At 69.7% G+C, this 57160-nt stretch carries 51 protein-coding genes and 1 tRNA gene (1 of these 52 cut by a window edge); 32 read left to right on the forward strand and 20 right to left on the reverse strand.

The annotated features are described in order from the left end of the window. Positions 1 to 1041: AAA family ATPase (locus ACI3KX_RS10155; RefSeq protein ID WP_404909618.1), on the reverse strand; the 1041-nt coding region annotated here is incomplete at its 3' end. Positions 1042 to 1156: 115 nt separating this feature from the next. Here ACI3KX_RS10155 and ACI3KX_RS10160 point away from each other — a divergent pair. The 3 genes from ACI3KX_RS10160 to ACI3KX_RS10170 are packed head-to-tail and all read left to right on the forward strand — an operon-like array spanning position 1157 to position 4402. After that, positions 1157 to 2233, forward strand: coding sequence for a class I SAM-dependent methyltransferase (locus ACI3KX_RS10160; protein WP_404909619.1), 1077 nt, complete (start codon positions 1157 to 1159; stop codon positions 2231 to 2233). A gap of 31 nt (positions 2234 to 2264) precedes the next feature. After that, the gene (locus ACI3KX_RS10165; RefSeq protein ID WP_404909620.1) at positions 2265 to 3515 is read left to right on the forward strand and encodes a glycosyltransferase; all 1251 of its coding nucleotides are present in this window, start codon (positions 2265 to 2267) and stop codon (positions 3513 to 3515) included. Continuing rightward, positions 3515 to 4402: an alpha/beta fold hydrolase gene (locus ACI3KX_RS10170; protein WP_404909621.1), complete on the forward strand. Its 888-nt coding sequence runs from the start codon at positions 3515 to 3517 to the stop codon at positions 4400 to 4402. The genes ACI3KX_RS10165 and ACI3KX_RS10170 overlap by 1 nt, the downstream gene beginning before the upstream one ends. A gap of 4 nt (positions 4403 to 4406) precedes the next feature. Here the strand turns inward: ACI3KX_RS10170 and ACI3KX_RS10175 are convergent, their stop codons facing one another. After that, entirely contained in the window at positions 4407 to 4868 is a 462-nt protein-coding gene (locus ACI3KX_RS10175; protein ID WP_404909622.1) for a MarR family winged helix-turn-helix transcriptional regulator, read from the reverse strand. A 129-nt stretch (positions 4869 to 4997) separates the two neighbouring features. On the opposite strand from ACI3KX_RS10175, the gene ACI3KX_RS10180 reads away from it, so the two are divergent. The 3 genes from ACI3KX_RS10180 to ACI3KX_RS10190 all read left to right on the forward strand — a co-directional run bounded on the left by ACI3KX_RS10180 (position 4998) and on the right by ACI3KX_RS10190 (position 8350). Then, positions 4998 to 6215: an MFS transporter gene (locus ACI3KX_RS10180; RefSeq protein ID WP_404909623.1), complete on the forward strand. Its 1218-nt coding sequence runs from the start codon at positions 4998 to 5000 to the stop codon at positions 6213 to 6215. A 112-nt stretch (positions 6216 to 6327) separates the two neighbouring features. Beyond that, entirely contained in the window at positions 6328 to 6819 is a 492-nt protein-coding gene (locus tag ACI3KX_RS10185; protein WP_349428329.1) for a bifunctional nuclease family protein, read from the forward strand. A gap of 136 nt (positions 6820 to 6955) precedes the next feature. Further along, on the forward strand, positions 6956 to 8350 hold the full coding sequence (locus tag ACI3KX_RS10190; RefSeq protein ID WP_404909624.1) for an FAD-binding oxidoreductase: 1395 nt from the start codon (positions 6956 to 6958) through the stop codon (positions 8348 to 8350). A gap of 98 nt (positions 8351 to 8448) precedes the next feature. Here the strand turns inward: ACI3KX_RS10190 and ACI3KX_RS10195 are convergent, their stop codons facing one another. Then, a complete protein-coding gene (locus ACI3KX_RS10195; RefSeq protein ID WP_404909625.1) occupies positions 8449 to 9162 on the reverse strand; it encodes an MBL fold metallo-hydrolase in 714 nt (237 codons plus the stop codon). Positions 9163 to 9259: 97 nt separating this feature from the next. Here ACI3KX_RS10195 and ACI3KX_RS10200 point away from each other — a divergent pair, with 97 nt between their 5' ends. From ACI3KX_RS10200 to ACI3KX_RS10250, 11 genes are all read left to right on the forward strand, one after another. Next, a complete protein-coding gene (locus ACI3KX_RS10200) occupies positions 9260 to 9784 on the forward strand; it encodes a TetR/AcrR family transcriptional regulator (RefSeq protein WP_404909626.1) in 525 nt (174 codons plus the stop codon). Positions 9785 to 9980: 196 nt separating this feature from the next. Continuing rightward, positions 9981 to 13532: a discoidin domain-containing protein gene (locus tag ACI3KX_RS10205; protein ID WP_404909627.1), complete on the forward strand. Its 3552-nt coding sequence runs from the start codon at positions 9981 to 9983 to the stop codon at positions 13530 to 13532. Positions 13533 to 13713: 181 nt separating this feature from the next. Continuing rightward, a complete protein-coding gene (locus ACI3KX_RS10210; protein ID WP_404909628.1) occupies positions 13714 to 14754 on the forward strand; it encodes a LacI family DNA-binding transcriptional regulator in 1041 nt (346 codons plus the stop codon). Between the two features lie 139 nt (positions 14755 to 14893). Continuing rightward, the gene (locus ACI3KX_RS10215; RefSeq protein WP_404909629.1) at positions 14894 to 16261 is read left to right on the forward strand and encodes an ABC transporter substrate-binding protein; all 1368 of its coding nucleotides are present in this window, start codon (positions 14894 to 14896) and stop codon (positions 16259 to 16261) included. 64 nt (positions 16262 to 16325) lie between these two features. After that, on the forward strand, positions 16326 to 17360 hold the full coding sequence (locus ACI3KX_RS10220; RefSeq protein ID WP_404909630.1) for a carbohydrate ABC transporter permease: 1035 nt from the start codon (positions 16326 to 16328) through the stop codon (positions 17358 to 17360). After that, entirely contained in the window at positions 17357 to 18247 is an 891-nt protein-coding gene (locus ACI3KX_RS10225; RefSeq protein ID WP_404909631.1) for a carbohydrate ABC transporter permease, read from the forward strand. Before ACI3KX_RS10220 ends, ACI3KX_RS10225 begins: the two co-directional genes overlap by 4 nt. Further along, positions 18244 to 18975 carry a hypothetical protein gene (locus ACI3KX_RS10230; RefSeq protein ID WP_363353846.1) on the forward strand — a complete coding sequence of 244 codons (732 nt, stop codon included), beginning with the start codon at positions 18244 to 18246 and terminating at the stop codon, positions 18973 to 18975. Before ACI3KX_RS10225 ends, ACI3KX_RS10230 begins: the two co-directional genes overlap by 4 nt. Continuing rightward, positions 18972 to 21098: a glycoside hydrolase family 36 protein gene (locus tag ACI3KX_RS10235; protein ID WP_363353844.1), complete on the forward strand. Its 2127-nt coding sequence runs from the start codon at positions 18972 to 18974 to the stop codon at positions 21096 to 21098. The genes ACI3KX_RS10230 and ACI3KX_RS10235 overlap by 4 nt, the downstream gene beginning before the upstream one ends. Then, complete coding sequence (locus ACI3KX_RS10240; protein ID WP_404909632.1) at positions 21091 to 21990, forward strand: family 43 glycosylhydrolase; 900 nt, start codon at positions 21091 to 21093, stop codon at positions 21988 to 21990. Before ACI3KX_RS10235 ends, ACI3KX_RS10240 begins: the two co-directional genes overlap by 8 nt. Beyond that, positions 21987 to 22955 carry a hydroxyacid dehydrogenase gene (locus tag ACI3KX_RS10245; protein ID WP_404909633.1) on the forward strand — a complete coding sequence of 323 codons (969 nt, stop codon included), beginning with the start codon at positions 21987 to 21989 and terminating at the stop codon, positions 22953 to 22955. Before ACI3KX_RS10240 ends, ACI3KX_RS10245 begins: the two co-directional genes overlap by 4 nt. Beyond that, positions 22952 to 24568, forward strand: a complete 1617-nt coding sequence (locus ACI3KX_RS10250) for a family 43 glycosylhydrolase (RefSeq protein WP_363353838.1) — start codon at positions 22952 to 22954, stop codon at positions 24566 to 24568. Before ACI3KX_RS10245 ends, ACI3KX_RS10250 begins: the two co-directional genes overlap by 4 nt. 9 nt (positions 24569 to 24577) lie before the next feature. Here ACI3KX_RS10250 and ACI3KX_RS10255 read toward each other — a convergent pair whose 3' ends face one another. Genes ACI3KX_RS10255 through ACI3KX_RS10265 form a run of 3 tightly spaced genes read right to left on the reverse strand, consistent with a single transcriptional unit; the run spans position 24578 to position 26768 of the window. Next, on the reverse strand, positions 24578 to 25732 hold the full coding sequence (locus tag ACI3KX_RS10255) for an MFS transporter (RefSeq protein ID WP_404909634.1): 1155 nt from the start codon (positions 25730 to 25732) through the stop codon (positions 24578 to 24580). After that, positions 25732 to 26421, reverse strand: coding sequence for an aquaporin (locus ACI3KX_RS10260; RefSeq protein ID WP_404909635.1), 690 nt, complete (start codon positions 26419 to 26421; stop codon positions 25732 to 25734). The genes ACI3KX_RS10255 and ACI3KX_RS10260 overlap by 1 nt, the downstream gene beginning before the upstream one ends. After that, positions 26418 to 26768, reverse strand: coding sequence for a metalloregulator ArsR/SmtB family transcription factor (locus tag ACI3KX_RS10265; RefSeq protein ID WP_363353832.1), 351 nt, complete (start codon positions 26766 to 26768; stop codon positions 26418 to 26420). Before ACI3KX_RS10265 ends, ACI3KX_RS10260 begins: the two co-directional genes overlap by 4 nt. A gap of 86 nt (positions 26769 to 26854) precedes the next feature. Here ACI3KX_RS10265 and ACI3KX_RS10270 point away from each other — a divergent pair, with 86 nt between their 5' ends. The 6 genes from ACI3KX_RS10270 to ACI3KX_RS10295 all read left to right on the forward strand — a co-directional run bounded on the left by ACI3KX_RS10270 (position 26855) and on the right by ACI3KX_RS10295 (position 31444). Continuing rightward, a complete protein-coding gene (locus tag ACI3KX_RS10270) occupies positions 26855 to 28168 on the forward strand; it encodes an NAD(P)-binding domain-containing protein (protein ID WP_404909636.1) in 1314 nt (437 codons plus the stop codon). After that, a complete protein-coding gene (locus ACI3KX_RS10275; protein WP_404909666.1) occupies positions 28168 to 28680 on the forward strand; it encodes a GNAT family N-acetyltransferase in 513 nt (170 codons plus the stop codon). Before ACI3KX_RS10270 ends, ACI3KX_RS10275 begins: the two co-directional genes overlap by 1 nt. 35 nt (positions 28681 to 28715) lie before the next feature. After that, positions 28716 to 29615, forward strand: a complete 900-nt coding sequence (locus ACI3KX_RS10280; protein WP_404909637.1) for a metalloregulator ArsR/SmtB family transcription factor — start codon at positions 28716 to 28718, stop codon at positions 29613 to 29615. A 46-nt stretch (positions 29616 to 29661) separates the two neighbouring features. Next, positions 29662 to 30078 carry an arsenate reductase ArsC gene (locus tag ACI3KX_RS10285; protein ID WP_349428318.1) on the forward strand — a complete coding sequence of 139 codons (417 nt, stop codon included), beginning with the start codon at positions 29662 to 29664 and terminating at the stop codon, positions 30076 to 30078. After that, on the forward strand, positions 30075 to 30719 hold the full coding sequence (locus ACI3KX_RS10290; protein WP_349428317.1) for an arsenate reductase ArsC: 645 nt from the start codon (positions 30075 to 30077) through the stop codon (positions 30717 to 30719). Before ACI3KX_RS10285 ends, ACI3KX_RS10290 begins: the two co-directional genes overlap by 4 nt. A gap of 197 nt (positions 30720 to 30916) precedes the next feature. Beyond that, positions 30917 to 31444 (forward strand): pyridoxamine 5'-phosphate oxidase family protein, encoded by a 528-nt coding sequence (locus ACI3KX_RS10295; RefSeq protein WP_404909638.1) that lies wholly within the window; start codon positions 30917 to 30919, stop codon positions 31442 to 31444. A 169-nt stretch (positions 31445 to 31613) separates the two neighbouring features. Here ACI3KX_RS10295 and ACI3KX_RS10300 read toward each other — a convergent pair whose 3' ends face one another. Both ACI3KX_RS10300 and ACI3KX_RS10305 read right to left on the reverse strand, forming a co-directional pair. Continuing rightward, the gene (locus tag ACI3KX_RS10300; RefSeq protein ID WP_349428313.1) at positions 31614 to 31817 is read right to left on the reverse strand and encodes a hypothetical protein; all 204 of its coding nucleotides are present in this window, start codon (positions 31815 to 31817) and stop codon (positions 31614 to 31616) included. Next, positions 31814 to 32929 (reverse strand): hypothetical protein, encoded by a 1116-nt coding sequence (locus ACI3KX_RS10305; protein ID WP_404909639.1) that lies wholly within the window; start codon positions 32927 to 32929, stop codon positions 31814 to 31816. The genes ACI3KX_RS10300 and ACI3KX_RS10305 overlap by 4 nt, the downstream gene beginning before the upstream one ends. Before the next feature lie 262 nt (positions 32930 to 33191). On the opposite strand from ACI3KX_RS10305, the gene ACI3KX_RS10310 reads away from it, so the two are divergent. After that, positions 33192 to 33911: a glycosyl hydrolase family 65 protein gene (locus ACI3KX_RS10310; RefSeq protein WP_404909640.1), complete on the forward strand. Its 720-nt coding sequence runs from the start codon at positions 33192 to 33194 to the stop codon at positions 33909 to 33911. A 30-nt stretch (positions 33912 to 33941) separates the two neighbouring features. Continuing rightward, positions 33942 to 35201, forward strand: coding sequence for a wax ester/triacylglycerol synthase domain-containing protein (locus ACI3KX_RS10315; protein WP_404909641.1), 1260 nt, complete (start codon positions 33942 to 33944; stop codon positions 35199 to 35201). An 84-nt stretch (positions 35202 to 35285) separates the two neighbouring features. Here ACI3KX_RS10315 and ACI3KX_RS10320 read toward each other — a convergent pair whose 3' ends face one another. After that, positions 35286 to 35690: a TM2 domain-containing protein gene (locus ACI3KX_RS10320; protein WP_349428308.1), complete on the reverse strand. Its 405-nt coding sequence runs from the start codon at positions 35688 to 35690 to the stop codon at positions 35286 to 35288. Positions 35691 to 35836: 146 nt separating this feature from the next. Between ACI3KX_RS10320 and ACI3KX_RS10325 the strand changes: the two genes are divergently transcribed. Then, positions 35837 to 37516: an ABC1 kinase family protein gene (locus ACI3KX_RS10325; protein ID WP_404909642.1), complete on the forward strand. Its 1680-nt coding sequence runs from the start codon at positions 35837 to 35839 to the stop codon at positions 37514 to 37516. Here the strand turns inward: ACI3KX_RS10325 and ACI3KX_RS10330 are convergent. Continuing rightward, entirely contained in the window at positions 37510 to 39405 is a 1896-nt protein-coding gene (locus ACI3KX_RS10330) for a heavy metal translocating P-type ATPase (RefSeq protein WP_404909643.1), read from the reverse strand. The genes ACI3KX_RS10325 and ACI3KX_RS10330 overlap by 7 nt on opposite strands. A 90-nt stretch (positions 39406 to 39495) precedes the next feature. Then, entirely contained in the window at positions 39496 to 40392 is an 897-nt protein-coding gene (locus tag ACI3KX_RS10335) for a hypothetical protein (protein ID WP_404909644.1), read from the reverse strand. Between the two features lie 179 nt (positions 40393 to 40571). Here ACI3KX_RS10335 and arsA point away from each other — a divergent pair, with 179 nt between their 5' ends. The 6 genes from arsA (at position 40572) to ACI3KX_RS10365 (ending at position 47546) form a co-directional block, all read left to right on the forward strand. Further along, on the forward strand, positions 40572 to 42338 hold the full coding sequence (gene arsA / locus ACI3KX_RS10340) for an arsenical pump-driving ATPase (protein ID WP_404909645.1): 1767 nt from the start codon (positions 40572 to 40574) through the stop codon (positions 42336 to 42338). A gap of 181 nt (positions 42339 to 42519) precedes the next feature. After that, positions 42520 to 43527: a glycosyltransferase family 4 protein gene (locus ACI3KX_RS10345; RefSeq protein WP_404909646.1), complete on the forward strand. Its 1008-nt coding sequence runs from the start codon at positions 42520 to 42522 to the stop codon at positions 43525 to 43527. Positions 43528 to 43679: 152 nt separating this feature from the next. Further along, positions 43680 to 44813 carry a glycosyltransferase gene (locus tag ACI3KX_RS10350; protein WP_404909647.1) on the forward strand — a complete coding sequence of 378 codons (1134 nt, stop codon included), beginning with the start codon at positions 43680 to 43682 and terminating at the stop codon, positions 44811 to 44813. Continuing rightward, positions 44810 to 45856, forward strand: a complete 1047-nt coding sequence (locus ACI3KX_RS10355) for a glycosyltransferase (RefSeq protein ID WP_404909648.1) — start codon at positions 44810 to 44812, stop codon at positions 45854 to 45856. The genes ACI3KX_RS10350 and ACI3KX_RS10355 overlap by 4 nt, the downstream gene beginning before the upstream one ends. Beyond that, positions 45853 to 47310, forward strand: a complete 1458-nt coding sequence (locus tag ACI3KX_RS10360; RefSeq protein ID WP_404909649.1) for a glycosylase — start codon at positions 45853 to 45855, stop codon at positions 47308 to 47310. The genes ACI3KX_RS10355 and ACI3KX_RS10360 overlap by 4 nt, the downstream gene beginning before the upstream one ends. A gap of 65 nt (positions 47311 to 47375) precedes the next feature. Then, complete coding sequence (locus tag ACI3KX_RS10365; protein WP_363353798.1) at positions 47376 to 47546, forward strand: hypothetical protein; 171 nt, start codon at positions 47376 to 47378, stop codon at positions 47544 to 47546. Positions 47547 to 47580: 34 nt separating this feature from the next. On the opposite strand, the gene ACI3KX_RS10370 is transcribed toward ACI3KX_RS10365, so the two are convergent. The 9 genes from ACI3KX_RS10370 to ACI3KX_RS10410 form a co-directional block, all read right to left on the reverse strand. Continuing rightward, entirely contained in the window at positions 47581 to 48342 is a 762-nt protein-coding gene (locus tag ACI3KX_RS10370) for an ABC transporter permease (protein ID WP_404909650.1), read from the reverse strand. Beyond that, the gene (locus ACI3KX_RS10375; RefSeq protein ID WP_404909651.1) at positions 48339 to 49280 is read right to left on the reverse strand and encodes an ATP-binding cassette domain-containing protein; all 942 of its coding nucleotides are present in this window, start codon (positions 49278 to 49280) and stop codon (positions 48339 to 48341) included. The genes ACI3KX_RS10370 and ACI3KX_RS10375 overlap by 4 nt, the downstream gene beginning before the upstream one ends. A 293-nt stretch (positions 49281 to 49573) precedes the next feature. Continuing rightward, positions 49574 to 49658, reverse strand: a tRNA-Ser gene (locus ACI3KX_RS10380). Positions 49659 to 49699: 41 nt separating this feature from the next. Then, positions 49700 to 51979: a DUF3488 and DUF4129 domain-containing transglutaminase family protein gene (locus ACI3KX_RS10385; protein ID WP_404909652.1), complete on the reverse strand. Its 2280-nt coding sequence runs from the start codon at positions 51977 to 51979 to the stop codon at positions 49700 to 49702. Then, positions 51966 to 53225 (reverse strand): DUF58 domain-containing protein, encoded by a 1260-nt coding sequence (locus ACI3KX_RS10390; RefSeq protein ID WP_404909653.1) that lies wholly within the window; start codon positions 53223 to 53225, stop codon positions 51966 to 51968. The genes ACI3KX_RS10385 and ACI3KX_RS10390 overlap by 14 nt, the downstream gene beginning before the upstream one ends. A 7-nt stretch (positions 53226 to 53232) precedes the next feature. Further along, positions 53233 to 54255, reverse strand: a complete 1023-nt coding sequence (locus tag ACI3KX_RS10395) for a MoxR family ATPase (protein ID WP_349428253.1) — start codon at positions 54253 to 54255, stop codon at positions 53233 to 53235. A gap of 140 nt (positions 54256 to 54395) precedes the next feature. Next, on the reverse strand, positions 54396 to 54923 hold the full coding sequence (locus tag ACI3KX_RS10400) for a hypothetical protein (protein WP_404909654.1): 528 nt from the start codon (positions 54921 to 54923) through the stop codon (positions 54396 to 54398). A gap of 3 nt (positions 54924 to 54926) precedes the next feature. Continuing rightward, positions 54927 to 57008 (reverse strand): primary-amine oxidase, encoded by a 2082-nt coding sequence (locus tag ACI3KX_RS10405; protein WP_404909655.1) that lies wholly within the window; start codon positions 57006 to 57008, stop codon positions 54927 to 54929. Between the two features lie 40 nt (positions 57009 to 57048). After that, a protein-coding gene (locus ACI3KX_RS10410; protein ID WP_404909656.1) for an APC family permease crosses the window boundary here: on the reverse strand, positions 57049 to 57160 show its final stretch. The gene runs 1364 nt beyond the window's last position; 112 of the gene's 1476 nt are visible here — the last part of the coding sequence; its start codon lies beyond the right edge, outside the window; its stop codon occupies positions 57049 to 57051.

The raw sequence follows: 57160 nt of genomic DNA on the forward strand, positions 1-57160 counted from the left end.
GCGGTCGACGTCCCCCGACGGTGCGGCGTCGGCAGCGGCGCGGTGCGCGGCCCGGCGCGCGTGCGCGGACGCTCCCGAGTACACCGCGGCGCGCAGGAGCGGATGCCGGAATGCGATGCGCCCGTCGCGCACGGCGATCAGACCGAGGTCGTCCGCCGCGTCGAGCTCTGCCACATCCACGCCGTACGCCTCGCACGCGTCCGCGACGAAACGGAGGTCGGCGCCGCACACCGCGGCCACCAGGAGCGCGGCACGGCAGCCGGCATCCAATCCGGCGAGCCGTCTGCCGAACGCGTCGATCACCGCACGCGGCACCCGCAGGGGCAGACCGGTCTCGATGCTCTCGACCACATCGAGGTCGGCGGCACGCAGCTCCAGCATCGCGAGCGGATTGCCGTCGGTGGCGCGGTGGAGCAGGCGCACCCGCTCATCGGACACGTCGCCGGGAGCGTGTTCGAGGATCGTCCGGGCGGAGTCGAGATCCACCCCGCTCAACGCGAGTGACGGCAGATCGGCGACGAGATCGTCCCCTTCCGGACTCCGCACCCCGAAGAGAATCACCACAGGGTCGGCGGCGAGCCGCCGCGCGGCGAAGACGAGCGCGTTCGAGGAAGGCTCGTCGGCGAGGTGCAGATCGTCGACGACGACAGCGACCGGTCCGTCCTCGGCGTATCGGCAGACCAGGCTCAGCACGGCCGCGCCGATCGTGAACCGGTCACGCCCATCGGCGGGGCCCGAGGCGCCGGGGAGGGCGAGAGCGGCGGATATGGCGTCGGCCTGCATCGGCGGGATGCCGTCGAGAGCGCCGAGCGCCGGCCGCAGCAGCTGCAGCAGAGTGGCGAAGGGGATCTCGCGCTCGGACTCCAGACCGGTCGCCCGCAGCACGCGCATCCCGTCGAGGCGCGAGACGGCGTCCTCGAGGAGCGCCGTCTTGCCGACGCCGGCCTCTCCACGCACAGCCAGCACGCCGCTCGTCCCCAGGCGCGCCGCAGCCCCGAGCCGATCGATCGCCTGCTGCTCGGCCTGTCGACCCACCAGCATGGCCCGATTCTACGACCGCGTCCCGGACTAGGGGGGTCCCCGGATGCGGTGCCAGGGGCCGGCTGCCTACCTTTGAGGCATCTCCACCGCGGACCACCGACCGAAGGAGCCGCTGATGTCTCTCACCGTCCCACCCACACAGATCGACACCGACAAGCTGATGAACTTCGTGTTCCGCGCCGTCGACGAGGTCGGCGCGACCCTCAACGCCGCACTCGTCGTGATGGGCGACAAGCTCGGGTACTACCGGGACCTCGCCGACCACGGTCCGAGCACGCCGGCGCAGCTCGCCGAGCGCACGCAGACGGCCGAGCCGTACGCACGTGAGTGGCTGAACGCTCAGGCCGCAGGCGGCTACGTCACCTACGACCCGGCGACCAGGCGCTACACGCTGCCCGCCGAACACGCGGTCGCGATGACCGACCCCGACAGCGCGGCCTTCCTTCCCGGCTTCTTCCAGATCGCCCTCGGAACCGTCCACGACACGCAGCACATCGTGGATGCCGCGCGCAGCGGCGCCGGCTACGGCTGGCACCAGCACGGCGCCGACGTGCACCTCGGCTGCGAGCGGTTCTTCCGCCCGAGCTATCACGCCAACCTCGTCGACTCGTGGATCCCGGCGCTCGACGGAGTGAAGGAGAAGCTGGATGCAGGCGCACTCGTCGCCGACGTGGGCTGCGGCCACGGGGCGTCCACGATCCTGCTCGCCCAGGCGTTCCCGAACTCCACGTTCGTGGGCTCGGACTACCACGCCGAATCGATCGAGACGGCGCGCTCCCGGGCAGCGGAGGCGGGAGTGGAGAACGTGCGCTTCGAGGTCGCCTCGGCGCAGGAGTTCGGCGGCCGGGGGTACGACCTCGTCGCGATGTTCGACAGCCTCCACGACATGGGCGATCCGGTGGGGGCCGCGCGCCGCGTGCGCGACGCGATCGCCGACGACGGCACATGGATGATCGTCGAGCCGATGGCCGGCGACCACGTCGAAGACAACCTCAACCCCGTCGGCCGCGCGTACTACGGGTTCTCGACGCTGCTGTGCACGCCGTCGTCGCTGTCGCAGGACGTCGGCCTGGCGCTCGGCACCCAAGCCGGGCCGGCCCGGATCCGCGATGTGACCTCGGCGGCCGGGTTCACCCGGTTCCGCACCGTCGCCGAGACGCCGTTCAATCGCGTCATCGAAGCACGGCCCTGACGGCGCGCGGCGAGAGGGGCAGACTGGGGGGATGGCCGCCATGGGCAACCGCCATACCTGGGTCCGGGCGCAGCGCCGCCCGCGGAAGGCCCTGTTCCTCTCCTCGCCGATCGGCCTCGGCCATGCGCGACGCGACGTGGCGATCGCGCAGGAGCTGCGACGCCTCCACCTCGATCTGCAGATCGACTGGCTGGCCCAGCACCCGGTCACCCGGGTGCTGGCGGACGCCGGGGAACGCGTGCACCCGGCATCCGCTCTTCTCGCGAACGAGTCCGCCCACATCGAGGACGAGTCCGCCGACCACGATCTGCACGCCTTCCAGGCGATCCGCCGGATGGACGAGATCCTCGTGAACAACTTCATGGTGTTCAACGACGTCGTCGACGACACCTACTACGACCTCGTGATCGGCGACGAGGCATGGGACGTCGACTACTTCCTGCACGAGAACCCCGAGCTCAAGCGCTTCGCGTTCGCGTGGATGACCGACTTCGTGGGGTGGCTGCCGATGCCGAGCGGCGGGGATGCCGAGGCCGCCCTCACCGCGGACTACAACGCCGAGATGCTCGAGCAGCGGTCGCGGTATCGGCGGCTCCGCGACCGGTCGATCTTCGTCGGCAGCCCTGACGACATCGTGGACGCCTCGTTCGGCCCGGGACTGCCCGACATCCGGGAGTGGACCGAGGCCCACTACGACTTCGCGGACTACGTCACCGGCTTCACGCCACCGACCGAGGAGGAGCGCGCGCGAGCACGCGCCCGCCTCGGATACGGGCCCGACGACGTGCTCTGCATCGTGACCGTCGGCGGCTCCGGCGTCGGCCATGCGCTCCTGCAGAGGGTGATGGATGCCGTTCCTCTCGCGAGGCGGCAGCTCCCGGCGCTGCGCTTCCTCGTGGTGACCGGACCGCGCATCGATCCGTCGTCGCTGCCGCGGCGACAGGGCGCGCGGGTGCGCGGATTCGTCCCGGACCTGTACCTCGCGCTGGCCGCGTGCGACGTCGCCGTCGTGCAGGGCGGCCTGACGACCTGCATGGAGCTCGCCGCCGCCCGCCGTCCCTTCCTCTACGTGCCCCTCGAGAACCACTTCGAGCAGAACTTCCACGTGCGCCACCGACTGGAGCGCTACGGCGCCGGCCGCTGTCTCCGCTACGCGGAGGCGAGTGATCCCGCGGTGCTCGCAGAGGCTCTGGTCGCCGAGGTGACGCGCGAGGTGGACTATCGCCCGGTCGAGACGGACGGCGCGGCGCGCGCCGCGGCGCTGCTCGCGGAGCTGGTCTGATGCGCGCGCTGCAGCCGACCGCCACCGGCGTCGTCGACCGCGACGGCGTCGCGGTCCACTACGAGGTGTACGGCGAGGGCTCGCCGACGGTGTATCTGCTCATGCCCGACGTCATCGTTCACAGCCGGGCGTGGAAGGCGCAGATCCCCTTCCTGGCGCGGCACTTCCGCGTGGTCGTGAGCGACCCGCCGGGCAACGGGCTGAGCGGCACGCCGGTGTCGGCTGATCAGATGGACGATCCCGTACTGATCGCAGGGCAGTGGGCGGTGCTGGACGCCGTCGGAGCCGAGCAGGCGGTGCTCGTCGGAGTGTGCACCGGCGCCGGGCACTCCCTGATCATGGCCGGGCAGCGACCTGAGCGGGTGCTCGGCGCCTGCGCGATCAACCCGGGTCTGCGGCTGACCGAGCCGCTGCCGCACCGGATCGCGTTCGACTACGACGAGCCCCGCGACGCGTACGAGGGCTGGCAGAAGCAGAACCGCCACTACTGGAAGCAGGACTGGGCGGACTGGTCGGAGTTCTTCTTCGGGCAGATGTTCCCCGAGCCTCATTCGACCAAGCAGCTCGAGGACTGCGTCGACTGGTCGATGGGATCGGGGGCCGACATGCTGATCCTCGAGTACGCGTCGACCTACCTCGCCGCCGACATCGCGTCATCCCGCGCGATCTGCGAGGCGGTCCGCTGCCCGGTGCTGGTGATCACGGGTTCGCTCGACATGTGCCAGAACCCGCTGCGCGGTCCGATCGCCGCCGATCTGACCGGCGGCGACCTCGTCGTGATCGAGGGCGGCGGGCACCTGCCTCAGGCGCGCGACCCGGTGAAGGTCAATCTCCTGCTGCGCGACTTCATCAGGCGTGTCGCACCCTCGGGCCGGATCGGCCCCTGACGACCTACGGCGCGGCGACGGGAGCGGGCGTCAGCGCGGCCAGCACCTCCACCACCGGGGCGAGCTCGGGCTGCTCGGCCGCTGCGGCAAGCACGCGTGCCAGCGTCTCGTCGTGGATGGGGTGCGCGCGCTCGTAGAGCTCGCGCCCTGCCGGGGTGAGCTCGGTGTAGATGCCGCGCCGGTCGTCGGCGCACAGGACGCGCGCGATGAGGGCGCGATCCTCGAGGCGGTTCACCAGGCGCGTCGTCGCGCTGGGGCTGAGTGCGGTGGCGCGCGCGAGCTGCTGCATCCGCATGTGCCAGCCGTCCTGGCGGCTCAGCGCGTCGAGCACGGTGTACTCGACCACCGACAGGTCGACGGATGCCGCGAGCCCGCGCTCGAGCTCGGCGTCGATGAGCCCGTGCAGGGCGGCGAGCGTGCGCCAGCCCTGGGCGCGCACCTCGACCGCGTCGTCGGCGATGCCCATGAGTCCTCCTTCGTGGATCGATGCGGCTGCATGATTGTTTGCGCACATAGTGCGCGTGTGCAACTATTTATCCCGCACCTGCAATATCCCGCGTGTGCAACTATCGCTCAGTGTAACAGGAGAACCCTCATGCCACTCGGACTCATCGCGCTCGCCATGGGCGCCTTCGGCATCGGACTCACCGAGTTCGTCATCATGGGCCTGCTGCCAGAGGTCGCGCGCGACTTCGCCGTCACCGAGGCGGCCGCCGGCTGGCTCATCTCGGGGTACGCCCTCGGCGTCGTCGCAGGGGCCCTGGGGCTCACCGCCGCCACCATCAGACTGCCGCGCAAACCCGTCCTGCTCGGCCTGGTGGTGCTGTTCATCGCCGGCAACGTCGTCACCGCACTCGCCCCCGACTACGGCATCGCGATGACCGGCCGCATCTTGGCTGCTCTGTCTCACGGTGCGTTCTTCGGGATCGGCTCCGTTGTCGCAGCGAGCCTCGTCGCGCCGGAGAAGCGCGCGGGAGCGATAGCGATCATGTTCACCGGTCTGACCGCCGCGAACGTGCTCGGCGTCCCGTTCGGCACCTTCCTCGGGCAGCAGTTCGGGTGGCGCTCGACCTTCTGGGTCATCGCCGGCATCGGCATCCTCGCCCTGGTGGGCATCGCCGCCCTCGTCCCCGTCGCGAAGGACGCGGATGAGGCCATCAGCCTCCGCCGCGAACTGCGCGCGTTCCGCTCGATGCAGGTGTGGCTCTCGCTCGCGGTGACCGTGCTGGCGTTCGGCGGCATGTTCGGCGCGTTCACCTACATCGCGTACACGCTCACGGAGGTGAGCGGATTCACCGCGGGCGCCGTGCCGTGGCTGCTCGTGCTGTTCGGCGCCGGCCTCGTCGCCGGCAACTGGCTGGGGGGACGCCTGGCCGACCGTCGCCTCGACCTGACACTGATCGCGTTCATCGCCGCCCTGGTCGTGGTGCTGATCGCCTTCGCGCTCCTCGCCGGTTCGCAGGTCGCCACCATCGTCGCGCTCGTGCTGATGGGGGCGCTCGGCTTCGGCACGGTTCCAGGTCTCCAGAGTCGCGTCATGGACTACGCCGATGGCGCCCCGACGCTCGCATCGGGCGCGAACATCGGCGCCTTCAACATCGGCAACGCGCTCGGCGCGTGGGCCGGCGGGGTCGGGATCAGCGCGGGGCTCGGCTACACGGCGCCGGTCTGGATCGGCGCGGTCATCTCGGGCGCAGGTCTGGTCGTGATGGCTCTGGCCGCCGTCGCCGCCCGCCGGGCCCGCATCGCGGCGCGTCCGCCGCGGCGGGCGGCGCCCGCGACGACGAGCACCGTCCCGGTCCCCGTCGTGTGAGGCCACCCGCGTATGCCGGCGCGCGCACCCCCTGTCCCGGGTGCGCACGCCGTGCCTACGATGGCCGGACAGAAGATCACGCGGGGGATGCCGCGGCGGGAGGAGGCGCGTCATGGTTCAGGTTCGCGTGGCCGGCGTGGCCCTCGACGCCTCGGGGCAGCACGTGCTGCTGCTCAAGCCGGTGGATCAGCTTCCCGGCGACGGGCTCGTGCTGCCGATCTGGATCGGGCAGCTCGAGGCGACCTCGATCCTCGTCGCGGTGGAGAACGCGGATGTGCCACGCCCGCTCGCGCACGACCTGATGGGCCTGATGCTCGCCGCACTGGACGCGTCGGCGACGAGGGTGGAGGTGACCCGCATCGAAGAAGGCACCTTCTTCGCCGAGATCACGATCTCCACCCCCCTCGGCGATCGCATCGTGGATGCGAGGCCGTCGGATGCCATCGCGCTCGCCTCGCGCGTGGGGGCGCCGATGTGGGTGGCGGACGAGGTCCTGGCCGAGGCCGGCGTTCCCGACGTGCTCACCGAGACCGACGCGTCAGAGAGTCTCGACGAGTTCAAGCGCTTCCTCGACGAGGTCGAACCCGAGGACTTCGAGAGCTGAGGACTTCCGCGCTTCCCATGTATCTGGGAGAGCGCCGTCGGCTCATTGGTGGGGTGGCCCGCGCCGGAAGCGCGGGCGCGCTGACGAGTCGTGCCGACGATCCGTCGCGCACGCTTCAGCGAAAGGCATCCCACCCATGTCCCTCAACGACCTCGCCATCGACGTCCCCCGCGCCGCCATCGGCGCCGCCGCCGGTGAACTGCGCACCGCGCTCGGCGCCCGCGTGCTGTTCCCGGGCGACGCCGGCTTCGACGCCGCGCGAACTCCGTGGAACGTCGCCGTGGCGCAGCATCCGTTCGCCGTCGCGCTTGCGGAATCAGCCGACGATGTCGTCGATGTCGTGCGTGCCGCGACCCTGTCGGGGCTCCGTGTGGCGCCGCAGTCGACCGGCCATGCTGCCGGGGCGCTCGCCGAGACGGATCTCGCGCACACCGTCCTCGTATCGCTCAAGGGCCTCCGCGGCGTCGCGGTCGACCCCGTGGCCCGGACGGCCCGCGTGCTCGGCGGCTCGCTCTGGAACGATGTGCTCGACGCTGCAGCGCCCCACGGTCTCACCGCACTGCACGGCAGCGCCGGCGACGTGTCGGTCGTCGGGTATCTGCTCAGCGGCGGGCTCTCGTTCTACGCCCGTGCACACGGCCTCGCCGTCAATGCGGTGCGCGCCGTCGAGGTCGTGACGGCCGACGGCACGCTCGTGCGGGCGAGCGAGGACGCGCACCCCGACCTGTTCTGGGCCCTGCGCGGCGGCTCCGGAGCGTTCGGCGTCGTCGTCGCGATCGAGATCGACCTGCTGCCCTTCGCCGACGTCTTCGCCGGCATGCTCCTGTGGGACGCATCTCAGGCCGCCGAGGTCTCGCACGCGTGGGCGCGGTGGACGCGCTCCGCGCCGGAGACCGCGACCACGTCGCTGCGGATCATGAACTTCCCGCCGATGCCCCAGCTTCCGCCCTTCCTGTCGGGACGCTCGGTGGTCGTCATCGACGGGGCGATCGAAGAGGCGGATACCGCGGCATCCGCTCTGCTCGCATCGCTGCGCGCGCTGCAGCCCGAGATCGACACGTTCGCACGCATCCCCGCGCCGGCGCTCGTCAGCGTCCATATGGACCCGCCGGAGCCGACCCCGTCACTGACCTGGCACGCGATGCTCGACTCGTTCCCGGCGGAGGCCGTGGACGCGTTCGTCGGGGCGGCCGGGACTCCGGGGATCTTCGTGCAGGAGGTGCGGCACCTCGGTGGCGCCGTGACACGACGGCCGGCCGGGGGCGGCGCCATCGCATCGCTCGACGGTGACTACCTGGTGCACTCGATCGCGATGGTGCCGGTGCCTGAGGCCGGCCCCGCTGCCACGGCTGCTGTCCGCGGCGGGGTCGCCGCGCTCGAGCCGTGGCACGCCGACGCGCTCGCGCTGACGTTCATCGACGCGCCGGGTGCCGACCGCGCCCTCGCCTTCGGTTCGGCGTGGGCCCGCCTGCGTCAGCTCAAGCTCGCATACGACCCGGCCAACCTGTTCGCGGCGGCCCGGCCGGTCTGATCCGCCGAGCCGCTGCGGAGCGGAGCGGCTCAGGCCGCTCCGCTCGGTCGCGCCGATCAGGCCGCTCCGCTGCGGCGTGCTCGGCTCGGTCCGCTCGGCTAGGCCGCTCCGCTGCGGACAGCGGCGGCGACATCCGCCGGGGATCCCTGCCAGGGCGCACCGTGTCCGGGGAGGACCCACGACGCCGAGATGCCTGCAAAGCGGTCGAGCGACGCGGAGGCCTCGTCAGGGTCGTCGGTGAAGGGTGCGGGCTGCATGCCCTCGTGACCGGTGAGCACATGACGCGTCGTGAGCGCGTCGCCGACGAACACCGCATCGACGAGGGGCACGTGCACGGCGACGCTGCCGGGGGAGTGACCGGGCATCCCGATGATCACGGGGGAGCCGGGGAGGTCGAGCACGTCGCCGTCATGCACCTCGACCACCTCCGACACGTACGTCGTCGGCAGGGCGCGCTTGCGCAGCGCGTAGCCGAAGAAGCCCAGGGTCGGGCCGAGCTTCATCGGGCCGGTGGCGACCTTCGGCTTCTCGCCGGTGCGGGCGCGCTCGGCGTCGGCTTCGTGCACGTAGACAGGCACGCCGTGATCGCGGCGCAGGCGCTCGGCGAACCCGATGTGGTCGCTGTCGCCGTGGGTCAGTACGACGCCCTTCACGTCGGCAGGCGTCAGGCCGAGACTGCCGAGCTCGCGCACGAGGTCCTTCCAGTGACCGGGAAGACCCGCGTCGACGACGGTGACCCCGTCGTCGGTGACGACGAGGTAGGCGGCGACGATGTCGTTGCCGATGCGGTGCAGGTGCGGTGCGAGCTTCATGGCGCATCCTTCGGGGGGAGTGAGGGTTTCCGGGGTTGGCAAGGCTACGATACGTAGCTATCATGGCTAATGTCAATAGCCATCCAGGGGGAGCCGCATGCCGACGCCGGAGCGCACGTCGTACGCCGAGATCATCGCCGCCGGACGAGATCTCCTCGAGGAGTCCGGGCCCGCGGGTCTCACGATGCAGCGGGTCGCGGACCGCGTGGGCGTGCGTGCGCCGTCGCTCTACAAACGGGTCCGCGATCGCGACGCGCTCATCGAGGCGGTGGCGGCGGCGACCGTGGACGATCTGGCGGCCCGGCTCGAGGCATCCGATCGCTCTCTTGAAGGGCTCGCCCGCGCGTACCGGGCCCTGGCGCAGAGCCGCCCCGAGGGGTTCCGCCTGATGTTCGCCACGGCGGCGCCCCCGGAGCTGCTCGCCCGCGCGGGTCTCACCATCGTCGACAGCGCCGCGGTGATCGCCGGCGAGGAGCATGCGCTGGACGCGGCGCGCCTGGTGACGGCATGGGCGACGGGGTTCATCCACATGGAGCTCGCCGGTGCGTTCCGCCTCGGCGGCGACGTCGACGCCGCCTTCGAGTACGGACTCGTCGCGCTGCGGCGAGGACTCGGCGGCTGACAGGCCGCCGAGTCCTCGGTCGAAGGGCCGTGCGGCGACCTCGGCGCCCGATCGACCTCGGAAACTCGGGAAAAGGCTTGCCGATGTCGAGCAGGCATGGCAATCTCTCCATGGCAAACGCTATCCACTCAAGACCGGAGTGGACTCCCGCGAGCGAAGACGCGAGCGGAGGACCTCGAGGAAAGGGCACGACGCGATGCTGCGTACACCGAAGCACACCACCACGAAGCGCGGACGGAGGGGGATCGGCGTTCTCGTGGCCGCGGCGATCGGCCTTTCCGTTCTCGCCGCCGTACCGACGAGCGCAGCTGCCGCAGAAGCGCCGACGGTTCCCGACATCGTCGAATCGGTCAGCCCCGAGGGCTTCCAGCATCCAGGCATCGGCGTCACGGCCGATCAGCTGCGGAACGTCCAGGAGCAGCTCGCCGCGGGTGCCGAGCCCTGGACGAGCTACTACGCGGCGATGGCTCAGACCAAGTACGCCTCCCGCACCTACGTCGCCCAGAACCAGGGCGCGACGGACGAGCAGCCGAAGGACAACTCCTACAACGAGGTCGCGATGCGCTCCCGCGCGCACGACGACAGCCTCGGTGCGTTGACGCAGGCGGTGATGTACGCGGCGACCGGCGAGGAGGTGTACCGCGCGAACGCGCTGCACGTGCTGCGCACCTGGAGCAGCCTCGACCCCGCCGCCTACGCCTACTTCGCGGATGCACACATCCACACCGGCGTTCCGCTGTACTACTTCGTGACCGCGGCGGAGATCGTCCGCGCCACCGAGCCGGCGAACGCCACGCTCGACGGATACGACCTGCGCTGGACCGAGCGCGATCAGCAGCGAGCCGAGGACAACCTCGTCCGCCCCACCCTCGAGACGTTCCTGTTCTCGCAGAATCGCCTGTGGAACCAGCACACCTACGGCGTGCTCGGCATGATCGCCGCCGCGATCTTCCTCGACGACGCGGAACTCTACGCCGAGCGCGTCGAGTGGTTCTCGGTGAACTCGACCTACGAGAGCGAGCACACGATCAACGGCGGAGACGTGAACGGAGGGCTGGCCTCGCTCATCCGGTCGATCGACGCCGACGATCCGATCAATCCGTACGGGGAGGACTTCGTCGAGCTCCTGGAGATGGCACGGGATCAGGCGCATGCCGAGGGCGACATCACGACGCTGAGCGCGGCCGCGCGCATCGTCAACAACCAGGGCACGCGCCTCGACCCCGTCGCGGGCACCATCTCCACGGCCGAGGACGCCGTTTCGCCGTACGGCTTCCTCGACGATCGGCTCCTCAGGGGCGCCGACGTTTTCGCCGAGTTCATGATGGGCGGCGAGCCGCCCTTCGTCGACACATCGGGGGGCGCGAGCACGCTGTCGCAGGCCTACCGGGGGCGCCTCCGGGACCTCATGAGCGACCTGTACTACCAGTACACCTACATCGAGGGCGTCGACGTCGAAGCGGAGGCACCCCACCTCGCGCTGCTGCACAAGCGGTCCGACGGTCCGCTCTACTACTACGGGTCTGCGATCGAGAACTTCTGGAACCCTCGCGGCTCCGACTTCACGGACTCCGAGTCGTGGCTCGCCTTCCCCTCGGAGCTGGCCGCACAGGACATCGAGGTGCCGCAGCCGGCCTCATCGGCGGAAGTCTCCCCTGTGAAGTACGGGTTCGCCGTGGGGCGGGGCACCAAACTCCTGACCGACGACGACGGCGCTGAGATCGCGCGCCTCAACCCGAACCGCGGCGACGCGGTCGTCGCCATCCGCCGGATGGTGTGGAGCACGGGCGCGACATCGCTCGTCGGCATCCGCGTGCGCACCCAGGGACGGGCGACACTGCAGGCTTCTGCGACAGCGACCTCCGAGCCGTTCGCGGCCATCGCGCTGCCCGACACGAAGGGGGAGTGGACGACGGTCTGGGCGGATGTCGGGCAGGCGGTCGCGGCGGGCAAGCCCGTCGGGCAGCACATCCTCTTCCTGCGTGCGCTCGACTCGAAGTCGCCGGTCGACGTCGGGGGCGTCGTCGCCGACGCCGCCCGCACCATCACGCCGCCGGTCTTCGCCGACGGACGTGACCTCGCGTTCGTCGCCGTCGCCGGCGAGCCGATCGCCCGGCCGATCACGGTGACGGATGCCGATTCCGACCGTGCGCTGTCGCTGCAGGGCGCGCCGCGCGCAGCGGGCATCAGCGCCGACGGCGTGTTCAGCTGGACCCCGGCAGCTGCGGGCGAGGAGCAGTTCCTCGTGGTCGCCGCTGACGGAGAGGCGACGACCACTCTGTCCGTCGCCGTCACCGTCGCGGCGGACCGCGACGGGGCCATCTCCGAGACGCTGGAGGGCCTGGAGGACTCCGCGCGGTACACCTCCGCGAGCTGGGCGGCTGTGGCGGCGGCCGTGTCGGCCGCACGCGCGGGTCTCGCCGCCGACGCTCCCACCTTTGCGGCGCTCCTCGAGGACCTCCGGCTCGCGGTGGCGCAGCTCGACCTGCTCAATCCTCGCCTCGACGACGGAACGCTCGACTACTCGCTGACGGTGACCTCACCCGAGCTCTCGCAGACGACACTGCGCGCGCTCGTGGACGGGTCGAACCAGACCACCTGGGGCGATCGGCGCGACAACTCCGTCGAGCTCGACTTCGGGGCGGGCTACCGTGTGCAGGCCGATCGGTTCGGTCTGCTGGCACGCGACACCTTCGCCAATCGCTCGGAGGGAACCAACGTGTACGGCTCGAACGACGCCGTCTCGTGGACCCTCCTCACGGAGCGTCCGAACGAGGGCAGCGACGCCGCGGTCGAATACATCGACGTTCGGGACGAGGTGCAGGGCGAGCGCTACCGCTACATCCGGCTGCAGATCGACGAACCCGGTGCGCCGACCGATCCTGCGTACCCGGGTATCTGGACCCAGGCGGACTTCCGCATCGACGGCGTGCGCACGGAGGTGACGCTCGAGGACCAGCTTGCCGAGGCGCGCGCCGCCGATCTGTCGAGGTACTCACGGGCATCCGTCGTGCTCTTCGAGAGGGAGCTCGACGCCGTGACCGCGGCGGCGGGGGAGCCGGACGCCGACACCGTCCCGCTCGTCGCGCGGCTGCACGAGGCGTGGGACCTGCTCGGCGAACCGCCCTTCGACACGGTCGACGTCGCGACGAGCTGGGTGACGGCGAGCACGCGCTCGTGGGACGGCAAGCGAGACGCCGCCGCCAACGGCTGGGCGATGTTCGACGGCGATCTCGCCACCTTCACCGACACGACCGCCGCGTCGGGCTGGGTGAGCGTGGTGCCCACCGATGGGCGTGAGCTCACCGTCGAGGGCGTGCGCTTCGCACCGCGCGCAACGTTCGCGTCACGGGCTCAGGGGATTCAGTTCCAAGGGTCATCCGATGGCGGCGTGACGTGGACGACGTTCGCCACTGTCACCGGCGCGACGGACGGCTGGAACCGGATCGACCTCAGTGCTCCTGTGGCGACCACGGCCGTCCGCGTGTTCGCCACTTCGGGAAACACGAATCTCGCAGAGGTGGAGCTCATCTCCAGCACGGCGGATCGCAGCGCGCTCGTTCTCTACCTCGACGAGACCAAGAATCTGACGCAGGCCGAATGGACGCCCGGCTCCTGGTCCGGGTACGCCGAGGCGCGAGCAGTCGCGCATACTTTGGTGGATGCCGCCGAGACCGACCAGGCCGTGATCGATGCCGCCGCCGCGGCGCTCGCCGCCGCGATCGACGGGCTCGAGCGAGCCGCCTGATCCACGCACATCGACGGCCTCCGGCCCCGGTGCGGAATGCACCGGGGCCGGATGCGCGTGTGCGCGCGGCGGGCAGCGTGCGCCGCGCGGGCAGCTCACCTGACGGCTCTCCGATCGTCGGTCGAGGCCGGTGTCCAGAAACCTGGATAGCGTTACCTCATCAACCGGATCGGGGAGAAGCATGTCGAAAACCGATAAACCTGCCACGCTCGCCGACGTCGCGCGGCTGGCGGGAGTCTCGGTCCCGGCAGCCTCGCGCGCGCTCAACGGAGGTGTTCGAGGCCGGCAGAGCGGCTCGGCGGAGCTGCGGAGCCGTGTCGAGGAAGCCGCGCGCACGCTCGGATACTCCGTCAGCCCCGCCGCCCAGACCATGAAGGGCGGTCGCTCGCGGACGGTGGCCTTCATCGTCGGCGACATCGACGATTTCGGATCGGCGACGATGATCTCCGGCATGATGCACGCCGCCGAGGAGCGGGGCATCTCGGTCGCCGTGCGCACCACCCGCGATGAGCCCGCACGCGAACTCGAGATCCTGACGCAGCTCCGCGGCGAGCGTCATCTCGCCGTGGTGATGGCGACCAGCCGGACGACCGACTCCGCGCGGGAGGCATCGGTCAAGGAGCAGCTGATGGTGCTGCGCGATCACGGCGCGAGGATCGTCGTCATCGGTGACAACGACCTGGGCTTTCCCACCGTCACGGTGGACAACCGTCGCGCGGCCGGCCTGCTCGCCGAGGGGCTCGCGCGCGCCGGTCAGCGACGCTTCGCGATCGTGTCGGGGCCGGACGGCGAGATCACCGCTCTGGAGCGTGTCGGCGGCTTCGTCGAGGGCCTCGCAGCGCAGGGCATCGTGATCGACGAGCGGGACATCGTCCACACCGAGTTCTCGCGCGACGGCGGTTACCGCGCCGCGGATCTGCTGCGCGACCGCATCGGCGACCTGGACGTCATCGCCGCGATGAGCGATGCGATGGCCGTCGGTGTCATCGCCCGGCTCCGCGAGCTGGCGCCGCATTCCCTCGCCGGCATCGAAGTCACCGGTTTCGACCACGTGCCCATGCTGGGCGACGTCCTTCCCGAGTTCAGCACGGTCGAGGTGCCGCTGGAAGAGTTCGGCGGCGCAGCCCTCGGCCTGGTGCTGGACGAGCACGCGCCCGGGGTGGAGGAGATCGCCCTCACGGCGACGCCGATCCTGCACGGGACCCCGCTCATCAGGGCCTGACCGGGTCGGGCATTCGCGCCGCCGTGGACCGCTCGGCGCAGAGGCGGAAAGCGCTTTCGACAAGTAGTGGCAAACGTTGTCCACTTTGGGGTACTCTCTCCGAGACGGAAACGTTCCAGCACGAATCAAGGGAGATCACATGCACAACGCAACGACGCGGGCGGGAGTGCGTGCCCGCATGGGCCGCCGTTCGCCGTGGATCGCCGGCGCAGCCGGCATCGCTGTGGCCGCATTGGCGCTGACGGGCTGCAGCAGCTCGGGCGACGAGGACGGCGGCTCAGCCGCCGAGAAGACGACCATCCGCTTCCTCTACGCCACGGGCGATGAGACCTGGAACGCGGTGGTCGACGCCGTCGTCGAGTCCTTCAACGAGCAGAGCGACACGACGACCGTGCAGCTCGACCCGCTTCCGGCCGGCAGCGACTACGCCACGGCGCTCAAGACGATGGACGCGACCGGCAACTGGCCCGCGGTCGTCGACATGCGCGACACGCTGACCTATGTGGATGCCGGAAAGCTCGCTCCGATTCCGGAGTCCGTGACCGAGCTCATCGAGCCCGAGGCGGTCGGGACCGCATCCGACGGAAACGTCTACACCGTGCCGTACAGCGCCCTGAACGGCGAGATCGGCCTCAACATCGTCTACAACAAGGACTACTTCGAGGAGAACGACCTCGACGTCCCCGAGACGTACGACGACTTCCTGGATCTGATGGCCGACATCGCCGCGAACGGAGACGCTCCGCTGGCCACCGCCGCGGCCGAGGTGTGGCCGAGCGATCAGCTCTGGAAGCAGCTCGCCGCGCCGTACTTCGCCGAATGGGGCGACCAGGGCGGGTTCTGGACGGCTGCCGAGAACGGCGACGCGACGATCGACGACCTTCGCGAGCCGCTCCAGGAGCTCCTCGACATCACGAACGAGTACGTGCTCGACGGCTGGCAGTCGACCGCCGACGCGCAGACGACCACCCTCCTCGTGAACGACATGGCGGTGATGGCCACGTCCTCCGCCGGCATCGGGCGTCTGAACGACATCAACAAGGTCGATGCCGACTTCAACGCCGGGCTGTTCATCGTCCCGGCCGAGGACGGCTCGATCAACGTGCTCAAGAACGCCGTGAACGGCGACACCGCCGGCGGCCTCGCGATCTCGGCGCAGGCGGCCGAAGACGATGCCGAGTACGCGTCGGCGACGGAGTTCCTCGAGTTCTTCTACCAGGTCGACACGGCGAACCTCATGGAGGAGAACGGCTGGCTCGCACCCAACATCGTCGCGGCAGACGAGGTGGAGCGGAACACCTCGATCCCTGGTGCGGCCGACTACTTCGCGCTGCTCGAGAATCCGAACCTCGTCTGGTACGAGAACGTCTCGGCGCTGTCGACCTTCAGCGCGTTCAACACGTTCTTCCGTCAGGCGCGCATCGAGATGCAGGACGGCCAGTCCTCGATCGACGACACGATCGCCAAGGTCCAGGCCGAATTCGACAAGACGGTCGCCGCGGGCTGACCCACACGTGACGCGGTGCCCGGCGACGCCCGGGCACCGCGATCCGGGAGCCGAGGAGGCCTCCATGACTGATCAGAGTGCACTGCAAGGGCAGACCCAGGTGGTCGGCACCGCGGTCCGCCTCACCGGAGAAGGCCCGCTCGACGGTGCGCCCGGTGGCGCCGCCGACGACGTCCCCTTCGTTCCCCGGGGTCCCGACACCGAGAAGCGGCGCACGCGGCGCTTCCGCTCGGTGCGCTGGGCCATGCTCGGCTTCATCGCACCCGCGCTCGTCATCTACCTGCTGATGGTCATCATCCCGTCGCTGCAGTCGCTGCAGCTCAGCTTCACCGACTGGGACGGCATCAGCCCCGACTACGCCTACGTCGGAACGCGCAACTACGAAGAGATCCTGGCGAGCGGCCGCTTCTGGAACGCGGTCAAGAACACCCTCATCCTGGGGCTCGGCTCGGCCGTGATCATCAATGCGATCTCGCTCGGCGTCGCTCTCATGCTCGACAAGGTCGGGCGCTGGCAAGGCCTGTTCCGTACGGCCGTCTATCTTCCCTCGCTCGTGAGCGCCTTCATCCTCGCGACGATCTGGAAGTACCTGCTCAACTACAACTTCGGTGCCGTCAACATGTTCCTGCGCGACATCGGTCTGCCGGACTGGGCGCGCGACTGGCTGGGCGACAGCACGATCGTGGTGGGGGTCATCCTCTTCATCACGTGCTTCACCCTCGGCGGCAACACGACGCTCATCTACCTCGCCAACCTGCAGTCGGTGCCGCAGGACCTCATCGAGGCGGCTCGCATCGACGGCGCCAACAGCCGCCAGGTGTTCCGCCACGTGACCTGGCCGATGCTGGCCGGGGCGGTGACGGTCAACATGACGCTGGCCATGATCGCCGGATGGACCATCTTCGATCAGGTCATGGTGCTCACCTCCGGCGGTCCGGGGTTCGTGAGCGAGACCATGGCGTTCTTCATCTACAAGGTCGGGTTCGGCGAGTACCGGGCGGGATTCGGCAGCGCCGCCGCCATCGTGCTGTTCCTGGTGGTCATCGTCAGCACCGTCGCGGCCAACGCCTACATGCGCAAGAGGGAGATCCAGGCATGAGCACCGAAACCGAGCTGCTCGTCACCTCGCCGCAGAGGCCGGTGCGCCGCCGGCCGAAGCGCAAGAAGCTGACCGTCGGCCAGATCGTCGTCATGGTCGTGCTCGCGGTGCTGGTGCTGATCGTCGCGAGTCCGGTGATCTACGCGCTGCTGAACTCATTCCGGTCTTACGCCGAGATCACGATGGATCCGATGGGTCTTCCCACGCAGTTCACGCTGGACAACTACATCCAGCTGTTCCAGCAGACCGATTACGGCGAGGCGCTGGTCAACACCCTCATCATCACCGTCGCGACCGTGGTGCTGCTCATCGCGATCGTGCCCATGGCCGCGTACGGCATCGAACGTGTCGGGGGCCGCACCTCGCGCCTCGTGTACATCCTGTTCATCGCCGGCCTCATGATCCCGTTCCAGGTGCGGATGATCCCGCTCGTCAAGGGATTCGACGACGTCGGCCTCTACAGCACCCTGACCAGCGTCGTCCTGGTGCATCTCGGAGGAGCGGCGAGCTTCGGCATCCTGCTGTACTGCAGCTTCATCAAGGGCATCCCGATCGAAGTGGAGGAAGCCGCGAACATGGACGGCGCCGGGCGCCTGCGGACCTTCTGGTCGATCGTGTTCCCGATGCTGCTGCCGGTGACCTCGGCGTTCGTCATCATCCAGGCGCTCGGGCTGTGGAACGACTTCTTCATCCCGCTGGTCTTCCTCGATTCCTCGTCGGCCGGCACGATCAACGTCGCGATCAACCGTATGGTGGGCCTGCTCACGTCCCAGTGGCAGCTCATCTACACCGGAGCGATCCTCGCGATCATCCCGTCGGTGGCGATCTTCGCGGCCTTCCAGCGCTACTTCATCAAGGGCATGTCCGTCGGGGCGGTGAAGGGATGACCGCGCAGACCCCGCCGAAGCCGGTCAGCGCCCTCGGTCGCCTTCGCGGGCTCGCCGCCCTGGAGGGCCCGCTGGCCACGGCGGTGCTGACCGTCTTCCAGTACTTCCTGGTGTCCGTCTCGTTCTGGGGATGCCTCGTCCCCACGTTCGCCTTCCTGGCGCTGGTGGGCTGGCAGCCGACGCACGTGGCGCTGTGGCTGGGTGCCCTGTCGCTGCTCCCGGTCGTTCCGGCGGTGTACGCGCTGATACGGAGCTCGCGGCGGCTGCTCGCCGAGCGAGCGGAGGCGCGCGCCGGGCGTCTCTTCTGGGCGTCGTTCGTCCGAGCCTGCCGCACGCTCGCGTGGGCCGCGCTCGCCGTCGTCGTCGTCACGTTGCTGCTCGCGTACGACGTCGCGCTTTTCGGACCCTCCGACGCCATGCTGCTGTTCGCAGTCGGTGCCGCCGCCCTCGTCTTGGTTCTCATGGTCGGTATCTGCACGGTCGCCGCATCGCGGTCCGAGCACCCGCCGCTCGATGTAGCGACGGCCGCCGTCAAGGCGATCGCACGTCGACCCCATGTGGCACTGAGCTGGCTGCTCCTGGTCGGGCTCGGCATGGGGGCGATGACGCTGCCGGTCGTCGGCTCAGCGCTGGCGATGTTCCTTCCCGCCCTGCTGGGGGTCGGCATCCACATCTGCAACGACGCCCTGCGCCTTCCGCTGAACGACGAGACGAGAAAGACTCCGTGACCGACACCGCCCCGCAGCCCATCGCCCTCGATGCCCTTCTGGAGGAAGACCACGGCGCAGCTCTCACCACCTTCCGTGCCCGGGTCGGCGCGTTCGAACTCCACTGGTCGGTCGACGCTCCGCTGTCGGTGGTGATGACCTCGTCCACACACGTGGGCCGCGCTGGCGTCGGACTGATCGAGGTGCACACATCCGCAGAGCAGCGCGGCCGCACGAGCCAGGCGTACTGGCGATCGGCGGTCGGCGAGCGGTTGCGCGTGCAGGGCTCGCACGTCACGTCCGACGGGGATGCCGCGCGGGCGGTCATCGTGCAGACCGATGCGGTGAGCGCGCTCGAAGTGCGTTCGACCATCACGGCTCCGCAGGGAACGACGGCCCTGCGGATCGAGAGCGAGGTGCGCAACGCGGGACGCGAACCGATCGTGCTGACGGCGATCTCGTCGGGCACGATCGGCATCGGCCGATCCGGAACCGACCTCGACGGCGTCACCTGGGGGAGCGCGGCGAGCGAATGGCTCGCGGAAGACCGATGGCGCGAGACGCCCGTGCGGGAGCTGCTGCCCGACATCTCGCTGCCGCTGCACGGACAGGACGGGCGCGGGCACGCCGGCGTCACGAGCCACGGGGCGTGGTCGAGCGGCGAGCACCTGCCGTGCGGATATCTCGTGCGCGGTGACGGTGAGGCGCTCGCCTGGCAGATCGAGACCAGCGCAGGCTGGCACGCCGATCTGTCGCAGACCCGCAACGGCGGCGTGCTGTCGCTGCTGGGTCCGACCGACCTGGAGCACCAGTTCGCCCACGAACTGCTCCCGGGAGAGAGCTTCACTGCCGTGCCCGTCGCCGTGGCCGTCTCCGCCGACGCCCGCGACGGCGTGATCGCCGAACTGACGCGCTACCGCCGCTGGCTCCGCCGTGATGCCGCGGGTGAGGCGCTGCCGGTCGTGTACAACGACTTCATGAACACGCTCATGGGCCAGCCGACGACCGAGGAGCTGCTGCCGCTGATCCGGGGCGCCGCCGCGGCAGGCGCGGAGGTGTTCTGCATCGATGCGGGCTGGTTCGCCGATCCCGCGATCGGCGACTGGTGGTCCACCGTCGGCGAGTGGCGTGAAGCGACCACCCGCTTCGGCGACGGAGGCCTGCGCCGGGTCATCGACGAGATCCACCGGCAGGGGATGTCGTCCGGACTCTGGCTCGAGCCGGAGGTCGTCGGCGTCGACAGTCCGGCAGCCGCTCGGCTTCCCGACGAGGCCTTCTTCCAGCGGTTCGGCCGGCGGGTGCAGGAGGACCGCCGCTATCACCTCGACTTCCGGCATCCTGCCGCCCGTGGCCACCTCGATGCGACGGTCGACCACTTGGTCGAGGAATACGGCATCCGCTATCTGAAACTCGACTACAACATCAACCCGGGCGCCGGCACCGAGCGCAACGCGACCACCGCGGGCGACGGCCTGCTCGCTCACACCCGCGCCTTCCGGGAATGGCTTGTCCGCGTGCAGCAGCGGCATCCGTCGCTGCGCATCGAGAACTGCAGCTCCGGCGCCATGCGTGCCGACTACGCACTGCTCGCGGTCACGCACCTGCAGTCGACGAGCGACCAGCAGGACTTCCGCCTGTACCCGCCGATCGCGGCGTCGGCGCCGGCATCCATCCTTCCCGAGCAGTGCGGCAACTGGGCGTACCCGTCGTCCGAGATGAGCGACGACGAGACGGCGTTCACGCTCGTGACCGGTCTGAGCGGCCGGCTCTACCTGTCGGGATTCCTCGAAGAGCTGCGTCCCGAGCAGCGCGATCGAGTCGCCGAGGCCGTGGCGCTGCACAAGGCGATTCGTGCAGACCTCGCCGGGGCGACGCCGTTCTGGCCGCTGGGTCTTCCCGCCTGGGACGCGCCGACCGTGTGTCTCGGGCTGCGCACAGGCTCGCGCGACCTCCTGTTCGTCTGGGACCGGGATGCCGCGCCTGCGGCGTTCACACTGCCCGATGTGTCGGGCGACGTCGACGTGCTGTTCCCCGTTGCGTCGGCCGACGGCTCCGCGTGGCGCCTCGCGACCACGTCGGAGGGCCTGTCCGTGGCCACACCCGCGGGCTGGGGAGCGCGCGTGCTCGAGGTGCGTCGTGGCTGAGCCCGGCTTCATCCTGCCCGGCCGGGTCTTCGTCGACGACCGCGGCAGGACGGCGCAGCTGCACGGCATCGGGTTGCAGCGCATCGGCGACCGCTGGTTCGCGTGGGGCGAGGACAAGACGGCGGGCGACCGGTTCACTGCGATCGCCTGCTACTCGTCGATCGACCTCGCCCGCTGGCGTTTCGAGGGCGACGCACTGATCGCCGCCGAGGGCGACATCGCCCCGCACCGGATCATCGAGCGCCCGAAGGCGCTGCGGAGACCCGATGGCAGGTGGGTCATGTTCCTGCACGTCGACAGCGGCGACTACGCCTTTGCGCGCGTCGGCTACGCGATGGCCGATCGACCCGAAGGCCCCTACGAGTACGTGCGCAGTGAGCGCCCGCTCGGCAACCTGAGCCGCGACATCGGCGTGTTCCAGGAGGACGGCGTCGGATACCTGCTGTCGGAGGACCGTGACAATGGGCTCCACATCTATCGCCTGCGTGACGACTATCTCGGAGTCGATTCGATCGTGACGACCCTGCGGCAGCAGGCGAAGCCCGACATCGGCTACGAGTCACCCACTGTGGTGCGCCATGAAGGGCGCTACCACCTCTTCGGCTCGGACCTCACCGGCTGGAGCATGAACGACAACATGTGCACCAGCGCGGACTCGCTCGCGGGCCCGTGGGCGGACTGGCAGCCGATCGCTCCGCCCGGCGCGCACACGTTCGAATCGCAGGTGAGCGTCGTCGCGCCCGTCGGCGACGGCTTCGTGTACATCGGAGACCGCTGGACCCCCGACGACCTGGCCGAATCGCCCGCGGTCTGGCTGCCGTTGCGGTTCGACGACGGGCATCCGTACCTGCAGTGGCGCGAGGCCTGGAGCATCGAGGAGCTGAACGCATGAGAGCAGCGCTGCTGATGAGCCCCGCGCTCGTCCCCTTCGTGTTCGGCGACGCCGAGAGGTCACGGCTCGAGGAGCTCGTCGAGATCGACACGACCCGGTCGGTGACCTCGATCGCCGATGTTGCCTCGCGCTCAGAGGTGGAGCTGCTGATCACCGGCTGGGGTGTGACCTCGATCGGTCCCGAGGGCCTCGACGGGTTCCCGTCGCTGCGTGCGATCGTGCATTGGGGCGGCGGCGTCGGCTTCCTCGATGAAGAGGCCACCGCACGCGGCATCCTGGTGTCGTCGGCGCGAGCCGCCAACGCGATCCCGGTCGCCGAGTTCACCGTCGCGATGATCACGCTCGCCGCGAAGGACGCCTTCTGGGCGTCACGCAGGTACTGCGCCGAGCAGCGGTTCATCGATCGGGAGGCCGAGTTCCCCCGCACAGGGCTTTACCGATCGACCATCGGCATCGTCGGCGCCTCCACGATCGGCTCGCTGGTCATCGACAGACTCGCCGAGGCTGATGTCGACGTACTGCTCTTCGACCCCTACGCGAGCGTCGAGACCGCCGACCGTATCGGCGCCGAGCTCGTCGCCGATCTGCGTGAGCTGGCGGCGCGGAGCGACATCCTGTCGATCCATGCTCCCGAGACGCCGGCGACGATCGGGATGGTCTCGGCCGACGTGCTCGCGGCGCTTCCGGACGGGGCGACGGTCATCAACACCGCACGGGGTGCTCTCATCGATCAGGAGGCCCTGGTCGGGCAGCTGCAGCGCGGTCGGCTGCGCGCGATCCTCGATGTCACCGATCCCGACGTCCTCGAGCCGGGGCATCCGCTGTACACCCTGCCCAACGTCTTCCTCACACCTCACCTCGCCGGGTCGATGGGCAGCGAGCTGCGCCGGCTCGGCGAGGCTGCTCTCGCAGAGGTCGAGCGGTTCACGGCCGGCCGGCCCTTCGCCCACCCCATGCAGCCGTGAGCGGGGCCGGTCTGCCGGGGGCCGATGTGCCGGCTCTCCGGAATCCCATCCTCCGCGGCTTCAACCCGGACCCGTCGATCCTGCGCGTCGGACCGGACTACTACATCGCTACGAGCACGTTCGAGTACCACCCGGCTGTTCGCCTGCATCACTCGACCGACCTCGCGCACTGGTCGGCCATCGGCCACGCGCTCGAGGACGGGTTCGACCTGCGCGGCATCCCGGACTCGGGAGGCGTGTGGGCACCCAGCCTGTCGTATGCGGACGGCCTGTTCTGGCTGGCGTACTCCGTCGTGCGCACCATGGACGGCGACGACAAGGACATCGACAACTACCTCGTCACGGCGAGCTCGGTGGCGGGGCCGTGGAGCGAGCCGGTGCACCTGGGCTCCCGTGGCTTCGATTTCTCGTTCTTCCACGACCCCGATGGAACGCACTGGATCGTCGGGGTGCAGTGGGACCACAGGCCGGAGCATCCGTCGTTCTCGGGCCTCGTGCTCGAGCAGTACCTGCCCGACGAGCAGCGCACGGCCGGAGAGACGACTCTGCTCTACCGCGAGGAGGGCCTGGTCGAAGGCCCCAACCTGTACCGGATCGGCGACTGGTACTACCTCCTGATCGCCGCCGGGGGCACCGGTTGGAACCACGGCATCACGCTCGCCAGATCGCGCGCCCTGCTCGGACCATATGACCGTGATCCGCGCGAGGCGGTGCTCACCACCCGCGACGCCCCAGGGCATGCGCTGCAGAAGGCGGGGCACGGCGAGCTCGTCCAGACCCCGGCGGGGGACTGGGTCCTCGTGCATCTCGCCAGCCGCCCCATCCTCCATCTCGGCGAGCGGTACAGCACGCTGGGACGGGAGACGTGCCTCCAGCGCGTCGAGTTCGACGACGCGGGCTGGCTTCGACTGGTCGGCGGCGGGCATCACGCCGACGTCGCGGTCGGGTGGGAGGGCGCCGAGGCCGGGAACGACTCCGCCCCTGCGCCTCGGGAATGGGTGGACGATTTCGACGGACCCGTGCTCGACTCCGTCCGCTGGTCGACGCTGCGCGCGCCCCTGCCGCCGGCGGTCGCCGATCTCTCGGCGCGGCCGGGGTGGCTGGCATTGCGCGGCGGTCATTCGCCGGCCTCCGTCTTCGACCAGTCGATGATCCTCACGCGCGTAGAGGAGCACGAGGCCGAGATGGAGATCCTGATGGACGCCGACCCGCGGAGCCCTCGCGAGGCGGCAGGGGTCATCGCCTGGTACGACCGGGCCGGATGGATCTGGCTGCAGCTCACGTACGACGCCGAGAACGCACGGCATCTCCGTGTGGTGCAGCGCGACGGCGTGAGCATTCGTTCGGCTCCTATCGTCGTCCCGGACGGGCCGCTGCGCCTGCGCGTCTCGCTCGCCGGCCCGAGGCTCACCTTCGCGTGGGCCGAGCAGACGGGGGAGTGGCATGCGGTGCCAGGGGACTTCCCGGCCTGGAAGCTGTCGGACGATCACGGCCCGCGACTGCGCTTCACCGGGCTCTTCCTCGGCGTGCGCACCGACGATCTCGATGGCCGGGGCTGGCGGGCCGACATCGGCCACGCCCGTGTGCGCTTCGCCGAGGCGGATCACCGCTGACCTGCGGCGTTACCGCCGGATGGCGAGCGCTCCGCCCACGGCGCAGACGGCCGCCATCGCGAACGTCATGGTCGCGTACGAACCCAGCGCCGTCGCCAGCAGTGCGGCCGCTGCCGGCGCCAGCGCCGTGAGCGCCGTCACGGGTGCGGCGAGCACGCCGTTGATCCTGCCGTACGACGCCGGTCCCCAGCGATCGGCGACAGCGGACGCCTGGACGAGGGTGAGCGCACCGCGGATCGCTCCCGCGATGAGGGCGGTTGTGAGGATCGCGACGGGGCCCTCCACCATGCCGTAGGCCACGAGTGCTCCCGCGCCGAGCACGCCGACGCTGGTCGCCGCCATCCACGCCGGGGCGGTGTGGGGGATGGCGAGATAGAGCAGCCGGCCGAGCACCTGTCCTGCTCCGATGAGCCCGAGCACCCAGGCGGCTGTCTGCAGATCCATCCCCTTCTCGACGTTGGCGGGGACGGCCGACAAGGTGACCGCGTACAGCGAGAACGACATGAGAGCGAACGAGCCGGCGACCATCCAGAAGCGCATCGAGCGCAGAACGCGTCGAGCGGCGCCGTTCCCGGCCGGCCCCTCCTCGACGTGCTCCCAGCGACTCTCCACGGTGAGGGCGTAGGTGGGAAGCGCGACCGCCGCGAGGATCACCGCCAGCACGATGAACGACATCCTCCACCCCACCTGGAGGACGAGCCAGCCTGTGAGCGGTGCGAAGATCGTCGACGCGAGCCCGCCGGCGAGGGTGACCACCGTCAGCGGGCCGCGACGCGCCGCGCGGTAGCGGTGCGTGATCACGGTGAATGCCGCCTGATACAGCACCCCGGACTGCGCCGCCCCGCAGACGATCCACGCGGCGGTGAAGACCCAGATGGTCGGAGAGGCGGCCGCGACGAGCAGGGCGAGGGTTCCGACGACGGTGGCGGTCACCATGACACGCCGCGGATGCCGGTCGAGCCGGTGCCCGACGGGGATGGCGCACGCGGCCGAGGTTAAGAGGCCGGCGGTGATGGCGAGGAACACCGCCTCGTCGCCCCACCCCGTGTCATCGGCGATCGCGGGCGCCGCCACCAGGACGGCGTAGTAGAGCACTCCCCACGCGACGATCTGCGTGAAGGCGAGCGCCGCCAGTCCCGTGGGGGATCGGGGGTGCGTGGGCATCAGCCGTGCGCGACGACCGGCTCGGGAACCGCCACCGGGAAGAGCGCGCGGACGAGACCCCATCCCACGGCCGCACCGACGAGCTGTGCGGCGATGAACGGCAGTGCGGACACCGGTGCGATGCCCGCGAACGTGTCGGTGAACATGCGGCCGATGGTGATGGCGGGGTTCGCGAAGCTCGTGGATGACGTGAAGAAGTAGGCCGCACCGATGTAGGCGCCGACAGCGGGTGCCGCAAGGTGGCCGCGGCCGGTGCGGACCAGGGCGAAGATCACGAGGATCAGACCCGCCGTCGCAACCGCCTCGGCAAGGAAGAGGTTCCATCCGGAACGGTCCGTGGTGCTCCAGCTGACCGCGGGCTCCGCGAACATCAGGTTCGCGAGCACGGCGCCGGCGATGCATCCGAGTACCTGGCTGGGTAGATACCTCGCCGCCGTCGACCAGCTGCGGCGATGCAGGAGGATGTCGACGACCGTCACGACGGGATTGAAGTGGGCGCCCGAGACGGAGCCGAACACCAGGATCAGCACCGCGAGCCCGAGGGCGGTCGCGAACGCGTTCTCGAAGAGCTGCAGTCCGACGTCGCCGGGCGACAGCCGCTGTGCGGCGATGCCCGACCCCACGACGACGGCGGCGAGCCCCGCGCTGCCGAGGAACTCGCCCACGGTGGCGCGCGCGGCGCGGCTCACGAGGCGACGAGGAGCTGGGAGATACGGTCGAGGGCGCCCGGAACGAGCTTGAAGTACGCCCAGGTGCCGCGCTTGCTGCGTGTCAGGAAGCCGGCGGTGGTGAGGATCTTCAGGTGGTGCGACACCGTCGGCTGGGAAAGGCCGACCGGCTCGATCAGGTCGCAGACGCAGGCTTCCGAGTCTTCGGATGCGGCCACGATCGACAGGAGGCGCAGGCGTGCGGGGTCAGCCAGTGCTTTCATGGTCGTTGCCAGTTGCTCGGCTTCCGCCGCGGTCAGTGGTTCGCGCACCAGGGGCGCGCAGCAGGCGGCGGCGGTGACGTCGGTCACCTCGAGCACGGTGGTCATATATCGAGGGTAGTCGATATTGACAGATGTCGATAGATGGGCTCACAATCAGTATCGACGCTCATCGATATCCGTTGGAGGATGCTGTGACTCTGCTTGACCTGACACCTCGCGCGGCCGAAGCCGATCGGCTCTCGACGCTCCCTGTCGCCATCATCGGCGCCGGCCCGATCGGGCTGGCAGCCGCCGCGAACCTCGTCGAACGCGGTATCGACTTCATCGTCTTCGAAGCGGGAGCGGAGGTCGCGGCCAGCGTACGCTCGTGGGGCCACACGCGTCTCTTCTCACCGTGGAAGCACCTCGTCGACCCGGCATCCCGTCGCCTGCTGGAGGAGCGCGGGTGGGAGCTGCCCGATCCCGAGCGCGCCCCGAATGGCGCGGAACTGGTGGAGAAGTACGCGGCGCCCCTGGCGGAGGTCGATGAGATCGCCTCGCGCGTGCGCCTCGGCGTCGAAGTGATCGGCGTCACGCGCGAGGGCATGGATCGCACGCGCACCCGGTCGCGCGCCGCCACCCCGTTCGCCGTGCGCATCCGCACCGCGTACGGCGAGGTCGAAGACGTTCCGGCCCGCGCCGTCATCGATGCCTCCGGCACCTATCTCTCACCCAACCCGCTGTCGTCGAGCGGGCTGGAGCTGCTCGGCATGGCCGAGATCGCCGATGCGGTGACGCCGGCGCTCCCCGATGTGCTCGGGCGCGACCGCGCGACGTTCGCCGGCCGCCACACGACGGTCGTCGGCGCCGGCCACTCCGCCGCGAACACCCTCCTCGCGCTCGCCGAACTCGCGCGGCAGGAGCCGGGCACGACCATCACGTGGCTGATCCGCAACGCCCAAGCCGTCCGCGTGTCCTCTTCTGCCGATGACGAGCTCGCCGACCGCGCCCGGCTGGGCAGCAGAGTCGACCGGGCGGTCGCCGACGGCCGGATCGCGGTGCTCGACGGCTTCGAGATCATCCGCGGCCGCCGCAGAGCGGCCGGCGTCGAGCTGGTAGGCCATCGTCGTGGCGAGGTTGTCGCCCACGCAACCGACGTGGTGGTCAATGCGACGGGGTTCCGTCCGAACCTCGACATGCTGCGTGAGATCCGCCTCGATCTCGACGAGATCGTCGAGGCGCCCCGGCGACTGGCGCCGCTGATCGATCCGAACGTCCACTCCTGCGGCACCGTCGAGCCGCATGGCTTTCGCGAGCTGACTCACCCCGAGCAGGGATTCTTCGTCGTCGGCATGAAGTCTTACGGCCGTGCGCCGACCTTCCTGCTGGCGACCGGCTACGAGCAGGTGCGCTCGGTGACCGCCTGGCTCGCGGGTGACGCGGCATCCGCCTCGAACGTCGAGCTGGTCCTTCCGGCGACAGGCGTCTGCTCGACCGACGCCGGCAACGGGGGTGGATGCTGCTGATGATCGGCGTGCGCGAGATGGTTCCGGGGGAATGGCCGGCCATCGAGGCGATCTACGAACAGGGGATCGAGGACGGCGAGGCGACGTTCGAGACCGCAACGCCGACGTGGGAGGCGTTCGATGCGGGCAAGCTTCGCGGGTTGCGGTTCGTGGCTGTCGACGCGGACGGCGTCGTCGTGGGCTGGATCGCGGGGTCGGCGGTCTCGTCGCGTCCGGCCTATCGCGGTGTCGTGGAGCACTCCGTCTACATCGACCGCGGCGCGCGCGGCCAGGGCGTCGGCCGCATCCTGCTGGAAGCGTTCATCTCTGCAGCGGAGGCATCGGGGGTGTGGACGATCCAGTCGAGCATCTTCCCCGAGAACGGCGCCAGCCTGCGGCTTCACGAGGTCACCGGCTTCCGGGTCGTCGGACGACGTGAGCGGATCGCACGCTCCGGGGCCGGCCCCCACGCCGGTGCCTGGCGCGACACGCTGCTGATCGAGCGCCGGAGCGCTGTGGTCGAAACTGACTGAATCGTCTGCCACGGGCGGCAGATAGACTGCTGTCTATGGATCAGTCGGGGAGCCTTACGTCGCTGGGCGATCCTACGCGGGCCCGCATCCTTAGGCTGATTCGCGATTCCGCGGACGGGAGAGCTCTGGTGAGTCGTCTCGCGGAGGCGCTGGAGCTGCGGCAGCCGACCATCAGCCACCACATGAAGTCGCTGCACGACGAGGGCATCGTCGTGCGCGAGCCCGACGGGCGTCGCGTCTGGTACTCGATCGCTCCGGAATTCGCGGGCCGCGTCGACGCCCTCCTCGGCGAGGCTGCGCGACCGGCGCCGCACCCCGACCTCGAGCGCATCGCGACGGATCTCACTCTCAGATATCGTGGCGTCTTCGGTCCGGAGACCGTTCGCGCCAAGGTCGTGGAGAGCTACGAACTGCTCGCCGGCCGGTCGCGGTCACCGATGCTGGCGAGTCGCACGGCTGCGTTCGCCGCCGCGCGCCTCGATGCGCTGAAGCGTTCTCAGGGGATCCCCGGTGCCGTTCCCTCCGTCCTGTTCGTTTGCGTGCAGAACGCGGGCCGATCGCAGATCGCGGCCGGGATCCTTCGTCAGCTCGCGGGTGATCGCGTGCTGGTCAGGACTGCAGGATCCGAGCCGGCAGGAGATGTGCGCAACGCCATCGTGGGCACCCTCGACGAGATCGGCGTCCCGCTCGGAGACGAGTTCCCCAAGCCGCTCACCGACGAAGCGGTGCGCGGCGCCGATGTCGTCGTCACAATGGGCTGCGGCGACGCCTGCCCGATCTACCCCGGCCGGCGCTACGTCGACTGGCAGCTGGAGGATCCCGTCGGCAAGTCGCCCGAACAGATCCGCGTCATCAGGGACGACATCGACCGCCGCGTACGCGCGCTTCTCACCGAACTCGTCGCCGAGAGTTCATCTGCGGCCCTCGTCGAATAGATAGACACTGGTCTATGCTTCTTGCGAGAGAGAAAGCGAGAACACCGTGACCGAGAAGCCCACCGTCCTGTTCGTCTGCGTGCACAACGCGGGTCGCTCCCAGATGGCCGCCGGCTACCTCCGTGCCCTCGGCGGCGACGACGTCGAGGTGCTGTCTGCAGGATCAGCGCCCAAGGATGCCATCAACCCGGTCGCCGTCGAGGCGATGGCGGAGGAGGGGATCGACATCGCCGGCAACACCCCCCAGGTGCTCACCGTCGACGCAGTGAGGGAGTCCGATGTCGTGATCACGATGGGCTGCGGTGACGCCTGCCCGATCTTCCCCGGCAAGCGCTACGAGGACTGGGAACTGGACGACCCGGCAGGTCAGGGGATCGAGGCCGTGCGTCCGATCCGCGACGAGATCCGCGGTCGTGTGGAGGCGCTGCTCGCCGAGATCCTGCCAGCGCGCGGTGCCGCATGACCGGCGCACCGGGTCAGAGCGCGCTGCTGTCGCCTGATGCCGTGCTCCACCGCGCGGCCGAGCGTCTGACCCAGCAGTTCACGGGCATGGTCGGCGAGGAGACCGTCGAGCGCGTCGTCTTCGAGTCGTACACCGCTCTGGCGCGCACCGCGGCCGTCAGGACCCACCTGCCGAGCCTCGCAGAGAAGTTCGCACGCGATCGGTTGACCGCACTCGCCCAGTCCAAGGGGCTCATCGCGAAGCCGGTCCCCGAAGTGCTGTTCGTCTGCGTGCAGAACTCGGGCCGGTCGCAGATGGCCGCCGCGCTGACCCGTCATCTCGCCGGAGATCGGGTCCACGTCAGATCGGCGGGGTCGCAGCCGGGGGAGCGCATCCTGCCCGAGGTGGCACTCGCGCTCGCCGAGGTGGATCTCGACGTCACCGACGAGTTCCCGAAGCCACTGACGGATGATGTGGTGCGGGCGGCTGACGCGGTGATCACGATGGGCTGCGGAGACGCGTGTCCGCTCTACCCGGGCAAGCGGTACCTGGACTGGCAGCTGGAGGACCCCGCCGGCCTCGATCTGCAGGGGGTGCGGCGCGTACGCGACGAGATCCGAGATCGCGTCGAGCGCCTCCTCGCCGAGCTCCTCCCGGACTGATTCGCAGGAGGAAGGCTCGACGGCCACGGCCGACGCTGGTCGCGTCCCGCCGTCCGACGGAACACCAGCCCCTGACCGTCACCGCTCCAGCGAGCATCCTTGAGGAGGGCGACCAAGCGCACCGCGCACCGAGGGACCTTCGGCCCGACCCGACCGCGGATTCCCGTGTGCAATGGGCGAAGACGAAAGGAGACCTCATGGGACGCACAGCGGCAGGCAGCGCGCTCCTGCGGACATCCGAATGCTGGGATCTTCTCGAGACCGCGGCGGTCGGCCGTCTCGCGGTCACCGGGAGCGACGGCATGCCCGACATCTTCCCGGTCAACTTCGTGCCGTTCGAGGGCGCGGTCTACATCCGTACGGCGCCCGACGTGAAGGTCGTTTCGATCACCGCACACCCCTTCGCAGCCTTCGAGGTCGATGGCGAGAGCGACGAAGGCTGGTGGAGTGTCGTGGTGAGAGGAGCGGCCGCTCTGGTGCGGGACGAAGTCGAGATCGAACGCAGCGGTGTCGGACGGCTGATGACGCAGAGCCCCCGGCACAAGCAGCATGTTCTCAAGGTCACTGCGACGACTGTCAGTGGGCGCCGATTCGCGCATCGCGACGCGATCGCGCCGACCGCCCCCCGGCCCGTTGCTCGAGTTGCGGACGAGGAGCCGGAACCGCCGGAGCCGCCGCGGAGTGACCGTCCCGATCTGATCCCCTCGCATCCTCCGCGGACGTGAGCAGCGCCGGTGGGCCGATCCGCGAACGCCTGGCTCTCCCGCGGTCGCACCACGACCGGAACGATTAGTCGACGGGAACCGTCTCGAGCTGCTCCGGCCCCTGGCCGGAGTGCCTGATGGCCGAGGTGTCCTTGACGTCTACGTCGAGGTGGCCTGACGTCGACGCGGCTCAGGCCCCCAGGAGATCCAGCGCGTGATAGGTCGCGTACGCGGGCCACACCATCGCCTGCAGTATGCCGAGCACGACGCCCCAGAACGAACCGTCGGAACGTGAGACGAAGTAGACGGCAGCCCCGATGAAGGCGAGCAGAAAGAACACCGCCGACGGCCCCGTCTGTTGCACGACCTGAGTGCTACGGCGGCTTTCGGTCATTGTTGCCTCTCCTCGATGGGATCAGATCCCGCGGGAACCTCGCGGCTCGTCGCTGGTGCTCGCCGCCATGGCCGTTGACGATGAAGTTCGAGCAGCTGGGCGCCCAATCCGAAGAACACCATCGCGAGCCAGACCACGATGTTCAGCCACGGGATCTGCAGCGCGACGATGAGGATCACGCCACCGACGAGCGACATGACCACAGGATGCTGCCTGTCGCGGAACACAAGGCGCCCGACGTAGTACGCGCTGTAGACGAAGGTCGACAGAACCATCACCGTCCACACCAGCGCGCCGGCCAGCGCCAGCGGGGCGCCGATGATCGTGAAGGTCAAGAACAGCAGCGCGACGGGCACGGCGATGGCCGAGACGAACCCCACGAGCAGGGCCTTCCATGGCGATGGCCACAGATGGTCGGTGACGCGATGCAGCCAGCGTGGGAAGAGCAGACCGGCGAACAGTGTGATGAGGCTGAGCGCGACGAGCGCGTAGAACACTCCGAGGAACCAGCCGACGAAGACCGCCCAGGGGGAGACTTCGACCCGGGGTGTTTGCGGAGGTTCGACGCGTGTCACGGTCCCGTCCACCGCGCCTTCTGCGATCTCCGCGTCATCGCCACTCACATACGTCAGGCTTCCGTCGACCGATCCGTCGATGACGAGACTGCCGACGCTGACCACGACATCGCCGCCGACGTCACCGGCGATGCCGATGCTTCCCGCAGCGGCGACCACGTCGGCGCCGAACGATCCGGTGTCGCCCAGCGTGAAGTTCGCGGCGAAGACCGTCCCGCTTCGAGAGACCTCGCCCGTGATCGAGACATCCTGGCCGGCCAGGCGCACATCTCCCTCCACCGTGCCGGTGATCGTGATGGTCTGCGCCGCAGCGATCACGTCGCCGGTCACATCGCCGCTGACGGTGACAGTCTGGCCCGAGGCGTACACGTCGCCTTCGATCGCTCCGGAGACATCGATCACCACGCCGGAGTAGAACTGAGGGCCTTCGCGATCGTCCCCGGTCGCTGCCGCGACAGCGTCGGAATGCGGTGAGGGACTGCCGGTGACGGCCGCGCCGCCGGTGCCGAGCATGAGGACGCCGGCTGTGAGGACCACGGTGAGGAGTCGGCGTACGTGCGGTCGGCCGATCATCGGGATGCCTCTATCGAATCGACCCACAGCTGCATGAACATGACTCCACGGTGCGTGGTCGGCGGGGCGGCCCGGTAGTGCCGAAGGTCCCGCGCCTCGTCTGGTCAGCTCAGCACGCGAACTCGTACCGCCGGCCGTGCAGGCAACCGGCCGCGGTGGCGCTGCCCGCTATCCGGCAGGGTCGTTGGTCCCACCGGGCGCGGGCCGAGCCGCGTACGGTGGGGCCATGGCAGGGTCTGGCCGCCACGGTGAACGCTCCTGCGGCATCCGACAGCCCGACGAGCTTGCGGATGTCGACACCTGGGTGGTCGCCTTCGAGGAGTACGAGCCGGCGCAGGAGGGGCGGCGCGAGTCGCTCTGCACGCTCGCCAATGGCTACTGGGGCACGCGGGGGGCATCGGAGGAGTCGGTCGCGGACGACGTGCACTATCCCGGCACCTACTTCGCCGGTGTCTACGACGAGGTCGACGGGATCGTCGATGGAGTGGAGATGCCCGGCGAAGAGGTGGTGAATGCGCCGAACTGGCTGCGTCTGCAGTTCCGTCTCGCGGACGACGGCTGGTTCGACATCGACTCCTTCGCGGATGCGGATCTGCTCGAGTTCCGTCAGGAGCTCGACGTTCGCCACGGCATCCTGACCCGGAACATCACCGTGCGCGACCGCGAGGGCAGGGTGACGACGATTCGTCTCTGGTTCCATCCCCTGCTGCCCGTCGAGATCAATGCGGTGAGTTTTCATCTCACGTACCGGGATCTGGCGCTCAGCGTGACCGTCACGCAGGCCGAGCTGCACATCGTCTCCGTGGAGGGGCACGCGGCACCCGTCCGAATCGTCGTCGAGGGGACGGAGTTCGAGATCGGCCCCGGCGAGGAAAGGATATTCCCCCTTCTCCGCGCGGACGCCGGACCGTCTGCCGCTCGAGATCGAAGGGACCTTCGTCCCTGATCTCGTGGCCCCGGCGACGAACATCGGGGTATGGTCACCCGAGCACGGCTTGCCGCGGTGGACGAGGCGAACTTCACGTTGGACCACGCCGGGCAGGTCAACGTGTTCCTGGTCGCCGGACTTGTGCGCCCCGGAGGGTTCGTGGGGGCCGACGGGCTGCCCGACATGCCGATGTTGCGCCGAGGGCTGAGTGAACGCATCGAGACGCTTCCGCAGCTTTGCCGCGTCGCTGTGCCGGTGGGTCGTCGGCATGCCTGGGCGGAACTCGCGCCCGACCTCGAACACCACGTTCGCGCGATTCCGGCTGTGCGCGGGGTCGGCGGACTCGAGCAGGTCTGCGCCGGCCTGATGTGTGTGCCGCTGCCGCGGGACCGGCCGCTGTGGGAACTCCTCGTCGTGCCGGGGGCGACGACGGACGGGCTCGGAATCGTGTTGCGCATCCATCACGCGATCGCGGACGGGATGTCGGCGGTCGCCATCGCCCGGACGCTCTTCCAGGAAGATGCGCAGCGCGCGCCCGCGCCCGTGCCGTCTGCGACCCGCCCGGCGGCGCCGGGCCCCAGTCTCGCCCAGAGATCGCAGCGGATGGCCGTGGGGCTTCAGCGGACTCTCGTGACCGTCATCAATCACGGCGTCGGGCAGACCGCGCTCCTCGGTCCGCGCAGCGCCCTTCACGGCGTCAGGTTCCTTGATGTCGGCCTCGGTTCGCTGACCTCGCATGTGCGTCCGCTCGGCGGCACCGTGAACGATGCTCTCCTCGACGCTGTAGCGGCGGGCTATCGGGCCGCGCTGACTGCACTGAGCGAACCGATTCCGAAGTCGCTCCCGGTCTCGGTCCCGGTTGCGCTGACGAGACACGAAGGTTCCGCGAATCAGGTGGGGGTGATGCTCGTGCGCCTGCCGCTCGACGAGACCGACGCCGACCATCGCCTGCGGCTCATCGCCGGGCAGACGCGTCGCGAGAAGCCCCGGGCCAGGGCGCAGGGCACGCTCGAGCTCATGCGTGGCCCGGTCGGCGCGCGCATCATGGACGTCATCGGCCGGCGACAGCGCCTCGTGGCCGGATTCGTCACCAACGTCCCCGGTCCCAGCGGAACCCTGCGCCTCTGCGGGGCTCCGGTCGCGGCGATCTGGCCGGTTGCAGTGCTGGCCGCGAACGTCAGATCAGGCGTCGCTGCGTTGTCGTACGAGGGCCGGCTGTGGTGCGGGATCCACGTCGACGCAGCGAGCATCCCTGGCTCCGCCTTCGCTGAAGGGATGGCGCAGGAACTCATCCGGCTGACCACGTAGGTGGCCGCAGGCGATCGATCATCGCCCCCATTGAAGGTGCGGACGACACACGCCACACGCGTGCGCGGAACGGTGCCTCGGCCGCTAGCCGCGCCACCAGGGCATCATCGGCCAGACTTGCTCAGGCACGTACATGAACACGCGAGAGATCGCGGCAGTGAGAATCCAGAGACCGAACCCGGCCGCCGTGATGATCCACGCGATCATCTTGTGCTGTTCGAAGTCGGGCAGCAGACGCCCATCCTTGTCGCGCTGCACGCCGGCCAGCGTGAGGATGAGATCGATGAGCCACCAGATGCCGAGGCCCCCGAGCGTCAGGAGCTTCAGAACCCCGGTGCCCACCTTGCCGAGATAGAAACGATCGACGCCGAGAAAGCCCAGCAGCCACGAGAACATCCATGTCGCGATGAACGATCGGTCGGACGCCATCGCCGTCTGAGGGGCGAGTGCTTCTCCGGCAGTTGCGGCCGGGGGTGAGGTGGTGGACATGTTGCCTCCTTGTTCGTCTCACTCTCCCGCGGTCGCGCCGAACGTCTTCGGGTCGAAGGTCCCACGCTCTGCGGCCGCACATGGCACCGAAGCGCTCCCACCTCGTGCCGGTCGATGCGACTTCATCGGCGCGTAGGGTCGGATCCATGAGCGGGGACCAGCAGGACACTCCCGAGCGGACTCACGTCGGTCGGTATCGCCAGATCGGCTCTGCACTGCGTCGTCACGGCCTCGGGGTCCTGTGGGGCCTTCTTGGACTCGATCGGGCCTTCCGGGGTGCGCGGGGCGGCGCCGGGAGCGCGCTGAGGGAGCTCACCGCGGAGGCGCCCATTCACCTCCGGGCCGCGCTCGAAGAGCTGGGCCCGACTTTCATCAAGCTCGGACAGCTCCTCTCCACGAGATCGGATCTGCTTCCGCCCGCCTTCGTCACCGAACTCGCAAAGCTGCAGGATGCCGCACCGCCTATACCGGTGGATCTGATCCGCGAGGTGATCAGCAGTGAGCTGGGCGCCCCGCCTGAGCAGGTCTTCGCGTCATTCGAGGACCAGCCACTGGCATCGGCGTCGATCGGCCAAGCGCATGCGGCGACCCTTGCGGACGGAACGCCGGTGGTCGTGAAGGTCCGTAGACCAGACGCGGTCTCGCTCGTGCAGACCGATCTGGAGATACTGCAGAACCTCGCGTCCCGGGCCACCCGAACATGGCAGTTCGCTCGCGACGTCGATGTCGTCGCGATGGTCGACGAATTCGTCGCGACCATCCGTGCGGAGCTCGACTACCTCGAGGAGGGCCGGAACGCCGAGCGATTCGCTCGCGACTTCAAGGAGGACCCCTCCGTCATCATCCCGCGCGTCTACTGGGAGCACACCACATCGCGAGTCCTCACTCTCGAGCGGATGGAGGGGATGAATGTCGCCGATGTCGGCGCCCTCGATGACGCCCACGTCGACCGCAACCTCGTCGCCCGGCGGGGCGCGGACATCGTCCTGAAGATGATCTTCGAGGATCGGTTCTTTCACGCGGACCTGCATCCCGGGAACCTCTTCATCCATCCTGACGGCGCGATCGCGCTCATCGACTTCGGCATGGTCGGGGTGATCGGCGAGGAGCTGCGAGGACACCTGAGCCGCCTCTTCATCGCGATGGTCCGCGGTGACGCCGAGCTCCTCGCATCAGCCCTGATCGACGTCTCGGTGACCGGGGCGTCCGTCGACCGGTTGACGCTGCGCGATGATCTGCGTCCGTTCGTCGCCCGGTACCAGCTGCGCTCTGTCCGGCAGACCCCGTTCGCCCCGATGATGGCGGACCTGTTCACCCTTCTCCGCACCAACCGCGTTCGGCTGCCCCGCGAGATGATGCTGCTCTTCAAGGCGCTGCTGCTCATCGAAGCGCTCGCCATGCGGCTCGACCCCGACTTCCGCCTCGGCGAAGCGCTCGGGCCCTACGCCGAACACCTCTCCTGGGAGCGGCTGCGAGCCTCCGCCATCGCCAAGCGCCTCGCGAGGGCTTCGATCGACGTCGGCGAGCTCGCACTCGACCTCCCGAGCATCCTCCGCCGGCTCGTGGATGCCGCAGACACCACCGGTATCCAGGTGCACCTGCGCGCGGCCGAACTCGAGCCGCTTGTCGGGCGGGCGGAGAGGATCGGGAACCGGCTCGTCGCCGGCATGATCGGCGCCGCCCTGATCAGCGGCATCGGCGGGCTGGTGTCGTCCGACCGGCGATGGGGCTCCTGGCGCGGCACGATGGTCGGTGCCGGGCTGGGGGCGATCGGGGCACTCGGTGCCTACCTCTCCTGGACGGCCAGGCATCGGCGCTTTCACTGACCCGGCGTCCCGGGTGCCGCCGCGACGCCTGCGGGGACCTCGCTCACAGGCCCGCGCAAGGCGCGCAGTGCGTACAGGATGGTCGCCAGGTCGACGAGTTCTTGGATGAGCGCCCCCGCCACGGCGGGGATGACACCGGTCATCGCGACGATCATGAGGCCGATGCTCAGCCCGATTCCGATCCAGATCGCGGTGAGCGCGACCCGCAGCGTGTGCCGGGCGATCGAGATGGCGTCGACGACCTTCGCGACCGAGTCGACGAGGATCACCACGTCTGCGGCATCCCCCGCCGCGGTCGCGCCTTTCGCCCCCATGGCGATGCCGATGTCGGCGGCTGCCAGCACCGGCGCGTCGTTCACTCCATCGCCCACCATCATCACCGGACCGGGGCTCAGCTCCGCCGCCAGACGCACCTTCTCGCCCGGAAGCAGTTCCGCGTGGATCTCGTCGATGCCGACCGCCTCCCCGATCGACTGGGCTGTGCTGTGGGCGTCCCCGGTGAGAATCGTGATCCGCTCCACCCCGTTGCTTCGCAGCCATTGGATGACTGCCCGCGATTCGGGTCGGGGTTCGTCGGCGAGCACGATCGCTCCCGCGTACCGCCCGTCCACCGCGACGTAGGCCGCAGCCTGCCCTGGGGCCAGCACGGTCCGGTGCGTGTCCGGGGCGATCGATGAGACATAGGCGGGCTTGCCGACGACGATGGTCCGTCCGTGCATGCGGGCGGTCACACCGTTCGTCGCGACTTCGCTCGCGTCCTCGGCCGCGACGAGGTCGAGCCCCCGCTCGGCGGCGGCTTGGCGGATGCCGTCGGCGAGCACGTGAGTCGAATACTGCTCGGCAGATGCTGACAACCGCAGGAGTTCGTCAGCGGTGAAGCCATCGACGGCGCGCACCGCTGCCAGCGTCGGCTTGCCCCGTGTGAGGGTGCCGGTCTTGTCGAAGGCCGCCGACCGCACCCTGGCCAGTTGCTCGATCACCGCGCCGCCCTTCATGATCACACCGGCCTTGGCCGAGCGTGACAGACCGCCGAGGAACGCCACGGGCGCCGCGATGAGGAGAGGGCACGGTGTCGCCAGCACGAGCACCTCGGCGAACCGGGTCGGATCGCCCGAGAGCGCCCACGCCGTCGCGGCCAGCACGAGCGAGACGGCGGTGAAGGGGATCGCGAACCGATCGGCGAGCCGCACCACCGGCGCGCGAGACTCCTGCGCGCTGCGCACGAGTGCGACGATCTGCTGATACTGGCTGTCGGCACTGCCACGCGCGGCGCGGATGCGGACGATCCGGGTGCCGTTGATGGCGCCGGAGAGGACCTCGTCGCCGGCCGTCTTGCTGACCGGCAGGCTCTCACCGGTCAGTGAGGACTCATCGAAGGCGCCGTCTCCGGACAGCAGCACCCCGTCCACCGGAACGATCTCTGCCGGCCGCACGAGCAGGATGTCGCCGACGGCGACGTCGTCGACGGCGGCATCCACCACTTCGCCCTGCCGTAGGCTCGCATCGGCGGCGCGTTCGACGATGTGTGCGATCCGTGGCGAGCGATCCAGCAGCGCCGTCAGGTCGCGCTTGGCTCGCCGCTGCGCGAAGTCCTCCAGCGCCTCGCCCCCCGACAGCATCAGGACGATGATGAGCGATGCGATGTACTCGTCGACCGCCAAGGTCGCGACCATCGCCACCACCGCCAGGATGTCGAGCCCGACGTGGCCCTTCAGCACGTCGCGGACCATGCCGACGAGGGTCCAGATGACCACCGCGCCGACCCAGGCCACGGCGGTCCAGCGGGCGAGCTGGGCTTCGCCTGCCGCCTCGAGCGCGAGGACGCTTCCCAGCACGATGATGGTCACCGTGATGACCGGATAGGTCCACATCGATCGAAGGAACCGCATACGGGTCAGCCTCTCAGACCGCGGAGGCGGTATTCGAGCCGGCCGTGGGACTCGGCTCGCCGCGGGCGGATCATGCTCACCGGTCAGGACTCAACGCAGTGATCCGGGCCGGCTGACCGACCGTTCGGCGTCATCGACCGACGCCGGGTCCTCGCGGGGCGCCCGAGATGTGGCGAACCACAGGATCGCTGCCGGCAGGACCGGTGCGACCAGCGCGTAGAGAAGGCCCGCGCTTCCGAAGACCAGCGCCTGGTAGCCGAGGATGGCAACGGCTCCGAAGGCGTAGGAGATCAGTGCCGCGGCAGCCCGCCCACGCGACCCGTTCGCGGACGCGAAGAAGGCGATGACCCCGTTAGCGACGAACGGTGCGACGAACACCCCTTGCACCGCCGGCGACAGGTTCTCCGCCGACCCCACCGCGGCACCCGAGGCGAGCGCGAAGATCACCGAGACGACCGCATAGCCGATGAACGACAGGCAGGTCACGACGAGGGCACGGACGACCCGATCCAAGACGGGAGGCAGGGCCGCCATGACCCCGTCGGGATGCCGCGCGATCAGACCGGTGAGGGCGCTGAACAGCAACGTCTGCACCAGCATCTCCGGCATGCCGATGAGGTGATACCACCACGGCAGCTGGCTGTACACCGCCCCCTCCAGCGAGCCCGGTGCCGCTGCGGGTGTGGACAGGATTCCGACCCCGATGAAGAGCAGCCACAGCCACAGCCACCCGAGTCGTGCCACCAGGACCGAGCGGAATGGCAGGAGCACCGCTGCGATGATGAGTCCGCGCACCACCTGAAGGAGAGGACCGACGATCACCGCGACCGAACCGAACGGGCGCATGAAGTCACGGATGATCGGCTGGGCGAACAGCTCCTCGTAGTTGAAGACCGTCGCCGCGACCAGCCCGACAGCGAAGTAGGTGACGACGTGCGCGAGCGTGACACGCACGAGGAAGCCGGCGACAGGTCGCGACGTGAGCATGTCGACAGAGTGGACCCGTCGATCGCGACCCGGCTGGGCCGAAGGTCCCGCCCGGGCGATCGTTCCGGACTCTTCGAACCGCCGCGGGGCAGGAGCGGCGCCGGCCAGACCGGCGCGTCGGCCGTGCGGGACCTTGGACCCGGCTCGTTCGTTGGGCGCGAGGAAGATGGGTATCGATCATGAGATACGTCGAGAACGCGCCACGGTTCCTGTTCTTCACAGGCAAGGGCGGCGTGGGCAAGACTTCGGTCGCGTGCGCGACCGCCGTTGAGCTGGCGAGCCACGGGCGGCGGGTGTTGCTCGTCAGTACCGATCCTGCATCTAATCTCGGTCAGGTGTTCGGCATCACGATCGGCAATCTCGTCACGATGATCCCGTCGGTGCCCGGACTGGCGGGCTTGGAGATCGATCCGGAGCAAGCCGTCGAGGCCTACCGGGAGCGCATCATCGCACCGATTCGCGGGCTCCTGCCGGAGATGGAGATCGCAGGGATCACCGAGGGCCTTTCGGGCTCCTGCACGACCGAGATCGCTTCGTTCGATGAGTTCACCCGACTACTCACGGACGACTCCGAATACGGAGACTACGACCACGTCATCTTCGATACGGCGCCCACCGGCCACACGATCCGGCTGCTGCAACTGCCCGGCTCATGGACCGAGTTCCTCTCCACGGGCGGCGACGCCTCATGCCTCGGACCTCTCGCCGGCCTCGAGAGGCAGCGCGCGACATATGCGGCCGCTGTCGCGACGCTCACCGACCCGGCCCGCACCCGACTGGTTCTGGTCGCCCGCCCTCAGCAGTCCGCGCTGACGGAGATCGAGCGCACGTTCTCCGAGCTGACGGCGATCGGCATGACCGACGCCTTCGTCGTGATCAACGGCGTTCTTCCTGATCGAGCGGGCGACGAGCCGATCGCGTCGGCGGTTCGCGCGCGCGAGGCGGCGGCGTTGTCGGCCGTGCCAGCCACGATCGCCGATCTGCCGCGCGATGTCCTGGAGTTGAAGGCGGGCAACGTCGTCGGTCTCGACGCGCTCCGCGCGTTCTTCGGACCGGATCGTGCAGATGCGCCGGCCGCCGATGGGGCGGCGGTCCCCGACCTGCCGGATGCCCCCTTGGCGGCGCTCGTGGACGAGATCGAGCGCGACAGTCGTTGCCTCGTGATGTGCATGGGGAAGGGCGGCGTCGGCAAGACGACTATCGCCGCGGCCCTGGCGCTCGCGCTGGCCCAGCGTGGCCATGAGGTGCTTCTGACCACCACCGATCCGGCCGCCCACCTCACCGAGACGGTCGGCGAGGCGGTCGAGGGCCTCACGGTGACGCGGATAGACCCTGTCGACGCTCTCGAGCAGTACCGAACACGCGTGATGGCGACGAAGGGAAGAGATCTGGACAAGCTGGGGCGCGCCGCCCTCGCCGAGGATCTCATGTCGCCGTGCACAGCGGAGGTGGCGGTCTTCCAGCAGTTCTCCCGCGCGGTGCACGACTCGCGACGCCGGTTCGTCGTGATGGACACCGCGCCGACGGGGCACACACTCCTGCTGCTGGACGCGACCGGCTCGTACCATCGCGAGATCGCGCGGCAGATGGGGCCGGCCCACCTGACCTACTCGACACCGCTGATGCGCCTCCAGGATCCGGCGCAGACCAAGATCCTCGTCGTCACACTCGCCGAGCCGACCCCCGTTCTGGAAGCCGTCGGTCTGCGGGATGACCTCGAGCGGGCCGGCATCCATCCGTGGGCATGGGTCGTGAACAACTCGATCGCCGCGGCGCACCCGGAGTCGGCCTTTCTGCGCACGCGTGCCCGCCACGAGATTGCGCAGATCGCGCACGTGCGCGCGCTGGCGGATCGGGTCGCGATCGTCCCGCTGCTCGCAGAGGAGCCGATCGGTGTCACGCGGCTGTCCGCACTGACCGGCGCCATCTCGCAGCCCGCCGCTTGAGGAGTCGCCTCTTGCTCGCGGTTCGTTGCGTCCGCTGGCTCCTGCCGACACGCGCACTCGGGGATTGACCGGCTCTGCGTCGCTTCGCCCGGTCGGCGCAGGCGTAACCTCCCCTCATGATCGAGGCAGAAGGCGGCATGAATCCGGCACACGCCACCGAGCGGTCACCGTGAAGGTGGCCATGCTGGGTCCGATCGCGTGGCGCACACCGCCGCGCCACTACGGACCGTGGGAGCGCGTCACCAGCCTCTTGACCGAGGGGCTGGTGCGCAGGGGCGTCGATGTCACGCTGTTCGCGACCGCCGACTCCGAGACGGCCGCGGCGCTCGAGTTCGTGGCACCGCACGGCTACGCCGAAGATCCGCAGATGGATGGCCGGGTGTGGGAGGCGCTGCATGTCGCCCGCGCGATGGAGCGGTCCGCCGAGTTCGACATCGTGCACAACCAGCTCGATTGGCTGCCGCTCGTGTTCGGTGCCCAGTGGGCGGCACCGATGGTGACGACGATCCACGGCTTCTCGGGTGACGCGATCCTGCCGGCCTACGAACGGTCGGCATCCGCCTTCGTCTCGATCTCGGATGCCGATCGCTCACCTGGCCTCGACTACGTCGCGACGGTCCACCACGGCATCGACATGGTCGAACTCGACAGCTCGGCGGCGACGGGCGACGACCTCGTCGTGTTCGGGCGCATACACCCCGACAAGGGCATCGCCGACGCGATCGAGATCGCCGCGCGCGCAGGACGTCGGCTTGTGATCTGCGGGATCGTCCAGGACGCCGCGTACTTCGCGCAGCGGATCGAACCCCACATCGACGGCGACAGAGTCGTATACCGCGGATCGGTGGGCCCGGCCGAGCGCGCAGACGTGCTGACATCGGCTGCGGTGCTGCTGCATCCCATCCACTTCGACGAGCCGTTCGGGCTGTCGGTCGTAGAGGCCATGGCGTGCGGCACTCCCGTCGTGGCGTACCGGCGCGGGTCGATGCCCGAGATCATCGACGAAGGCGTCACAGGCTTCGTCGTCGACGATGTCGCCGCGGCCGTCGACCGCGTCGCCAGCGCAGTGGCGCTCGATCGCGGCACCGTCCGCGCCAGGGCCCGCGAGCGGTTCGACGTCGAGCGCATGGTGGATGGCTACCTCGAGGTCTACGAGCTGGTCCTCGCCTCGCCCCGAAGCCGCACATGAGGGTGGTGTAGGGTGCGAATCAAAGCGCAGCCATGCTCACCGGTCGCGTAAACCGGACCGCGGCGACGCTGGCGCAGTTCCACGAGGGATGCCGTCGGCAGACGTCTCGAGTCCCCGGGGTCGACAGACGCCGGGCCGACAGAGATGGTCACATGACCCGCTTCGGTTTTCTCTCCACTTATCCGCCCACCCGCTGCGGTCTCGCCACGTTCACGGAGGCGCTTGCCGGTGCGCTCGCCGCAGGCGAGCCGCACACGCCCACGATCGTCCGGGTGCTCGACGTGATGGACAGCCATCGCGGCGCCGAAGAGACCGGCCGGATCCCGAGCACGGTGGAGCTGGTTGCACGCAACCGGGTCACCTTGCGGGCGGCCGTCCGTGCGCTCGACGAGTGCGACGTCGCGATCGTTCAGCACGAGTACGGGATCTACGGGGGCCCGGACGGCGACGAGATCATCCCGTTGCTCCGATCGCTGAACACGCCGGCGATCGTCGTCCTCCACACGGTGCTGTCCGAGCCGACCGCCCACCAGCGGGTCGTCCTCGACACGGTGTGCAAACTGGCCGCGAACGTCGTCGTGATGACCGACAACGCCAGCGAGATCCTGCTGCGCACGTACAGCGTCAAGAGATCGAAAGTCCGGGTCATCCCCCATGGCGTGCCCCTGTCACATGAAGCTCGCGTGACGAAGGATGGCGGGTCGAAGCGCGTCCTCACGTGGGGACTCATCTCGCCCGGCAAGGGGATCGAGTGGGGCATCCGCGCCTTGGCCCAGTTGCAGGATGCCGGCACGCCGGTGACGTATGTCATCGCTGGTCAGACCCATCCCAAGGTGGTCGCGCGCGACGGAGAGCGCTACCGCGAAGCACTGCAGCGGCTGATCGACGACCTCGATCTGGCCGACGTCGTCACACTCGATGACCGTTACCTCGACGACTCGCAGCTCGCCGAGCACGTGGCCCGGGCCGACGTCGTTCTGCTGCCCTACGACTCTCGCGACCAGGCGACGTCCGGTGTGCTGATCGAGGCGGTGGCCGCGGGGATCCCCGTCGTGGCGACAGGCTTCCCGCACGCCGTCGAGCTGCTGGGCAGGGGAGCGGGGCTGATCGCTCGGCATCAGGACCCGCAGTCGATGTCAGAGGCCATCCGGACGATCCTCGGGGCGGAGGCGACGGCGCAGCGGATGCACGACGCTGCGCTGCGCGACACGCAGGATGCCTCGTGGCCCGCGGTCGCCGAGCAGTACCGCGCACTGGCCGGCCGTATGGTGGCGATCGCGGCATGACCGGTCACGCAACCGACCAGAGCGCGTCGGGCGCGCCCACCTTCGCCCACCTCCTGGCAATGTCAGATGGGCACGGCCTCTTCGAGCACGCGCTCCTGGATATGCCCCGCCGCGATCACGGCTACTGCGTCGACGACGTCTCGCGCGCGCTCGTCGTTCTGCTGCGTGAGTCCGAGCGCACTGCGGAACTTGATCGGCTCGTCAGCACATGTCTCCGGTTCCTCGAGGCCGCTGTCGACGTCGACGGCCAGGTGCACAACCGCATGGCTGCCGGAGGCGAGTGGACGGACGATGCCGGGCTCGGCGATTGGTGGGGTCGCGCGCTGCGCGCCCTCGGCGCGGCATCCGTCGAACTCCCGACCGCATCGGATCGCTCGCGCGCCCGGATCGCGTTCCACCGCGCCGCGTCTTCGAGATCACCGCACGGGCGGGCGATGGCGTTCGCGACGCTGGGAGCGGCAGACGTGCTCGGCGCCGACCCCGACGACCTCTCCGCCCGCGCCTTGCTGCGGGACGGGGTTGCTTCGATCGCGGTCCCGTCCGACCCCCGCTGGCCCTGGCCCGAACCGCGCCTGCGCTACGCCAACGCGGCGCTCCCCGAGGCCCTTCTCGCCGGGGGTGCGGCTATGGACGATCCTCGGATCGTGGCTCGCGGACTCGCGATGCTGCGGTTCCTGGTGGATGTCGAGACACGTGACGGCCACCTGTCGGTGACGGGGGTCAGCGGCCGCAGCCCCGCTCAGCGGTCGGTTCAATTCGATCAGCAGCCCATCGAGGTGGCCGCCATCGCGGACGCGTGCGCCCGTGCTTTCGCCCTCACCGCGGATCCTTCGTGGCGCGACGGTGTCGCGGCGGCGTGGGCGTGGTTCACGGGCGACAACGACGCCCTCACACCCATGATCGATCTCGAGTCGGGAGCGGGCTTCGACGGACTGGAGGCAGGCGGGCGCAACGAGAACCAAGGGGCAGAGTCCACACTCGCGGCCCTCGGCACCTACCAGCAGGCTGCCCGCCTCGGAGTGTTGGAACGGGTGGCGCCGTGACCATTCGCGAGCATCCTGCGAGCCTCGATCACGATCCGACCCGTGTGGTGGCCAGATTCTTCCTCCCCGGCGAGGGACTGCGCTCGTCGCATTCGCGCGTTGCACAGATCATCGCCCGAGTGCTCGCGGGACCTGCCGCACTGACCGAGCGGATGGCGGCACACGTTGTCGGGGAGCTCTCGGCCAGGCATGCGGGTGTCGCCGATCTGCTGGCCGCGAATGCTCGAGCTGTCGCCAGCCGCATCGTGGGCCCCGCGGCTCTCACGGATACTCAGCGAGCGGTGCTGGGGGCGGCCTTCACGGCGGAGTATGCCGTCGAGGGGGCGGCCCTCTGCAACCCCAGCGCCGTCGAGCATCCCTCGCAGGACGGACTCGGTCCGAACGAGCTGCGGGTGGCCATCGCCTTGCGCTGCATCGGAGAAGGGCACGTCTCGTCCATCGGGTTCGCCGAAGCAGTGATCGACGCCGATGATGGCTGGACATTCGAGGAACGCGCGACGCCGCTGACGCTTCCCCTCGTGCGGGGTGCCGAGTGGTCTCGACAGCACTTCGGCCGCGCGCTCGAGCATGAAGGCCACCTCACCGATCTGGCCAGCGCGGTGCTCAGCAATCTCCCCGAGAGGTTCAGCGTGGCCGAGCTGGAGTACGCCCTCCTGGAGCTCCCGGACCAGCTCTCGACCCGTCCCGACAGCCGCTGGCCGACGCAGGCGATGCGCGACATGGCGGCGTCCGCATACCGGGCCGATTTCCCGCCCGACTCGCCCCTGAGTGGACGGATGCTTCTGCCCGTCGACGCCGAGGAGAACCACGGCATGGAAGACGCGCGGTTCGTCCACTTCACCGGTGCCGACGCGGTCACCGGCTATCGCGCGACCTACACCGCGTACGACGGCCACGACATCGCGCCTCGCCTGATCACATCGCCGGATCTCCGCGAGTTCACGATCCACCGCCTGACCGGCAGCGGCGCCCACAACAAGGGGATGGCGCTCTTTCCGCGGCTCGTCGGGGATCTTCACCTCGCCCTCAGCCGCACCGACGGCGAGAACATCTCCCTCGCGACGTCGATCGACGGCGTCATCTGGGACGACGCGGGCATCGTTCATCGCCCTACCGAACTGTGGGAGCTCGTTCAGCTCGGAAACTGCGGCGCGCCCATCGAGACGGAGAGCGGATGGCTGGTCCTCACGCACGGAGTCGGGCCATTGCGCACATATTCGCTTGGCGCGATCCTGCTCGATCTCGATGACCCGTCTCGCGTGGTGGGACGGTCACGCGAGCCACTTCTGCAGCCCGTGAGCATGCTGCGCGACGGCTACGTGCCGCGGGTCGTCTACTCGTGCGGCGCTATCGCACATCGGGGAACCCTGTGGATTCCGGTCGGCGTCGGCGATGACCGCATCCGCATCTTCTCGATCGGGATCGATGAAGTGATCGCCTCTCTCCATCCGTGAGCGTTTCGACGTCGCCGGACCACCGTGCCCCCCACACGCCTACTGGCGAGGAGTAATCTGAGGTCATGCTGACGGTGATCGTGATCCTCCTCGTGGTGTGGGCGATCCTCGCCGTCGTGGGGTTCGCTCTCGAGGGGCTGCTCTGGCTGGGGATCATCGGCGTCATCCTCTTCGTCGGCACTCTGATCTTCGGTTTCGTGCGGCGAGCGGCCGGTCGCCGGAACAGCGGCCCCTGACCCGACCGGAGTCGCAGGGTCGGGTGAGCCGCGTTCAGCGGTCGAGTTGCATCTGCGCCCACGTGAGAGCGGTCGCTGCGCCGAACACGATCGGGACGGTGACGACGCCCAGCAGCGAAGGCCACGGCACGGTGTCCGGGGCGATCGCCCAGAGCGCGGGGGCGATGAGCGGAACCCAGGCGCCCACGCCGAGCACGGCGCAGACCTGCGCCACGATCAGGAGCACGATGGTGGCGGCGATGCCGGCCAGGATGCTGCGTGCGACGCTTGCCACCCAGCCGGCCGGGACCGCGAGGCACGCGGTCAGAAGGGTGAGCAGCGGGATCCTGAGGAGTTGCAGCGTCCCATCGGGGTCGGTCGAGGGTAGACCGGCCGCGGTTCCGATCAGGCCGAGCATGGCGGTGAGCACCAACGCCATGACGGTCGCCCACCCGAGAAAGACGAGCAGCTTGCCGACCGCGAGGGACGAACGCGGAACGGGGAGGGCGAACAGACCGGCGACGGTGCCGTCGGCGAACTCGCGGCCATAGAGCCAGGCGATGAGGATGCCACAGGCGCCGAATCCTCCTGCGGCGAGGATCTGCGCCGCTGTGCCGACCAGCAATGTCCAGCCGTGTGTGTCTGCGAGCGGTCCGAGTCGGGCAAGCACTCGCTCGTCGCCAGCGGCTGCGGCCGCCAGCAACCCGCCTGTGAGCGCCGCGAGCCCGAGGATGAGGATCCCGGATGTCCATGGAACGACGCGCGAGGCGACGGCCTTGCGGGCTTCGACCGACACGGCTACCCCGAGGGCGTTCATTCCGGCCGCCGTGAGAGGTCATCGGCGTGGACCAGTGAGAAGAATGCCCGCTCGAGGTCGACCGTGGCGGGATCGAGTGCTCCGATGATGCGGCTGTCGTTCATGACGCTGATCCGGTCGGCGATGCGCGCCACCTCGTCGAGGTGGTGGCTGGAGACGACCACGCCGGCGCCGGACTGTGCGCGGCGGAGCAGCGCCCCGCGAAGCAGGATCACGCCGGCCGGGTCGAGCGCGTTGGTTGGCTCGTCGAGGATGATGAGTCGCGGGTCGTGCTGGAGAGCGGCCGCCAATCCGACTCGTTGGCGATTGCCCAGGGACAGCCGGCGTGCGCGAACGCGCCCGTACCGCGTCAGGTCGAGTTCAGCGATCACCGACTCCACCATCGCCGTGGCTTCGACCGGCGTCGCGCCGTGCAGCCGGGCCGACAGACGCAGATTGCTGCGCACGTCCAGCTCCCCGTAGGCGACCGCCTGTTCGACAAGGTGGCCGACCCCCGCCCACGCTCGCGGAGGCAGGTCGGCCAGCGCCATCCCGCCGACCCGGACCTCACCCTCATCGGGACGCAGCATGCCCAACCACTGCTCCTGGAGGGAGACGCGCATGCCTTGCGCCATCTCTCGGGCGAGGGTCAGAGCGTGGGCGGGGCCACGCAACCGTGTCATGCCGGCGCGCATCACTCGGTCCATCTCGGTCGCCATCGGCTCGAAGCCGACGTCGGCCGCAACCGTCTCACGGTACGGTTCCGGGGCGGCCAGCACCGCGGTGTGTCCGGCCGCGGTCAGGCGCTGAGCGAGGGCGGCGAACGGCTCGACGTCGCCACGGGTGCCGAAGGTGAGGATGAGTACGCGCATCAGCAAGTCCAATCGACGAAACGATCGCCGACCAGGCTTCCCGGCACTCCTACGGTCACCATACAACCCACTGCCTCGCAGCCGCATGAACCGCGGGCCACCGACCCATCGCACGATCCGTCGACCACATGGTCAGTCGTTCACGCCCTCGGAGGTCACGATCTTACTGAGGCGTTCGTCTTGGTTCCGATGGCGTCGAGCGCGGCGACAGCAGAGGCTTCTCGCGCCGGTCGTGAAACGAGGCAGTCACGTCGCAACCGGCGCATCAGCGGGGTCGAGATCGGCGGAATCACAAGCAGCGCGCGACCCAAGTGCACGATAACTGTGCCACGAGATTTCGAACGGGTCGCGATCCCTTGAAAACACTGGGATCGCAGGTGCGGAGGATGGGGGATTCGAACCCCCGAGGGCTTGCACCCAACACGCTTTCCAAGCGTGCGCCATAGGCCACTAGGCGAATCCTCCAGGAGGCCCCGGAGGGCCGTCGACCATCCTACCCTGCGCGGCTACCGTGCCCGAACCGGCGCGCTTCCCGCATAGACGCTGCCCGGACGGATGATGAGCGATCGCGGGGCGAGCAGCGCCAGGATCCGCCGTGACGGCGGCACCGACGCCAGCAGCGCGACCCTCACGGAACCTGCGGCGTCGGCGGCGGCATCCCCCATCCACTGCGAACGGTTGCCGGCGCGCGAGTAGCTGGCGCGCTCGATGGCGAGGACGACCGTGTTCATCTCGGATGCCGGTGCGCCGTGCTGCTCGACCAGCCGGCGTGCGAACGCGCGAGGGGTCTCGCTGGCGGGAACCGTGATGCCGACGTCGATCGCCGCCTCCTGGACGGACTGCCACGCAGCGGCGGCGTCACCGCCTCGAGCGGCCGCGTCCTGCGTGCGACGACGCAGTTCGCGGATGAGGAAGGGGAGCGAGAGGAGCACGATCACCGCCGCCACCACGCCCAGGATCGGCAGCGGGTCGAGGCCGTTCTCCGATGCTCCGCCCGCCGCGTTCTCGCGCTGCTCCTCGAGGTCGATCTGAGCCTGGTCGCCCGGTGCCGTCGGCGTGGCGCCGGTCTGCGGGGTGGCGGCATCCGGGTCGGTGGGCTGGCCGGGCAGCGTGGCCTCGGACGAGAAGGTCGTCGGCACGCCGAGACCCGACGTCGGCTCGAACGGGATCCAGCCGATGCCTTCGAAATACACCTCGGGCCATGCGTGCAGTTGCGAGCTGTACACCGAGAAGACGGGCTGTCCGTCGATGCTCTGCGTCGTGGGCGTGCCGGGCAGATAGCCGACGACGATCCGCGACGGCATGTGCAGCGTCCGGGCCATGAGGGCGAACGCCGATGCGAAGTGGACGCAGTAGCCCTCGCGCACCTCGAGGAACCGGGCCACGGCATCGGCGCCGCTGCCGTCGAAGCCCTCCTCGACGGGAGAATCCAGCGAGTACAAGAACTCGCCGCCGCGGAACCAGCGCTGCAGCGCCGTCAGCCGGTCGTAGTCGGTGGTGGCTTCCGCTGTCATCTGCAGGGCGAGCTCTCCGATCACCGGAGGGATGTCGGTGGGCAGCTCCGTGGTCTCGTCGCGCACCTGCGCTCCCACCGCCGTTGCGGCGCGCACCTGCTCGAGCGAAGGCCGCGCGGGGGCGTAGGCGACCTCGTACGACTGTCCCTGGGTCGAGCTGTTCGTGGAGGCGACCGTGTGGTTGTAAGGGACGGCGCCCCACAAGCCGGCGCTCAGACCGTCGATGCCGATCGCCGGGTAGGGCACCGGGGCCCACGGCGAGTCGAGGTTGATGATGTCGACCTTCGCCGAGTAGTCCGTCACCCGGATGTCATCGTCGGCGTCGACCGCCCCGAAGGCCCTGTCCGCGTCGAGCGAGATGGTCTGCGCACGATCCGGCGACCACACCCCGCCCTCGAAGCGGGAGAGCGTCGTCGCACGCAGGTACGGCACCGACGGAGCATTCGTCCGCAGGCGCAGCACCTCGGCGTCCTGCGGACGGCGCAGGTCGTCGCCGAGCTGCAGCGTGGCGTCGATCCCCGGCCCGGGGCCGAGGCCGGTTCCCGCACGTGCGCCCGGCTGGGGCAGCACCGGGGTGGCGACCACCGCTACGACGATGGCGATCGCGCCGATGCCGAGCGCCGTGGCGGGAACGCCCGCGGTGCGCTCCGCCTCGCGCTCCAGCGGCTTCTCGCGCGAGCGCGTCTCGGACCGGATGAGGAAGAGGATCGTGATCGCGAGGAACACGAAGCCGATCACATCGACGTCGCTCGGCGCCGCGATCGCGGGGATGAGTGACACCGCGACGATTCCCACGGAGGCGAGGAGCGGCATCCGCGCCGTCACGACGACGTGGTCGACGACGATCGTGAGCAGCCCCATCGCCCCGACTACGATGAACGCCAGCGACAACGTGGGCTCGAGCGGGGCGGCGCCGACCGTGATCTCCTCCATCGCGGATTCGACCAGCAGCGGCACGGCGCGGATCGTGTCGAGCGTCGGGATCGCCCACAGCAGCGCGGTGTCCCGCAGGAACACCAGGGTCATGAACACGGCCCAGACGGCCGCCTCGATGAGCGTGACCGCGACCGCGGGGAGGCGGTACCGGCGCGCGGTATAGCCCGCCGCCAGGATCATCGCCGCCAGCAGGAGCGCGCCGATGAGCCACCAGCCGGGGTCGATGACCCGCACCACGGGCAGCAGCGCCGCCAGGAGCGCCGCCAGGATCGAGATCGTGAGCAGCCGCTCGCCGCCGCGTCCGCGGCCGGGCCGCGCCGACTCAGCCGAGGACATGATGCACCCCGCGGCCGATCGCGTTGGCCCACGCGATGGCGAGGTCGCGGTCGGGGCCGATGGAGGCGACGTGCCAGCCGTGGTCTGCGGCGATGTCGAGTGCGTCGCCGACGGGGCCTGCGGTGAGGAGGATGGGCAGCGTGCTGTGGTGGGCGACCGGCCCCAGCGCGACCGCGTCGGCGGGATCGAGCCGGCCGACGATCACCACGATCGGCCCGGTCGACAGTCCGGCGAACAGCCGCGACAGCCGGGGGAGGGCGTCGTCACGGTGGGCCGTCACGGTCGCGAACTGGACCAGCATCGCGTCCACGTCGGTCATGTCGCCGCCTTCGATGCGGTCGACGAGCACGGTGCCCTCGGAATCGAGGACCTCGACGGCGTATCCGTCGTGCACGAGCCGGGCGACCGCTGACACGCAGGCCGAGACGCCGGCTTCGAAGCCCGGGTCGGCGCCGGGTGCTCGCAGCGCCTCGGGCGACCAGCGCAGCGCCGCACGGTCGAGCACGACGGTCGCCTCGGGAGTGGACTCCTGCTCCTCCTGCCGCACCATCAGCTCGTCGCGATGAGCGGTCGCGCGCCAGTGGATGCGGCGCATCGAGTCGCCCGAGGCGTAGGGGCGGGCGACCAGGTTGTCGGCGCCCTGGCCCAGCTGATCCGTCGTGGTGTGCAGCATCCCTCCGGTGGCCCCGGCGTAGTCGATCAGCGGTGGCAGATCGACGACCGCCGGTGCGACGGTGACGGGTGTCCGCTGGTTGAAGACGACTGTGCGCCGGGCGAGCCCGAACGGGTCGGACGACCGCACCGTGAGCGGGCCGATGGAGTGCACACCTCGCCGTGCGCCGATGAGGGTGTACACGAGGTCGATGCTGCGGACGCCGCCGCGCTCGCCGCCGCGCAGTCCCGAGCCGAGAGCCGGGAAGGCGCCCTCCGCCTTTCCGCGGAGTCCTTTCGGCACGGTGTCCCGCCAGGTGCCCGGCGCCGTCGGCAGTGCGGTGCGAACCTCGACCCGCACTGACACGCGCGCGTCGCGGCCGACGGAGGCGACGTCGGGCACGAGCGATCGGGTGACCGCGTCGGTGCGACGGCCCACGTACAGCGATGCGACGCTCGCCGCGACGACGGCCAGCAGCAGGATGCCGAAGTACATCAGCTCGGCGAGACCCGCCTCGTTGGCGACGATGAAGCATGCGATCGCAAGGACCAGCGCTCCGGTTCCCCGGACAGTCAGCGGCCACACGCGTCTCATCGTCTGCTCACTGACGGGAGGCGATCGGCACCCGCACGTTCGCCGCGATGCGCTCCAGGATCGTCGCGATCGCGTCGGCGGCGCTGGTGCCCCGCGCGCCGCCCGCGGCGCGCGTCGGGATCAGACGGTGCGCGAACACGGCCGCCAGGAGAGCGGTGATGTCGTCGGGGATGACGAACGCGCGCCCGTCGAGAGCCGCCCACACCTTGGCCGCGCGCACCAGTTGCAGGGTCGCACGGGGGCTCGCGCCCAGCCGCAGATCGCTGTGGGTGCGGGTGGCCTGTGCGAGGGCGACCGCGTAGTCCTCGATCGCGGGAGCCACGTGCACCGCCCGGGCCCACGCCACGAGTCCCGACACCTCGTCGGCCGACACCACCGGCGCCAGCTGGTCGAGGGGATTCGCGGTGTCGCGCTGGCGAAGCATGAGAGCCTCGGACCGCGCATCCGGGTAGCCCATCGAGATGCGCATCATGAAGCGGTCCCGCTGCGCCTCGGGGAGGGCGTACGTCCCCTCCATCTCGAGCGGGTTCTGCGTCGCGACCACCAGGAACGGCTCGGGCACGTAGTGCGTGCGGCCGTCGACGGTGACCTGGCGCTCCTCCATCGCCTCGAGGAGAGCTGACTGGGTCTTGGGCGACGAGCGGTTGATCTCGTCGGCGATGACGATGTTCGCGAAGATGGCGCCGGGCTTGAACTCGAACTCGCGTTCCACCGGGTTGAAGACGCTCACTCCCGTCACGTCGCCCGGGAGCAGGTCGGGCGTGAACTGGATGCGGCGGACCGTGGCGTCGACCGATGTCGCCAGCGCCCGCGCCAGCATGGTCTTGCCGACACCGGGCACGTCCTCGATGAGGAGGTGCCCCTCCGCGAGCAGGCACACCAGCGAGCTGCGCACCGCGTCGGGCTTGCCGTCGATGACGGTGCCGACCGCGTCGAGGATCGCGTCGGTGATGCGGGCGAACCCCTCCGCCGTGAGCGCGCCGGCCGGGGCGTCGGGTCCCGTCCGGGCATCCGTCGCAGTATCGACCATCGAGGCCTCCTGTTCCGCCTGCGAGCGGGCGGGTCCGGCGGGTAGGTGCGGGCGTCTTCGCCCACGGCTCGATCCTAACCACGGTGCGCGCGGTGCGGCACTGGGAGAACGCTGGATGCCGGCCGCCCGCCGTCGGCCGCCTACACCGACGCTGCCGCCATCAGCAGCACCGAGACACCCATGCAGGCGAGCTGTGCCCGGTCGAGAGACCGGTGGGCCCGCGCCAGGAGGAGCGCCGAGAAGGCGGCATACGCGACCGCGCCGCCCAGGAGGACGGCCAGGAGCAGCGTGCCCCCGCCTCCGTGCCCGTGCGCCGCGGCGCCTGCCGCGGCGACCGGGTCGTGCCCCATGCTCAGCTGCAGAGCGGCCATCGCGATCAGCCCGAGGCCCGTGTGCACCGCCATGCCGACGCCCGGCCGGGGGTGCGTGCCCGACGCCGCCCGTCCGCGCGGACGCCGCCAGGCGGCCAGCGCCATCGCGGCGGCGATGAGGAGCGCGGCCCAGTACACCGGGGCGACGAGCCGGGTGAGGGCGGCGTCGAGCATCGCGACCAGCATGACGACGGATGCCGCGGCGTCGGGCCACCGCGCCCGGCCGCGGTCGGCTGCCAGACAGCAGGCGCCGATCGCGGCCGGGGCGATGGCCCAGGCGTGGAGCAGTTCGGTCACGGATCAGCCGTGGTGGTGGTGCGCGTCGTGCGCGTGCCCGTGCTCGCCGTGACCGTGGCCGCCGGCGTCATGCGCGTGCGCGCCGGGGGTAGGCCCGTAGCCGCCCATCGCGGCGTGCACGTGACCCGTGCCGGCCGCGCAGTGCGCGGACTCGGGTGCCGGCACGTGCAGCGTGGGGTTGCGCTCGAAGAAGTTGTACGGCTTCAGGGTGAACTTGGCGTAGTCCATGGGCATCACCGGCCAGTCCTCGTTGCGGGGGAAGTGGGTGAGCCCGAACGTGTGCCAGAGCACGACGTCCTCGCCGATCAGGGGCTCGTCCCCGGCGATGAAGGCCGGCAGACCGCCTCCGCCGGGGTGCTGGTTGACGAAGTCGCCGGCCGCGTACCGCTCGGCGGGGTCGTACTTCGTCACGAACAGGTTCTTCGTCGCGAACGCGGCGCGCGAGGCGATCGACGACGCATCGTCGGCGAGGAGCACCGGCGTCTCGGTGGGGAAGAGCACGTATGAGGTGGGCTGACCCATCGAGGTGGTCTTCTCGGTGGAGGCGATCTGCCAGACGCGGTTGCGGGCGCCGTCGGCGACGCGGCCCGAGACCTTCTCGGACGCGATCGGCACGACGCTCTTGGTGAACGCGTTGCCGGCCGGGTTCTCGGCCGAGATCGGCACCCGCACGGCGTCGATCTCGTTCACGACGTTGGCGACGCCGTCGACGGTCATGTCGAGCCGCGCCGAGAACAGGTGCTGGTGGTACGGGGCGCCGAGACCCGGGGCGACCTCCGAGGCGAACGGGTAGGGGGATCCGTCCTCGTTCACGCCCGGGTACGCGGAGGTGAACAGGATGCCCGTGAGCTTCGCCTCGCACTCGATGGTGCCGTCGAGGTAGAGGTACCAGAAGAACCCGTAGTCGTAGTTGCCGACGGTGGTGAAGAACGAGATCACCAGCCGCCGCGACCGCCGCACCTCCGATGCGCCGGTGAACAGATCGGTGTGCTTCCAGAGCGAGCCGAAGTCCTCCTCGTGCATGCACACGCCGTTGCGCACGGTGCGCGGCATCCCGAGCTCGTCGGCGAGGATCGCATCGACGTACGTGATGTCGCCCACGCAGTCGCAGCCCAGCTCGAGCTCGTTGGTGTACCGGCCGAAGAGGTATTCGCCGGTGTCGAAGTAGTTCTGCCAGAACCGGTTCGGCTGCGGGTCGGCGTAGGGCACCACCATCTCGCTGATCGACCCCCGGTACATCACCGGGCGTCCCGCGAACGAGAGCTGTCGCAGGATCAGGCCCTCGCGCGTGTCGAAGCCGATCCGGAGGTCCCACTCGCCCCACGTGACGCGCTCGCCGTCGACGTTCAGGCTCGATCCTTCGGGCTGCGTGATCACGATGGGCTTGAGGCCCTCGAGGGGCGCGCCCTGCAGGGCGGGGTCGTCGTAGTTGCCGCTCGTCTGGGGGATGTCGTACCCCGGGTTGTCGACGACCTTGATGACCGAGCGGGCGGCGACGTCGATGTAGGCGGTGAGTCCGTCCACCGGGTGCGCCCACGGATGGTCGGCGGCGTGGAACTGCTGGAACGCGAACGTGCGCAGGATGCGGCGCCCGGCCTCGTCCTCGTACCCGTAGCTGCCTGCCGACAGCGGCACGAGCACGACGTCCTCCGGCGTCAGCCCGCGAGCAGCGAGAGCGGCCACCCACTCCGCATTCTCGTTGGCGATCACTCCCACCTCTTCGAACTCGGCGTCGAGGATCGGGAGCTGGCCCGCGGTGCCGTCGAGCTCGACGGTCGAGACCACCTCGCCGTCGGCCAGCGAGACGACCAGGTCGAGCGATCGGGCCGATCGCATGTCGAGCAGCTGCACGCGTGCCCGGCGCTCGGGGAGTGGGCCGGTGCCCGCGTCCCACGCCAGGATCTCCGGCTTCGGCGCCTCTTCGAGACCGACGTAGGCGAATCGCGTCGCCTCCGTCGTCGTGTCCAGTCCGAGCACGACCGCGCGGACCGCTTCGATCTCGGCGGGCGTCAGTGAGGCGAGCGGATGCCGGGGCGCGGGCGGCGCCGCGAAGCCCGAGGCGGTGTCGATGTCGGTGATGGTCATGGTGCTCCTTCGGTGCGGGGATGGATGTCGGCGCGGTGCGTCAGCCGGCGATCGAGTCGGTGAGCTTCGCGTAGGCGGCGGGGCGGCGGTTCTTGATCCAGGCGGCCTGGACGTACCCGATGACGGGCACGACCACCACGAGTCCGAGCAGG

It is taken from the genome of Microbacterium sp. ZW CA_36, assembly GCF_044987475.1.
GTDB lineage: Bacteria > Actinomycetota > Actinomycetes > Actinomycetales > Microbacteriaceae > Microbacterium.

Bases quoted from the DNA above. Each gene is read 5' to 3' on its own strand.
- ACI3KX_RS10160 (WP_404909619.1), top strand. From the start codon at position 1,157: ATGTCTCTCACCGTCCCACCCACACAGATCGACACCGACAAGCTGATG.
- ACI3KX_RS10165 (WP_404909620.1), top strand. From the start codon at position 2,265: ATGGCCGCCATGGGCAACCGCCATACCTGGGTCCGGGCGCAGCGCCGC.
- ACI3KX_RS10170 (WP_404909621.1), top strand. From the start codon at position 3,515: ATGCGCGCGCTGCAGCCGACCGCCACCGGCGTCGTCGACCGCGACGGC.
- ACI3KX_RS10175 (WP_404909622.1), bottom strand. From the start codon at position 4,868: ATGGGCATCGCCGACGACGCGGTCGAGGTGCGCGCCCAGGGCTGGCGC.
- ACI3KX_RS10180 (WP_404909623.1), top strand. From the start codon at position 4,998: ATGCCACTCGGACTCATCGCGCTCGCCATGGGCGCCTTCGGCATCGGA.
- ACI3KX_RS10185 (WP_349428329.1), top strand. From the start codon at position 6,328: ATGGTTCAGGTTCGCGTGGCCGGCGTGGCCCTCGACGCCTCGGGGCAG.
- ACI3KX_RS10190 (WP_404909624.1), top strand. From the start codon at position 6,956: ATGTCCCTCAACGACCTCGCCATCGACGTCCCCCGCGCCGCCATCGGC.
- ACI3KX_RS10195 (WP_404909625.1), bottom strand. From the start codon at position 9,162: ATGAAGCTCGCACCGCACCTGCACCGCATCGGCAACGACATCGTCGCC.
- ACI3KX_RS10200 (WP_404909626.1), top strand. From the start codon at position 9,260: ATGCCGACGCCGGAGCGCACGTCGTACGCCGAGATCATCGCCGCCGGA.
- ACI3KX_RS10205 (WP_404909627.1), top strand. From the start codon at position 9,981: ATGCTGCGTACACCGAAGCACACCACCACGAAGCGCGGACGGAGGGGG.
- ACI3KX_RS10210 (WP_404909628.1), top strand. From the start codon at position 13,714: ATGTCGAAAACCGATAAACCTGCCACGCTCGCCGACGTCGCGCGGCTG.
- ACI3KX_RS10215 (WP_404909629.1), top strand. From the start codon at position 14,894: ATGCACAACGCAACGACGCGGGCGGGAGTGCGTGCCCGCATGGGCCGC.
- ACI3KX_RS10220 (WP_404909630.1), top strand. From the start codon at position 16,326: ATGACTGATCAGAGTGCACTGCAAGGGCAGACCCAGGTGGTCGGCACC.
- ACI3KX_RS10225 (WP_404909631.1), top strand. From the start codon at position 17,357: ATGAGCACCGAAACCGAGCTGCTCGTCACCTCGCCGCAGAGGCCGGTG.
- ACI3KX_RS10230 (WP_363353846.1), top strand. From the start codon at position 18,244: ATGACCGCGCAGACCCCGCCGAAGCCGGTCAGCGCCCTCGGTCGCCTT.
- ACI3KX_RS10245 (WP_404909633.1), top strand. From the start codon at position 21,987: ATGAGAGCAGCGCTGCTGATGAGCCCCGCGCTCGTCCCCTTCGTGTTC.
- ACI3KX_RS10255 (WP_404909634.1), bottom strand. From the start codon at position 25,732: ATGCCCACGCACCCCCGATCCCCCACGGGACTGGCGGCGCTCGCCTTC.
- ACI3KX_RS10265 (WP_363353832.1), bottom strand. From the start codon at position 26,768: ATGACCACCGTGCTCGAGGTGACCGACGTCACCGCCGCCGCCTGCTGC.
- ACI3KX_RS10275 (WP_404909666.1), top strand. From the start codon at position 28,168: ATGATCGGCGTGCGCGAGATGGTTCCGGGGGAATGGCCGGCCATCGAG.
- ACI3KX_RS10280 (WP_404909637.1), top strand. From the start codon at position 28,716: ATGGATCAGTCGGGGAGCCTTACGTCGCTGGGCGATCCTACGCGGGCC.
- ACI3KX_RS10290 (WP_349428317.1), top strand. From the start codon at position 30,075: ATGACCGGCGCACCGGGTCAGAGCGCGCTGCTGTCGCCTGATGCCGTG.
- ACI3KX_RS10295 (WP_404909638.1), top strand. From the start codon at position 30,917: ATGGGACGCACAGCGGCAGGCAGCGCGCTCCTGCGGACATCCGAATGC.
- ACI3KX_RS10300 (WP_349428313.1), bottom strand. From the start codon at position 31,817: ATGACCGAAAGCCGCCGTAGCACTCAGGTCGTGCAACAGACGGGGCCG.
- ACI3KX_RS10310 (WP_404909640.1), top strand. From the start codon at position 33,192: ATGGCAGGGTCTGGCCGCCACGGTGAACGCTCCTGCGGCATCCGACAG.
- ACI3KX_RS10315 (WP_404909641.1), top strand. From the start codon at position 33,942: ATGGTCACCCGAGCACGGCTTGCCGCGGTGGACGAGGCGAACTTCACG.
- ACI3KX_RS10320 (WP_349428308.1), bottom strand. From the start codon at position 35,690: ATGTCCACCACCTCACCCCCGGCCGCAACTGCCGGAGAAGCACTCGCC.
- ACI3KX_RS10325 (WP_404909642.1), top strand. From the start codon at position 35,837: ATGAGCGGGGACCAGCAGGACACTCCCGAGCGGACTCACGTCGGTCGG.
- ACI3KX_RS10330 (WP_404909643.1), bottom strand. From the start codon at position 39,405: ATGCGGTTCCTTCGATCGATGTGGACCTATCCGGTCATCACGGTGACC.
- ACI3KX_RS10335 (WP_404909644.1), bottom strand. From the start codon at position 40,392: ATGCTCACGTCGCGACCTGTCGCCGGCTTCCTCGTGCGTGTCACGCTC.
- arsA (WP_404909645.1), top strand. From the start codon at position 40,572: ATGAGATACGTCGAGAACGCGCCACGGTTCCTGTTCTTCACAGGCAAG.
- ACI3KX_RS10345 (WP_404909646.1), top strand. From the start codon at position 42,520: ATGCTGGGTCCGATCGCGTGGCGCACACCGCCGCGCCACTACGGACCG.
- ACI3KX_RS10350 (WP_404909647.1), top strand. From the start codon at position 43,680: ATGACCCGCTTCGGTTTTCTCTCCACTTATCCGCCCACCCGCTGCGGT.
- ACI3KX_RS10355 (WP_404909648.1), top strand. From the start codon at position 44,810: ATGACCGGTCACGCAACCGACCAGAGCGCGTCGGGCGCGCCCACCTTC.
- ACI3KX_RS10365 (WP_363353798.1), top strand. From the start codon at position 47,376: ATGCTGACGGTGATCGTGATCCTCCTCGTGGTGTGGGCGATCCTCGCC.
- ACI3KX_RS10370 (WP_404909650.1), bottom strand. From the start codon at position 48,342: ATGAACGCCCTCGGGGTAGCCGTGTCGGTCGAAGCCCGCAAGGCCGTC.
- ACI3KX_RS10375 (WP_404909651.1), bottom strand. From the start codon at position 49,280: ATGCGGCTGCGAGGCAGTGGGTTGTATGGTGACCGTAGGAGTGCCGGG.
- ACI3KX_RS10385 (WP_404909652.1), bottom strand. From the start codon at position 51,979: ATGTCCTCGGCTGAGTCGGCGCGGCCCGGCCGCGGACGCGGCGGCGAG.
- ACI3KX_RS10390 (WP_404909653.1), bottom strand. From the start codon at position 53,225: ATGAGACGCGTGTGGCCGCTGACTGTCCGGGGAACCGGAGCGCTGGTC.
- ACI3KX_RS10395 (WP_349428253.1), bottom strand. From the start codon at position 54,255: ATGGTCGATACTGCGACGGATGCCCGGACGGGACCCGACGCCCCGGCC.
- ACI3KX_RS10405 (WP_404909655.1), bottom strand. From the start codon at position 57,008: ATGACCATCACCGACATCGACACCGCCTCGGGCTTCGCGGCGCCGCCC.